59 protein-coding genes and 1 tRNA gene (1 of these 60 running past the window's edge) are annotated in these 55,292 nt (G+C 62.5%); 41 read left to right on the top strand and 19 right to left on the bottom strand.

Annotated elements, in window-relative coordinates; all coding sequences use genetic code 11:
* Positions 1-9 precede the first annotated feature (9 nt).
* Positions 10-774: an arginyltransferase gene (locus AC1RZR_RS25285; protein WP_352730614.1), complete on the bottom strand. Its 765-nt coding sequence runs from the start codon at positions 772-774 to the stop codon at positions 10-12.
* 140 nt (positions 775-914) lie between these two features.
* On the bottom strand, positions 915-1,385 hold the full coding sequence (locus AC1RZR_RS25280; RefSeq protein WP_477275647.1) for an RDD family protein: 471 nt from the start codon (positions 1,383-1,385) through the stop codon (positions 915-917).
* 212 nt (positions 1,386-1,597) lie between these two features.
* On the opposite strand from AC1RZR_RS25280, the gene sthA reads away from it, so the two are divergent.
* Complete coding sequence (gene sthA, locus AC1RZR_RS25275) at positions 1,598-2,986, top strand: Si-specific NAD(P)(+) transhydrogenase (protein WP_481826338.1); 1,389 nt, start codon at positions 1,598-1,600, stop codon at positions 2,984-2,986.
* 306 nt (positions 2,987-3,292) lie between these two features.
* Here sthA and AC1RZR_RS25270 read toward each other — a convergent pair whose 3' ends face one another.
* On the bottom strand, positions 3,293-3,952 hold the full coding sequence (locus tag AC1RZR_RS25270) for an alpha/beta hydrolase (protein ID WP_481826337.1): 660 nt from the start codon (positions 3,950-3,952) through the stop codon (positions 3,293-3,295).
* A gap of 202 nt (positions 3,953-4,154) precedes the next feature.
* Between AC1RZR_RS25270 and AC1RZR_RS25265 the strand changes: the two genes are divergently transcribed.
* Entirely contained in the window at positions 4,155-5,420 is a 1,266-nt protein-coding gene (locus tag AC1RZR_RS25265) for an OpgC family protein (protein WP_481826336.1), read from the top strand.
* Positions 5,421-5,434: 14 nt separating this feature from the next.
* On the opposite strand, the gene AC1RZR_RS25260 is transcribed toward AC1RZR_RS25265, so the two are convergent.
* Positions 5,435-6,514 carry a LacI family DNA-binding transcriptional regulator gene (locus AC1RZR_RS25260; RefSeq protein WP_481826335.1) on the bottom strand — a complete coding sequence of 360 codons (1,080 nt, stop codon included), beginning with the start codon at positions 6,512-6,514 and terminating at the stop codon, positions 5,435-5,437.
* 202 nt (positions 6,515-6,716) lie between these two features.
* Here AC1RZR_RS25260 and AC1RZR_RS25255 point away from each other — a divergent pair, with 202 nt between their 5' ends.
* A complete protein-coding gene (locus tag AC1RZR_RS25255) occupies positions 6,717-7,028 on the top strand; it encodes a hypothetical protein (protein ID WP_481826334.1) in 312 nt (103 codons plus the stop codon).
* A gap of 15 nt (positions 7,029-7,043) precedes the next feature.
* Here the strand turns inward: AC1RZR_RS25255 and AC1RZR_RS25250 are convergent, their stop codons facing one another.
* Positions 7,044-7,418: a DUF423 domain-containing protein gene (locus AC1RZR_RS25250; protein ID WP_481826333.1), complete on the bottom strand. Its 375-nt coding sequence runs from the start codon at positions 7,416-7,418 to the stop codon at positions 7,044-7,046.
* A gap of 42 nt (positions 7,419-7,460) precedes the next feature.
* On the bottom strand, positions 7,461-8,720 hold the full coding sequence (locus tag AC1RZR_RS25245) for a multidrug efflux MFS transporter (RefSeq protein WP_481826332.1): 1,260 nt from the start codon (positions 8,718-8,720) through the stop codon (positions 7,461-7,463).
* A 181-nt stretch (positions 8,721-8,901) separates the two neighbouring features.
* Here AC1RZR_RS25245 and AC1RZR_RS25240 point away from each other — a divergent pair, with 181 nt between their 5' ends.
* Complete coding sequence (locus AC1RZR_RS25240; protein ID WP_379095887.1) at positions 8,902-9,567, top strand: GntR family transcriptional regulator; 666 nt, start codon at positions 8,902-8,904, stop codon at positions 9,565-9,567.
* A 103-nt stretch (positions 9,568-9,670) separates the two neighbouring features.
* Positions 9,671-9,931 carry a DUF982 domain-containing protein gene (locus AC1RZR_RS25235; protein WP_109668581.1) on the top strand — a complete coding sequence of 87 codons (261 nt, stop codon included), beginning with the start codon at positions 9,671-9,673 and terminating at the stop codon, positions 9,929-9,931.
* A 55-nt stretch (positions 9,932-9,986) separates the two neighbouring features.
* Here AC1RZR_RS25235 and AC1RZR_RS25230 read toward each other — a convergent pair whose 3' ends face one another.
* Positions 9,987-10,139, bottom strand: a complete 153-nt coding sequence (locus AC1RZR_RS25230; protein WP_111545757.1) for a hypothetical protein — start codon at positions 10,137-10,139, stop codon at positions 9,987-9,989.
* Between the two features lie 196 nt (positions 10,140-10,335).
* Between AC1RZR_RS25230 and AC1RZR_RS25225 the strand changes: the two genes are divergently transcribed.
* Positions 10,336-11,307 (top strand): glycosyl transferase family 90, encoded by a 972-nt coding sequence (locus tag AC1RZR_RS25225; RefSeq protein WP_477275628.1) that lies wholly within the window; start codon positions 10,336-10,338, stop codon positions 11,305-11,307.
* Positions 11,308-11,456: 149 nt separating this feature from the next.
* Complete coding sequence (locus AC1RZR_RS25220) at positions 11,457-12,428, top strand: glycosyl transferase family 90 (RefSeq protein WP_477275626.1); 972 nt, start codon at positions 11,457-11,459, stop codon at positions 12,426-12,428.
* A gap of 46 nt (positions 12,429-12,474) precedes the next feature.
* Here AC1RZR_RS25220 and AC1RZR_RS25215 read toward each other — a convergent pair whose 3' ends face one another.
* Positions 12,475-13,518, bottom strand: coding sequence for an aldo/keto reductase (locus tag AC1RZR_RS25215; RefSeq protein ID WP_481826331.1), 1,044 nt, complete (start codon positions 13,516-13,518; stop codon positions 12,475-12,477).
* Positions 13,519-13,780: 262 nt separating this feature from the next.
* On the opposite strand from AC1RZR_RS25215, the gene ppk2 reads away from it, so the two are divergent.
* Positions 13,781-14,701 (top strand): polyphosphate kinase 2, encoded by a 921-nt coding sequence (gene ppk2 / locus AC1RZR_RS25210; RefSeq protein WP_477275622.1) that lies wholly within the window; start codon positions 13,781-13,783, stop codon positions 14,699-14,701.
* Between the two features lie 35 nt (positions 14,702-14,736).
* Here the strand turns inward: ppk2 and AC1RZR_RS25205 are convergent, their stop codons facing one another.
* The 4 genes from AC1RZR_RS25205 to AC1RZR_RS25190 form a co-directional block, all read right to left on the bottom strand.
* The gene (locus AC1RZR_RS25205) at positions 14,737-15,381 is read right to left on the bottom strand and encodes a dihydrofolate reductase family protein (RefSeq protein ID WP_481826330.1); all 645 of its coding nucleotides are present in this window, start codon (positions 15,379-15,381) and stop codon (positions 14,737-14,739) included.
* 202 nt (positions 15,382-15,583) lie between these two features.
* On the bottom strand, positions 15,584-16,615 hold the full coding sequence (hemB, locus tag AC1RZR_RS25200; RefSeq protein ID WP_481826329.1) for a porphobilinogen synthase: 1,032 nt from the start codon (positions 16,613-16,615) through the stop codon (positions 15,584-15,586).
* Between the two features lie 78 nt (positions 16,616-16,693).
* Positions 16,694-17,521, bottom strand: coding sequence for a DUF8605 domain-containing protein (locus tag AC1RZR_RS25195; RefSeq protein ID WP_481826328.1), 828 nt, complete (start codon positions 17,519-17,521; stop codon positions 16,694-16,696).
* A gap of 80 nt (positions 17,522-17,601) precedes the next feature.
* Complete coding sequence (locus AC1RZR_RS25190; protein ID WP_481829114.1) at positions 17,602-18,483, bottom strand: NAD(P)H-binding protein; 882 nt, start codon at positions 18,481-18,483, stop codon at positions 17,602-17,604.
* A 180-nt stretch (positions 18,484-18,663) separates the two neighbouring features.
* On the opposite strand from AC1RZR_RS25190, the gene AC1RZR_RS25185 reads away from it, so the two are divergent.
* From AC1RZR_RS25185 to AC1RZR_RS25170, 4 genes are all read left to right on the top strand, one after another.
* Positions 18,664-19,707 (top strand): enoyl-CoA hydratase/isomerase family protein, encoded by a 1,044-nt coding sequence (locus AC1RZR_RS25185; RefSeq protein WP_481826327.1) that lies wholly within the window; start codon positions 18,664-18,666, stop codon positions 19,705-19,707.
* Entirely contained in the window at positions 19,704-20,126 is a 423-nt protein-coding gene (locus AC1RZR_RS25180; RefSeq protein WP_481826326.1) for a DUF6163 family protein, read from the top strand. Before AC1RZR_RS25185 ends, AC1RZR_RS25180 begins: the two co-directional genes overlap by 4 nt.
* Before the next feature lie 238 nt (positions 20,127-20,364).
* On the top strand, positions 20,365-20,880 hold the full coding sequence (ldtR, locus tag AC1RZR_RS25175) for a transcriptional regulator LdtR (RefSeq protein ID WP_379027411.1): 516 nt from the start codon (positions 20,365-20,367) through the stop codon (positions 20,878-20,880).
* 292 nt (positions 20,881-21,172) lie between these two features.
* The gene (locus tag AC1RZR_RS25170; protein WP_481826325.1) at positions 21,173-21,487 is read left to right on the top strand and encodes a hypothetical protein; all 315 of its coding nucleotides are present in this window, start codon (positions 21,173-21,175) and stop codon (positions 21,485-21,487) included.
* A 24-nt stretch (positions 21,488-21,511) separates the two neighbouring features.
* Here AC1RZR_RS25170 and AC1RZR_RS25165 read toward each other — a convergent pair whose 3' ends face one another.
* Positions 21,512-22,045, bottom strand: coding sequence for a hypothetical protein (locus AC1RZR_RS25165; RefSeq protein WP_481826324.1), 534 nt, complete (start codon positions 22,043-22,045; stop codon positions 21,512-21,514).
* A 372-nt stretch (positions 22,046-22,417) separates the two neighbouring features.
* Between AC1RZR_RS25165 and AC1RZR_RS25160 the strand changes: the two genes are divergently transcribed.
* The 15 genes from AC1RZR_RS25160 (at position 22,418) to AC1RZR_RS25090 (ending at position 38,717) form a co-directional block, all read left to right on the top strand.
* On the top strand, positions 22,418-23,671 hold the full coding sequence (locus tag AC1RZR_RS25160; protein WP_379095850.1) for a L,D-transpeptidase family protein: 1,254 nt from the start codon (positions 22,418-22,420) through the stop codon (positions 23,669-23,671).
* A 144-nt stretch (positions 23,672-23,815) separates the two neighbouring features.
* Complete coding sequence (locus tag AC1RZR_RS25155) at positions 23,816-25,462, top strand: Na+/H+ antiporter (protein WP_481826323.1); 1,647 nt, start codon at positions 23,816-23,818, stop codon at positions 25,460-25,462.
* A 175-nt stretch (positions 25,463-25,637) separates the two neighbouring features.
* Positions 25,638-26,951 (top strand): serine hydroxymethyltransferase, encoded by a 1,314-nt coding sequence (gene glyA, locus AC1RZR_RS25150; protein ID WP_481826322.1) that lies wholly within the window; start codon positions 25,638-25,640, stop codon positions 26,949-26,951.
* A gap of 70 nt (positions 26,952-27,021) precedes the next feature.
* Entirely contained in the window at positions 27,022-27,675 is a 654-nt protein-coding gene (locus AC1RZR_RS25145) for a hypothetical protein (protein WP_481826321.1), read from the top strand.
* Between the two features lie 165 nt (positions 27,676-27,840).
* Positions 27,841-28,320, top strand: coding sequence for a transcriptional regulator NrdR (nrdR, locus tag AC1RZR_RS25140; protein ID WP_481826320.1), 480 nt, complete (start codon positions 27,841-27,843; stop codon positions 28,318-28,320).
* A 2-nt stretch (positions 28,321-28,322) separates the two neighbouring features.
* On the top strand, positions 28,323-29,441 hold the full coding sequence (ribD, locus tag AC1RZR_RS25135; protein WP_481826319.1) for a bifunctional diaminohydroxyphosphoribosylaminopyrimidine deaminase/5-amino-6-(5-phosphoribosylamino)uracil reductase RibD: 1,119 nt from the start codon (positions 28,323-28,325) through the stop codon (positions 29,439-29,441).
* Positions 29,442-29,452: 11 nt separating this feature from the next.
* A complete protein-coding gene (locus AC1RZR_RS25130; protein WP_477275596.1) occupies positions 29,453-30,070 on the top strand; it encodes a riboflavin synthase in 618 nt (205 codons plus the stop codon).
* Positions 30,071-30,171: 101 nt separating this feature from the next.
* On the top strand, positions 30,172-30,627 hold the full coding sequence (locus AC1RZR_RS25125) for a 6,7-dimethyl-8-ribityllumazine synthase (protein WP_481826318.1): 456 nt from the start codon (positions 30,172-30,174) through the stop codon (positions 30,625-30,627).
* A 5-nt stretch (positions 30,628-30,632) separates the two neighbouring features.
* Positions 30,633-31,133, top strand: a complete 501-nt coding sequence (gene nusB, locus AC1RZR_RS25120) for a transcription antitermination factor NusB (protein WP_256750781.1) — start codon at positions 30,633-30,635, stop codon at positions 31,131-31,133.
* Positions 31,130-32,347, top strand: a complete 1,218-nt coding sequence (locus tag AC1RZR_RS25115; protein WP_481826317.1) for an MFS transporter — start codon at positions 31,130-31,132, stop codon at positions 32,345-32,347. The genes nusB and AC1RZR_RS25115 overlap by 4 nt, the downstream gene beginning before the upstream one ends.
* Positions 32,348-32,525: 178 nt before the next feature.
* Positions 32,526-33,437: a glycine betaine ABC transporter substrate-binding protein OsmF gene (osmF, locus tag AC1RZR_RS25110; RefSeq protein ID WP_477275589.1), complete on the top strand. Its 912-nt coding sequence runs from the start codon at positions 32,526-32,528 to the stop codon at positions 33,435-33,437.
* A 55-nt stretch (positions 33,438-33,492) separates the two neighbouring features.
* Positions 33,493-34,656, top strand: coding sequence for an ABC transporter permease (locus AC1RZR_RS25105; RefSeq protein ID WP_481826316.1), 1,164 nt, complete (start codon positions 33,493-33,495; stop codon positions 34,654-34,656).
* Complete coding sequence (locus AC1RZR_RS25100; RefSeq protein ID WP_481826315.1) at positions 34,653-35,591, top strand: ABC transporter ATP-binding protein; 939 nt, start codon at positions 34,653-34,655, stop codon at positions 35,589-35,591. The genes AC1RZR_RS25105 and AC1RZR_RS25100 overlap by 4 nt, the downstream gene beginning before the upstream one ends.
* Positions 35,588-36,337, top strand: coding sequence for an ABC transporter permease (locus AC1RZR_RS25095; protein WP_481826314.1), 750 nt, complete (start codon positions 35,588-35,590; stop codon positions 36,335-36,337). The genes AC1RZR_RS25100 and AC1RZR_RS25095 overlap by 4 nt, the downstream gene beginning before the upstream one ends.
* Before the next feature lie 238 nt (positions 36,338-36,575).
* Positions 36,576-38,717: a sodium-translocating pyrophosphatase gene (locus tag AC1RZR_RS25090; RefSeq protein WP_481826313.1), complete on the top strand. Its 2,142-nt coding sequence runs from the start codon at positions 36,576-36,578 to the stop codon at positions 38,715-38,717.
* Between the two features lie 205 nt (positions 38,718-38,922).
* Here AC1RZR_RS25090 and AC1RZR_RS25085 read toward each other — a convergent pair whose 3' ends face one another.
* Positions 38,923-39,438, bottom strand: a complete 516-nt coding sequence (locus tag AC1RZR_RS25085) for an outer membrane protein assembly factor BamE (protein WP_477275579.1) — start codon at positions 39,436-39,438, stop codon at positions 38,923-38,925.
* A gap of 113 nt (positions 39,439-39,551) precedes the next feature.
* Here AC1RZR_RS25085 and AC1RZR_RS25080 point away from each other — a divergent pair, with 113 nt between their 5' ends.
* From AC1RZR_RS25080 to AC1RZR_RS25045, 8 genes are all read left to right on the top strand, one after another.
* Positions 39,552-40,100, top strand: coding sequence for a ubiquinol-cytochrome C chaperone family protein (locus AC1RZR_RS25080; protein WP_481826312.1), 549 nt, complete (start codon positions 39,552-39,554; stop codon positions 40,098-40,100).
* On the top strand, positions 40,097-40,645 hold the full coding sequence (locus AC1RZR_RS25075) for a YceD family protein (RefSeq protein ID WP_481826311.1): 549 nt from the start codon (positions 40,097-40,099) through the stop codon (positions 40,643-40,645). Before AC1RZR_RS25080 ends, AC1RZR_RS25075 begins: the two co-directional genes overlap by 4 nt.
* Before the next feature lie 113 nt (positions 40,646-40,758).
* Positions 40,759-41,817 (top strand): phosphate acyltransferase PlsX, encoded by a 1,059-nt coding sequence (gene plsX / locus AC1RZR_RS25070; protein ID WP_481826310.1) that lies wholly within the window; start codon positions 40,759-40,761, stop codon positions 41,815-41,817.
* The gene (locus AC1RZR_RS25065; RefSeq protein WP_477275571.1) at positions 41,814-42,785 is read left to right on the top strand and encodes a beta-ketoacyl-ACP synthase III; all 972 of its coding nucleotides are present in this window, start codon (positions 41,814-41,816) and stop codon (positions 42,783-42,785) included. Before plsX ends, AC1RZR_RS25065 begins: the two co-directional genes overlap by 4 nt.
* Positions 42,786-42,887: 102 nt before the next feature.
* Complete coding sequence (locus AC1RZR_RS25060) at positions 42,888-43,211, top strand: integration host factor subunit alpha (RefSeq protein WP_013532231.1); 324 nt, start codon at positions 42,888-42,890, stop codon at positions 43,209-43,211.
* 131 nt (positions 43,212-43,342) lie between these two features.
* On the top strand, positions 43,343-43,882 hold the full coding sequence (locus AC1RZR_RS25055) for a MerR family transcriptional regulator (RefSeq protein WP_023810244.1): 540 nt from the start codon (positions 43,343-43,345) through the stop codon (positions 43,880-43,882).
* A gap of 151 nt (positions 43,883-44,033) precedes the next feature.
* Positions 44,034-44,336: a hypothetical protein gene (locus AC1RZR_RS25050; protein ID WP_379095794.1), complete on the top strand. Its 303-nt coding sequence runs from the start codon at positions 44,034-44,036 to the stop codon at positions 44,334-44,336.
* A gap of 55 nt (positions 44,337-44,391) precedes the next feature.
* Positions 44,392-44,868, top strand: a complete 477-nt coding sequence (locus AC1RZR_RS25045) for a hypothetical protein (RefSeq protein ID WP_481826309.1) — start codon at positions 44,392-44,394, stop codon at positions 44,866-44,868.
* A 151-nt stretch (positions 44,869-45,019) separates the two neighbouring features.
* Here AC1RZR_RS25045 and AC1RZR_RS25040 read toward each other — a convergent pair whose 3' ends face one another.
* Positions 45,020-45,634 carry a hypothetical protein gene (locus tag AC1RZR_RS25040; RefSeq protein ID WP_477275566.1) on the bottom strand — a complete coding sequence of 205 codons (615 nt, stop codon included), beginning with the start codon at positions 45,632-45,634 and terminating at the stop codon, positions 45,020-45,022.
* Between AC1RZR_RS25040 and AC1RZR_RS25035 the strand changes: the two genes are divergently transcribed.
* The 4 genes from AC1RZR_RS25035 (at position 45,615) to AC1RZR_RS25020 (ending at position 48,005) form a co-directional block, all read left to right on the top strand.
* On the top strand, positions 45,615-46,202 hold the full coding sequence (locus AC1RZR_RS25035) for a helix-turn-helix domain-containing protein (protein ID WP_481826308.1): 588 nt from the start codon (positions 45,615-45,617) through the stop codon (positions 46,200-46,202). The two genes, AC1RZR_RS25040 and AC1RZR_RS25035, sit on opposite strands and share 20 nt — an antisense overlap.
* A 189-nt stretch (positions 46,203-46,391) precedes the next feature.
* Positions 46,392-46,853, top strand: a complete 462-nt coding sequence (locus AC1RZR_RS25030) for a YbaK/EbsC family protein (RefSeq protein WP_477275562.1) — start codon at positions 46,392-46,394, stop codon at positions 46,851-46,853.
* A 97-nt stretch (positions 46,854-46,950) separates the two neighbouring features.
* Positions 46,951-47,027: transfer RNA gene (locus AC1RZR_RS25025), tRNA-Pro, on the top strand.
* A 531-nt stretch (positions 47,028-47,558) separates the two neighbouring features.
* The gene (locus AC1RZR_RS25020) at positions 47,559-48,005 is read left to right on the top strand and encodes a Ros/MucR family transcriptional regulator (RefSeq protein ID WP_481826307.1); all 447 of its coding nucleotides are present in this window, start codon (positions 47,559-47,561) and stop codon (positions 48,003-48,005) included.
* Between the two features lie 211 nt (positions 48,006-48,216).
* Here the strand turns inward: AC1RZR_RS25020 and AC1RZR_RS25015 are convergent, their stop codons facing one another.
* Positions 48,217-48,510 carry a hypothetical protein gene (locus tag AC1RZR_RS25015; protein ID WP_481826306.1) on the bottom strand — a complete coding sequence of 98 codons (294 nt, stop codon included), beginning with the start codon at positions 48,508-48,510 and terminating at the stop codon, positions 48,217-48,219.
* Positions 48,511-49,937: 1,427 nt separating this feature from the next.
* Between AC1RZR_RS25015 and AC1RZR_RS25010 the strand changes: the two genes are divergently transcribed.
* The gene (locus AC1RZR_RS25010; protein WP_481826305.1) at positions 49,938-50,552 is read left to right on the top strand and encodes a carbonic anhydrase; all 615 of its coding nucleotides are present in this window, start codon (positions 49,938-49,940) and stop codon (positions 50,550-50,552) included.
* 680 nt (positions 50,553-51,232) lie between these two features.
* Positions 51,233-51,499 (top strand): hypothetical protein, encoded by a 267-nt coding sequence (locus tag AC1RZR_RS25005; RefSeq protein ID WP_477275555.1) that lies wholly within the window; start codon positions 51,233-51,235, stop codon positions 51,497-51,499.
* On the opposite strand, the gene AC1RZR_RS25000 is transcribed toward AC1RZR_RS25005, so the two are convergent.
* The 3 genes from AC1RZR_RS25000 to AC1RZR_RS24990 form a co-directional block, all read right to left on the bottom strand.
* A complete protein-coding gene (locus AC1RZR_RS25000) occupies positions 51,477-52,784 on the bottom strand; it encodes an O-antigen ligase family protein (protein WP_481826304.1) in 1,308 nt (435 codons plus the stop codon). The genes AC1RZR_RS25005 and AC1RZR_RS25000 overlap by 23 nt on opposite strands.
* On the bottom strand, positions 52,781-54,316 hold the full coding sequence (locus AC1RZR_RS24995; RefSeq protein WP_477275551.1) for an undecaprenyl-phosphate glucose phosphotransferase: 1,536 nt from the start codon (positions 54,314-54,316) through the stop codon (positions 52,781-52,783). Before AC1RZR_RS24995 ends, AC1RZR_RS25000 begins: the two co-directional genes overlap by 4 nt.
* A gap of 95 nt (positions 54,317-54,411) precedes the next feature.
* A protein-coding gene (locus tag AC1RZR_RS24990; protein WP_477275549.1) for a glycosyltransferase family 4 protein crosses the window boundary here: on the bottom strand, positions 54,412-55,292 show its 3' portion. The gene runs 250 nt beyond the window's last position; the window shows 881 of its 1,131 coding nt (coding positions 251-1,131); the start codon falls outside the window, past its right edge — the gene reads right to left on this strand; its stop codon occupies positions 54,412-54,414.

The following is a 55,292-nucleotide window of genomic DNA, read 5'->3' as shown; positions in this document are numbered from 1 at the left end:
TGGAAAAACTCAGCGTGAAACCGCTTCGTTGGTGTAGCGCTCCCAGCCTTTCGGGCCGAGATGCTCCTGCGGCATGAAGCGCATCTTATAATTCATCTTGCGCGAGCCGTTGACCCAGTATCCCAGGTAGACATGGGGCAGGCCCATCGCCCGGGCGCGGGCGATGTGATCGAGGATCATGAACGTGCCGAGCGACCGCTCCTCGAAATCGGGATTGAAATAGGAATAGACCATCGACAGGCCGTCGGCCATCTTGTCGGTGAGCGCCACCGCGATGAGTTCGCCCTGTCCCTTGCCGGTGATGAAGGTGTCGGGTCCGCGCCGCCGGTACTCGATCACCTTGGTATCGACATGGGTATCCTCGACCATCATGGCATAGTCGAGCACCGTCATGTCGGACATGCCGCCACGGCGGTGGCGGGCGTCAAGGTAGCTGCGGAACAGGGAATACTGTTCGGTCGAAGGCTCGGCATTGTGCATGTGGCCGACGAGATCGGAATTGTGCTGCAGCACCCGTTTCATATTGCGGCTGGCGACGAATTCCTGGGCCAGGATGCGTACCGAAACACAGGCGCGGCAGGTTTCGCATGCCGGCCTGTAGGCGATGTTCTGCGACCGCCGGAAGCCGCCTTGCGTCAGGAGGTCGTTCATCTCCGCCGCCTTGTCGCCGACCAGGTGCGTGAACACCTTGCGCTCGAACTGGCCGTCGAGATAGGGGCACGGCGACGGCGCGGTCAGGAAGAACTGCGGCGACTGGGTCGGGTGCTGCGTCATCGAGCCTTGGAAACACTCCTTCGAATCGCTCTACCTTTGGCGCGGATGGCGAAAAATTCAACAGGATTGTGAAGGCGTGGTTGACTCGACGCCTTCACATTTACACTCAATCGGCTGTGAATGCTCTTCAGAGCGTCGTTTCAGCGGTCCGTCCGGCTGACAACAGTGCCGAGCAAAAGGTCGTGCAGCGTGCGCTTGCGATCGGCAAACAAGGTCACAAGCAGGACCAGCGGCGACAGGATGACGTTGCCGGCCCAGAACAGCACCGAGTGGACGACGGCGGTGAGACCATCGATCGGCCTGCCGTCGAGCCGGTCAAGCCGGATGCCCATCATCTTCATGCCTGACGTGGCCTGGTCGGCACTGCCCAGCGTGTTCCAGATGTAGAGGATGGCGACGGCCGGCACCAGGACACCAAACAGCATCCAGCCAAGGCCGAGGGTCAAAAGGCCGAGGAAGAACACCAGTATGGCGAATGGAATGGTGAGCAGCGCGACGATGATATAGTCGATCACGAAGGCCAGGATGCGCTTTGTGCGCACGCCGTCATAGGCCCTGACATCGTCAAGCCTGGAGGTGATGATTTCGCCGTCGAGAACGCGCGCGTTCATGTCATTTCCCCGTTACGGGGCCCGACATAGGGTGCGGGCCGCTCAGCAATGAAATGGTGAAGGCCTGCGGCGGAATCAAGATCGTGCTTTTTTTGCGGCGCGCAAAGCGCGTGCGAATGAGATGCAATCTGAATCGGTTGAATTCGCGGCGCGGATGGCATTAGCTTGCTGCGGCGCAACAAAGCGCGCAGGGGCAAAAGGGACGGGGCACTATGGACTACGACATGCTGGTCATCGGCAGTGGCCCCTCTGGGCGGCGCGCCGCGGTGCAGTCGGCCAAGCTCGGCAAATCGGTGCTGGTGGTCGATCGCGGCCGGCGTCTCGGCGGCGTCTCGGTGCATACCGGCACCATTCCGTCGAAAACGCTGCGCGAAACCGTGCTCAACCTCTCCGGCTGGCGCGAGCGCGGCTTTTACGGACGCGGTTACCGGGTCAAGCAGGATATTTCGGTCCACGATCTGGTCGAGCGCCTGCACAAGACGCTCGACCACGAGGTCGAGGTGCTGCAGCACCAGTTCATGCGCAACACGGTCAAGAGCGCCCGCGCCGATGTGAAGTTTCTTGGCCCCAACAAGGTCAGCCTGACCTCCGACACCGGCGACTATAGCGAGGTCGGTTTTGCCAATGCGCTGATCGCGGTCGGCACAAGGCCACATCGGCCGCGCGACGTGCCTTTCGACAAGACCCGCGTCTTCGACAGCGACGAAATGCTGGAGCTTGACCGTTTGCCCCGCACACTGACCGTGATCGGCGCCGGCGTCATCGGGGTCGAATATGCGACGATCTTTTCCGCGCTCGACGTGCCAGTGACGCTGGTCGAGCCGCGCAACTCCATCCTCGATTTCGTCGACCGCGAGATCGTCGACGACTTCATCCACCAGATGCGCGATCGCGGCATGACGATCCGCCTGGGCAGCGCGGTGAAGGAGATCCGCTCCAAGCCTGAGGCCGCCGAGGTCGAACTGACCGATGGCCGCACCATTCGCTCCGAGGTGGTGCTCTACGCCGCCGGTCGCACCGGCAATGTCGGCAGCCTGGGCCTGGATGTCGTCGGCATCGACGCCGACTCCAGAGGGCGTATCAAGGTCGATCCGCATACCTTCCAGACCAGCGTGCCCAACATCTATGCCGCCGGCGACGTCATCGGCTTTCCAAGCCTGGCCTCGACCTCGATGGAGCAGGGCAGGGTGGCGGCCTGTCATGCTTTCGGCGTGCCGCTGCCGCCATCGCCGGAAACCTTTCCCTATGGCATCTATGCGGTGCCGGAAATCTCGACGGTCGGCCAGTCCGAGGAACAGGTGCGTGAAAGTGGGGCCGCCTATGAGGTCGGCGTGGCGCGTTTCCGCGAGACCTCGCGCGGTCACATCATGGGCGTCAACACCGGCTTCCTGAAGCTGTTGTTCTCGATCGAGACGCGTAGGCTGCTCGGCGCGCATATCATCGGCGAGGGCGCCACGGAACTCATCCACATTGGCCAGGCGGTGATCAATCTCGGCGGCACCGTCGACTTCTTCGTCAACAACACCTTCAACTATCCGACGCTTGCCGAAGCCTACAAGATCGCCGGGCTGGACGCCTGGAACCGGATGGGGCGAGGGTAGGCAAAACAGTTCATTCGGCGGCAGGCGCCAGTGCCACCGCGGCAGGCATCAGGTAGGGCGCGATATCGGCGATCCGCCAGCCCCGGAAAAACGGTGCGCGTGTGGAAACAAGTCATGCTGACAATCAGCGATCCGAACACCGGGCAGGCGCCAGGGCGCCGTCGCTCAATCTTATCCGCTGCTGCGCTTGGCCCTGTCGCACTATCGGGCCGGCGGTCATCCCGCCAGTTCGGAAGCGGACTTGCCTCGTTGGTTGCGGGAGCGGAAGTGCGCGCATGGCTGCGAGATGATGGCTTCCGCCGTCAATCAGCTTTGCGCGATGGGCGCCTTCAGCCATTGCCTCACGATTGCCGCGTCGACGCGGCCGAATTCATGACCCGATACAACAATCCGGGCATCGAGGTCGGCGCCATGCTGGCTGAGCAATGTCACCAGAGCTGGCGCGAAGGGCGCATAGGTGAGGTCGGCAGCGCCGGCGATGATCAGCACCCGCACGCTTGACAGATCCGCCGCCGGCACGTCGTCGAGCACCGGCATCGGCCGCAGCAGCGCGGTGCGTTCGACGATGCCGGGATGCAGCAGCATCAGGCTCGAAACCAGATTGGCGCCGTTCGAATAGCCAAGGAACGTCGTGCGGGCGAGGTCGAGATTGTGGCGTCTTGCCGCGTCGCTGACGAAGCCCGCAAAAGCGTTGGTTTCGGTGTGGATACTCTGCTGTTCGAAGCGCGTCGGCGTGATCCGCGCGAACCAGCGGAAGCCATCCTCCTGGACGATGCGGCCGCGCACGGCGATCACCGCGGCGTGCGGCGCGATCTCTCGTGCCAGCGGCACCAATGTCGTCTCGTCGACGCCCGACCCATGCAGCAGGAAGAAGCATTCTCCAGTTGAATCCGCCGGGCCGTAAAGACGGTAGTCGAAGGCAAGATCACGCCGTAGCACACCATCTTGTGAGGGCTCTTCGGTCACGGTCTCATCCTTTTGATTTCATGACGGTTCCGGTCAGTTTGCCGGCTTCAAAACGCAATATTTTCAAGCTCCGCGAAAGTTGATTGAACCGGGCGCATTAGTGTCCGTTTCTTCGCCGATACCATTCCTTCGGGAGGAATCGAAGCGGTGCGCCGGGGGTCGCATTGCCGGCATGAACAACCAGCTTTGAGGCCTTTTGTCGATGACCACCCAATTTTCGCCAGACCGCGATACGCGAGTCTCGGATCGCGATTCGCGCATCCCGGATCGCGGCACGCGTATCCCGGATCGCGCTGATCGCGTCTCGGAACGCGACACGCGCATCGATGTGCTCCGCGCTCTCGCTTTGCTGACCATCTTCGTCGACCACGTGCCGGGTACCGCCTTCGAGTATCTGACCTACAAGAATTTCGGCTTTTCGGACGCGGCGGAGGTCTTCGTGCTGATCTCCGGTGTCTCAGTCGCGCTCGCCTATGGCAAGAAATTTCAGCCCGGAAACAGGCTGCTGGCAACGTTGAAGATGTGGCGCCGCGCTGGCGTGCTCTATGCCGCCCACATCGTTACCACCATGGTGGTGATGGCGATCTTCTGCGCGGCGGCCGTGTTCGCCAGGCGGCCGGAGCTTTTGACGATGATCAACATCGAGCCGTTGATCAAGAATACACCGCAAGTGCTGGTCGGCATCGTGACGCTCGGCCACCAGCTCGGCTACAACAACATCCTGCCGGTCTATGCGGTGCTGCTCTTGCTGGCGCCGGCCTTCCTGCTCTTCGTCAGCTACCGGCCATTGCCGGCGCTGGCCGCATCCGGCGCGCTGTGGCTGATCGCGGGGATCTACCAGATCGCGCCGCCCAACTACCCCGAGCCCGGCTTCTGGTTTCTCAACCCGCTGTCGTGGCAGTTCCTGTTCAACATCGGCCTGGCCGGCACGCTGCATGTGCGTCGCGGCGGCAGCATCCCAGTCAATCGCTGGCTGGTTGGCGCGGCTTTGGCCTACACCGCCACGGCGCTGGTGTGGGTGCATAGTCCGCTCTGGGGGCAGATCTCCTGGTTGGGCCTACCTCCCGTGCTGACCGGCTTCGACAAGACGTTCCTGGCACTGCCGAGGCTGCTGCATATTCTGGCGGTGAGCTACCTGATCGTGGCATTCCCCGCCATCTCGAACCTGTTCCGCACCGGGCGAGATCATCCGCTTGCCATATTGGGCAAACGATCGCTGCCGGTTTTCATTGCCAGCACGGTGCTCGCCCTGACGGCGCAGGTGCTGAAGCTGATCAACCCGGGCGGGCTTGCCTATGACAGCCTGTTGATTGCCGCTGGCATCGCCATGCAGTTTGCGCTTGCCTACTATCTCGAATGGCTTTCGAGTCTTGGCTGGTCCGGGAAAAGCAGGCCGGCTCACAACGCCGCACCGCCCGTCCAAGCGTCCTTCGGCATGTCGTCGATGGCAACAAGAATGGGCCGGTGAGAGCGTCAGGTGGCTCAGGCGGGCGAGGGGCCGGATGAGGCCCGCACCACGAGGTCGACCGGCAGCGATTGCCGACTGAATGTGCCGTCGTTTTCGAGGATCGCCTTGACGGCGAGGCGGCCCATCTCGGCGATCGGCTGGACGATTGTGGTCAGCGGCGGCTTGGAAAACCCTCCTTCCGGGACACCGTCGAAGCCGACGATCGAAACGTCGCCGGGTACAGTGATGTCGTGCTGCCGCAGCCAGTCCAGTGCATGCAGGGCGATCCTGTCCGACATTGCCAGGATCGCGGTCGGTGTCTTGGCGCCGGCAAAAATATGGTCGAGGCCGGCCCAGACACTCTCCTCGTCATTGACGGTTTCGTAGATCGGCACCTTCGAGACGTCGATGTCGACGCGGTCGAGTTCCGCGAAGTAGCCACGCAGGCGGTCGCGTGTCCCGGAGTAGAGCGCCATCTCCACTTTCGCCTGCGTGGTCGGGCCGAAGCCGTCGTCCGCACAGGGCAGGGCAAGCACGGCAAAGCGACGATGCCCAAGTTCGGTCAGATGTCGCGCCGCCATGCCGGCGCCGGCGATGTTGTCGACGCCGATCGCCGCGACCGCCTCGTCGTCGTCTGAATCGAGATCGAGCGCCACAAAGGGCAGCTTGCGTTCACGCGCCAGTTCGACCAGCCTTGAACCGCCGTCGACACAGAAGACGATGAAGCCATCGACCAGCGCGCTCTGGATGTTCCAGGCGAGCTGTTCGTTGTTGGCGGCGGAGACCAGCGAGATTCCCGCACCGGTCGCGTCACAGGCCTGCGAGATGCTGGCCATCATCACCCGGGCGAAAGGATCGTCGAAGAAATAGGACAATGGTTCCGCGGTCGCGACACCGATGGCGTTGACCTTGCCGGCGCGCAGCAGTCGGCCTTTTGGGTCGGGTCCGCCATATCCCATTGCCTCGGCTGCCGCCTTGACCCGTTCGCGGACCTCCTCGCGCACGATCTCCGGGCGGGCGAACACGTTGGACGCAGTGCCGTGCGACACGCCGGCCGCTTTGGCAATGTCTGCCAGCCGGACCGGTCTTGTCTTTCCAGAGGTCAATGGCGCCATCTTCGTCTCCTGAATTCATTTCCATCTAACACTTTCGTTGGATCGGTTCAAATTTTGCCTTGATCGAAGGCCCGACAAGGTGTACATTTGAATCGATCCAAGGAACTGAATGGCTCCTACGGTTGGATCGATTCAATTCATAGAAAGGGAGATGTGTCATCCATCCCGTCAACTATCTCTTCCAGGACATCTATCGCAACGATTGGAGCATCAGTTCGAATGCCGCGACCGCGAAGCGCCGTGGCAGAGCCGGCCCATGGGTTCGCGAGCTACGGTCTTTTGTGAGGCGGAAGCGGAGCTGATCGGGGTCGTCTTTTCGCGACCGCCGATTGGATCGATTCAAGCACTGAAAGGAATACATGCTATGCATCCCGTGAGCTATCTGTTCGAAGACATCTACCGCAACTACTGGGGCATCGCGCCGGCTTCCGAGCAACCGGAGAGGCGTCGGTTGGTGCGTCTGCGGCGGCACAATCGCGAAGTGCTCAATCAGCCCGAGCGCCGACAGGATTGATCGGATCCGGTCTGATCAGGAACGCGCGCGCACCAGCGCCGAGCCAGCGATCACCAGCCAGCCGGCGATGAGCAAGGTGCCGCCGATCGGCGCCGACAGCGGGAACAGCCGCGAGCCGAGGAAATCGCGGGACAGCAGGTCACCGCAGAACAACAAAAGCCCGACCAGCAGGATCAGGCTGCCGATGCGCAGGATCCGGTTCGCGTCAAGCAAACCGGCTGCGAGGAAAACCGGCGCATGCATGAGCAGGAAGGATGCGGCGGTGCCGACAAAGGCGCCGCCCAGATGCGCCGCCGCGGCCGACAGCGCCACGCCGGCGGCACCACAGACGCCGCCGGCCAGGACGAGGACACGGCCGCTGTTGCCGGAAGATTGCTCGGCCGTGCTCATATCTGGGGCTCCATGACGTTCAAGGCATAAGACCCAATTCGGTCAGGTCTTGCCGGCATTGGCGAGCATGTCCTGCTCGCGGCGCGACTGCGCCAGCCAGTTATACACCGCACCGCCGGCCATCAAGATGGATGTGCCCAGAAACACCGAGCGCATGCCGAAATGGCCACCGGCAAAGCCGCCAAGCAAGGGACCGGCGACCTGTCCGACATATTGGGCGGAGATCGAGAGCCCGAGCACATTGCCGCCGACGCCGTCGGGCACATTGTGACGGATGACGCTGGTGATGCAGGGCAGGAGCCCGCCCAGCGCCAGGCCCATCAGGAAGCGCAGCCCGATGAGTTGCCAGCTCTGCGTGACGAAGGCCTGCGGGATCAGCAGCAGCGCCGAGACGGCAAGCGCGCCGATGATGACGTTCCAATGGCCGATGCGGTCGGCGAGCTTGCCGAGGCGCGAGGCCGACAGGATGGCGCCAAGCGCCGCCGCCGACATGACGACACCTGATATCAGCGTGACGCGGCTCTGGTCTTCGATGAGCTGCTGCACATAGACGGTGATGATCGGCTCGATCGACATGGTGGCGAAACTCAACAGCATGCCGGTCGCCAGCATGGCGACAACAGGCCGTTTGTCGGCAATTTGTGCCCAGCCGCCTTTCGGCTTCTGCTTCGATGCGGCGTCTGTCGTTTTCGGTCGGGGATTCTCCTTGATCAGAAACGTGGTCGCCAGGAACGCCAGGAAGATGACGCCGCCGGACAGCAGGAAGGTGGCGCGGATGCCGATCAGCGGCGGCAGGGCGCCGCCAACCAGCGGACCGACCAGTGCCCCGCCTGTGATGCCGGCCGACAGCAAGCCCAGCGCCCAGCCGGAGCGCTCCTTTGGCGTCTGCATGGCGACCAGGATGGTCGAACCCGAGGAATAGCCGCCCGCAAAGCCGATCAACAGCCGCAGCAGCACCAGCTGCCACACGGTCTGCACCATGCCGGTCAGCGACATGCATATGGCCATGCCAAAGCTGGCGCGAACCAACATCAGCTTACGACCGTAGCGGTCGCCCAGACGTCCCCACAGTGGTGCGACCAGTGCCGCCGCGAAGAAGGTCGCGCCATAGGCGATGCCCGACCATTGCACGATCGCCGCGTGGCCTTGGGCGCCGAGCTGCTCGATATAGAGCGGCAGGAACGGCAAGAGCAGTGTCATGGCGACAAGCGTTGAGAACGAGCCGGCAAAACACACGAACAGATTGCGCCGCCAGTGGATGTTGTAGGTGCTGTCGGTGGCCGGGGGCGTGTTCTGCGGCATGTCATTGTCCTGTCCAAGCAACGCCGCGTCAGGAGGTTGCTGCGGATACCGTTTTGGGATACCAAGTTGGTATCCGTCATGGACGCAAGCGTGGGCGCTGTCAATGCGACCCTTGAACGTGATCGGAAAATGCCGCCAGCAAGCCGCTCGCCGGCAACGGGCCACAGAAACGGAAACGACAATGTCGCAGATGCAGAGCGTCGAAAAACAGCTTCGGCAGATGATCCTCGGCCTCGAGATCGGCCCCGGCGAGAAACTGACCGAGCGCTGGATCGAAAGCCGCTTCGGCGCGTCGCGAACCCCGGTCAGGGCCGCGCTGCTGCGGCTCGAGACCGAGGGCCTGGTCGGCAGGGACGGCCGTGGCTGGACGGTGTCACCGATCAACCTTGCCGAGCTCGAGCAGATCGCCGTCTACAGGGAGGCGGTCGAGCTTGCAGCGCTTCGCCTGACATGCATCCTGGCGGACCGGAGCGCCGTCGATGTCATCCAGGCCATGCTCGACTCCTGCGACACCGACACGCCGCGCGAGGAATGGCATCGTGTCGGCATGGATTTCCACATCGAGCTGGCACGCCTGTCTGGCAATGAGTTCCTCTTTCGTGCGGTCCGCGATGCCATGACCCGCCTGTCTCGGGCCCGCTGGCTGGAGGTTCGCGACGAGGCGGCGCTTGCTCGTGCCTGGGCCGAACATGGCGCCATTCTGGCGGCGACCCGCCTTGGCGATGCCGATGAAGCCACGCGCCTGCTTTCGGCCCACATCGTCGGCAGCCGCGACCGGCTGGTGACGTCGCTCGCCAACGACCGGCGTGGCCTTCGCGCCAGGGGCTTTGCGGTCGTCGCCGCTTAGTTCGCTGCAAAGGGCAGGGCAATCGCCGCGCAAAAGGCGGCGTCAGGGCGCGGCGTGCACTTTCGGCCTCGCTTCACAGACGCCGATGGCGTAAGGAGCGGCGATGGAAAACAACCGATTTGAAACACCTGTGACTGTGAAGTCAGTCGCGGCGGGAAGCACTCAGCTCTTGCGCACGGCCCGTGAGGCTTCCGACTACCTCCTCAACAACTGGCCCGGCAAGCGCAGCCCCAAGCATCGCGCGGCCCTGCAGGCCTGTCATGATGCATTGGCCGGCGACAAGCCGGCGATGAACGCCAGGCGCGCCTTCATTGCGGCAGCGCGCGAAGTGGACGTCTTTGTCAGCGACAAGGCCCCGGCCTGATACAAGGCGACAATCTGGAATGAGGCACGGGCCCGCATGCGCGGGCCTTTTGCCGTCACTTTGCCGTTTCGGTTTCGGTTTCGGTCTCGTCTTCGGGCTTTGAACGCTCTCGCGCGGCAACCTTGGCCGCCAGCTTCTCGGCCTTCTTGGCCGCCTTCTGGCGGTCGCGTTCCTTGCGTTCGTGATCGTAGTTTGGTGGTCGCGCCATATCGGCTCCTTTTCACTGCCTCGCGGCTCTGGTCCTGCCTAGGAGCATTAGCCGTCAAACACAACAGCTGAAGCGATAGTGCCCGGTCGTTCGCGTCGATGACGGTCCGGGGCTTGCAAGATGCGCGGCACAATGGTGTAGGGAGAGCCGGGGCACCAACATATTGCGAGCTGCCCATTGTTTGATCAAGTGATCGATGGCCACAATTGCGCGAACGACTGCTAAGGTTTTCTATTATGTGCGAAATTTCGCGCGCGACGCCGTCCCACAGGAATTGTTTCGCCGGCAACTGGCGAACAGGCTCAAAAAGGCCAGGCTCACGGACAGCTCGGTTCGCCATAGGCTGAATTACTACAACAAGCTGCACGATGCCTTTGTGCCCAGCGCGAATGCCGTGCGCATCGGCAAGCTGCCTTTTGACCCGACAATGTACTATTACGACCTGAAGGAATTTGCCCGCTACTTCGATCCGTCATTGCTCGTCGATGTGGAATTCGGCGACATCGTCGAGGTGCCGAAGGTGCCGTCGATCGTCAAGGATCGGCCTATCCGTGCGCAAGACAGCAATGCGGTCATCATGAAGCTCGACAAGTTTCGTCATTTCCACATGCCTGCCGACGCAACCGCATTCGCCGACAAGCTCCCGTCCGTGGTCTGGCGCGGTGATCTCAACAACCCGATACGGACGAGGTTTCTGGACGCAGTGCGCGACTTGCCGTTCTGCGACGCCGGCTCACACAAGCCGAATGCGCCGGTCGCGTATAGCAAACCCTATCTGAGCATCGGCCAGCATCAGCGCTATCGCTATATCGTCTCGCTCGAAGGCATCGACGTGGCGACCAACCTCAAATGGGTCATGAATTCGAACTCGCTCTGCCTGATGCCGCCACCGACATACGAGACATGGTTCGCGGAAAACCAGCTCGAGGCTAACGTCCACTATGTGCCACTCGAAGCGGATTTCTCCAACCTTTCGGAGCGCGTGGCATACTTCGAGCGCCATCCGGCGCAGGCCGAACGCATCATTTCTGCTGCGAATGCCTATTGCCGGACATTTACCAACGAGCAGGCCGAGCAGGCAATCTCCCTGCTCGTGCTCTACAAATACTTCGTGCTCAGCGGCCAGATCAAACCCGACGCCGAGGTCTGGCGTTATATCATGGGCTAGCGGCCGGCGGGCATCGTCCGCCGGTTCCCCATCCAGATCAGTGTTCACGCGCCGCGTCGGGTGTCCGCAGATGCGTGGCACGATAGGCCCGAGGGAACAACAACAGCCACCGTTTGTTTTGATCGAGGTTTGTTTTGATCAAGTGAATTATGGCCACCATACAGCGAACGACGGCAAGGGTTTTCTATTATACGCGAAACGTCATGCGCGATATCGCGCCGCAAGCACTCTTCCGACGGCGGCTGGCGAGTCGCCTCGAAAAAGCCCGGCTTCCGGACGGATCGGTTCGCCAGCGGCTAAATTACTACAACAAGCTGCAGGACCCATTTTCGCCCAGCCCGGCTGCGGTGCGTATCGACAATCTGCCGTTTGCACCGAGCACGTACTATTACGACCTCAAAGAGATTGCCCGGTATTTTGACCCCAAATTGCTCATAGACTTGGAATTCGGCGATGTTGTCGATGTGCCGAAGGTGCCGTCGCTCGTCAAGGATCGGCCGATCCATGCCGACAACAGCAATGCGATCATTCTGAAATTCAACAAGTTCCGGCACTTCCACATGCCTGCCGACGCAACCGCGTTCGCCGACAAGCTCCCTGCCGTGGTCTGGCGCGGCGATCTCAACAATCCGATACGGACAAGATTTCTGGATGCCGTACGCGATCTGCCGTTCTGCGACGCCGGCTCACACAAGTCGTACGCGCCGGCCGAGTACCGCAAGCCATTTCTCAGCATCGGCCAGCAGCAGCGTTATCGCTACATCGTCTCGCTCGAAGGCAATGACGTGGCGACCAACCTCAAATGGATCATGAACTCGAATTCGCTCTGCCTGATGCCCACGCCGACATACGAAACATGGTTCGCGGAGAAGCAACTCGAGGCCAACATCCACTATGTACCGCTCGACCCGGATTTTGCCGACGTTGCCGAAAAGGTGCGCTATTTCGAACAACACCCGGCAGTGGCCGAACGCATCATTGCCGCGGCGAATGCCTATTGCCGGACATTCACCGACGAGAAGCACGAGCAGGCGATCTCCCTGCTCGTGCTCTACAAATACTTCGTGCTCAGCGGCCAGATCGAGCCTGATCCCGAGGTCTGGCGCTACATCACGGGTTAAGTGCCGGGCCGGCGTCGTCCGCCGGGTTCCTCGTCGAAATCTGGGGTCACACGCCGCTGCGGTCGAGAACCAGATCGGCGGCGCCGAAGCGGTCCTTTGCCGTCAGCTGCTGGTGCCAGTAGGGGTAGAGCACCGGCGGCCGGCTGACCGCGTCGAGGCGTTCACGCTCCTCGCCGGTGAGCACGAGGCTTGCCGCCGCGATGTTGTCCCGGAACTGCGTTTCGCTCCTGCCGCCGATCACCAGCGAACTGACCGCCGGCCGGCCGAGCAGCCAGGCCAGTGCCACCTGCGCTGCCGACACGCCGCGCTGCGAGCCGATCTCCACAAGGACGTCGACGATCCGCCAGAGCCGGTCCTCGTCGCGGATCGGCGGTTCGGACCAGCCGGCGAGCTGCCGGGCGGTGGGGCTGTCGCGGCGGTATTTGCCGGACAGCAATCCGCCGGCAAGCGGGCTCCAGACCAGCACGCCGAGCCCCTGGTCGACCGAAATCGGCAGCAATTCATATTCCGCCTCGCGCGCTTCCAGCGTGTAGTGGATCTGCTGGGTGACGAAGCGCGGCTGGTGATGGCTGTCGCTGATGCCGAGCGCCTTCATCACTTGCCAGCCGGAATAATTCGAGCAGCCGACATAGCGGATCTTGCCCTGGGCAACCAGCGTGTCGAGCGCGGCGATGGTTTCCTCGAGCGGTGTCGTGCCGTCCCATTCGTGCAGGAAGTAGATGTCGATGACGTCGGTCTTCAACCGCTTCAGGCTCTTCTCGCATTCGCGGATCAGGTGATAGCGCGACAGGCCTTCGTCGTTCGGACCGTTGCCGATCCGCATCCGCGCCTTGGAGGCGATCAGCACGTCGCCCTTGCGCTTGCCGCCGAGTGCTTCGCCGATGATCTCTTCCGAAATGCCGTTCGAATAGACGTTGGCGGTGTCGATGACGTTGATGCCGGCATCGATGCAGAGATCGATCATCCGGCGCGCCTCGTCGAGATCGGTCTTGCCGACAGCCGAAAACGCGCCGGCGCCGCCGAAGGTCATCGTGCCCATGGTCAGTGTCGAAACTTTCAAGCCGGAACGGCCGAGGGTGCGGTATTCCATGTCAGTCCTCGCGATTGCATTGGGGAAAGGGGCTTTGGGGAAAGATATTTGTAGGACAATTTAGACCGCTCGTCGACATGCCACGGCGACGGATCGATCATGCCTCGCGGGATTTGCTGCGGCGGCCATCGTGCTCAGTCTGCAATAAAACCGTCATTGCCGGTCTATATTGAAGTCGGCTCAGGTGTTGCCACTCCGGGACGCAGGCCAGGGGTTGGGCGCCGGACGTGGATCGACACGGCTTGCAAGCGGAGCAGCTGAAATGACCGAGCTAAAACAGAATTCTCCCGCCAGGGACTGGCTTGAAGCCGAACTCGCCGACACGCTCGATGAAGACTATGAGCTCGAAATGTCGGAGCCGGCGCTGTCGATGGAGATCGCGAAGATCTACAAGAACTCGCATCCGCCTTCGATCGATCGGATGCAATATTTTCGCGACCTGATCACCTTGCAATCCGAATTGATCAAGCTGCAGTCCTGGGTCGCCTATCACAAGAAGAAGCTGGTGGTGGTCTTCGAGGGCCGCGACTCTGCCGGCAAGGGCGGTGTCATCAAGCGCATCACTCAGCGGCTCAATCCACGCATCTGCCGTGTCGTCGCCCTGCCGGCGCCGACCGAGCGCGAGAAGTCGCAATGGTATTTCCAGCGCTATGTGCCGCATCTGCCAGCCGGCGGCGAGATCGTGCTGTTCGACCGCTCCTGGTACAACCGCTCCGGCGTTGAACGGGTGATGGGTTTTGCCCAGCCCGATCAGGTCGAGGAATTCTTCCGCGACGTGCCGGAGTTCGAGCGCATGCTGGTCCGCTCGGGCATCACCGTGGTCAAATACTGGTTCTCGATCACCGACGAGGAGCAGCAGATGCGCTTCCTGATGCGCATCCACGATCCGATGAAGCAGTGGAAACTCTCGCCGATGGACCTGCAGTCGCGCGTGCGCTGGGAGCAGTACACCAAGGCCAAGGAAGAGACCTTTGCCCGCACCAACATTCCGGAGGCGCCCTGGTTCATCGTCGAGGGCAACGACAAGAAGCGGGCGCGGCTGAACTGCATCGACCATCTGCTCAAGCAGATGCCGTATGAAGAGGTGCCGCACGAGGAGATCACGCTGCCCGAGCGCGTCTTCAATCCTGAATACGAGCGCCAGACGCTGCCGCGCGAGCTCTACGTGCCGGAAAAGTACTGAGCGTCTCACCGTCCCCACATGAGGGAGAGCGAAACCTAGGCACGCTTGATGATCACGTGGGTGGCGAGCGGCGTGGCGACCTGCTCGCTGCAGAGATAACCGAGCCTGGGCATGTCCAGTCCGGCAAAAAGGTTCTCACCGGCACCAAGCAGCACCGGCGAGATCGCCAGATGCATCTCGTCGATCAGCTTCTCCTGGAGATATTGCTGGATGGTGGTGACGCCACCGCCGACCCGCACGTCCTTGCCATCAGCCGCCGCCTTCGCTTGCTCAAGCGCCGAATGGATGCCGTCGGTGACGAAGTGGAAGGTCGTGCCGCCCTCCATGACGATCGGTTCGCGCTTATGATGGGTCAGCACGAAAACCGGCACATGGTAGGGCGGGTTGTCGCCCCACCAGCCTTTCCAACTGTCGTCGCGCCATTCGCCGCGGATCGGCCCGAACATATTGCGGCCGAGGATCCAGGCGCCGACATTCTCGAAGCTGCGCGCCGCAAAGTCCTCGTCAGTGCCGGTCGCACCGCCTTCCTCGCCGAACATCTTGCGGAAGGTGCGGGTGCTCCAGGCCCATTTGTGCAGGGCTTCCCCGCCGACACCGAGCGGATTTTGCAGGTCTTGGTCGGGACCGGCGCCGTAGCCGTCGAGCGACAGGGTGAATGCGTTGACGCGAAGTTTGGACATAAAGTCTCCTCCATAACCAGTTGTGCAAGCAGTAGCAAAGTGATTGCGATTTGCAAGCGGTTTTTGTGGATGCAGCAAACCGCAGCCGATTGGTCCAACGACCTTCGCTCGGGCTCCCGTCCGGAAGCCGGCAATTGTTCATGGAGATCGAGGAGGTCGCCGGCATTGCCCGCTGCGACCGGCCATCGGTGGGAAGAGAAAACTATCCCTTCAGCATCGTCGCCACTTCAGGCGCGAAATAGGTGAGGATGCCGTCGCAGCCGGCGCGCTTGAAAGCGAGCAGCGATTCCAGCATCGCCTTTTCGCCATCGATCCAGCCATTGGCGGCGGCCGCCTTGATCATCGAATATTCGCCCGACACCTGGTAGGCGAAGGTCGGCATCTGGAATTCGTCCTTCAGCCGCCGGATGATGTCGAGATAGGGCAGGCCGGGCTTGACCATCAGCATGTCGGCGCCTTCGGCGATATCCTGTTCGGCCTCGCGCACCGCTTCGTCCGAATTGGCGTGGTCGATGTAATAGGTCTTCTTGTCGCCCTTGAGTAGCCCGGCGGTGCCGACCGCCTCGCGATAAGGGCCGTAGAAGGCCGAGGCGAATTTGGTCGCGTAGGACATGATTGCCACGCCCTGGAAGCCGTTGGCGTCGAGCGCGTCGCGGATGGCGCCGATGCGGCCGTCCATCATGTCGGACGGCGCGATGATGTCGGCGCCGGCCGCCGCCTGGATGACGGCCGCGGCGGTTACCTGTTCCACCGTCTCGTCATTGACGATGATGCCGTCGCGCAGGATGCCGTCATGACCGTGACTGGTGAACGGGTCGAGCGCGGCATCGGTGATGATGCCGATCTCCGGCACAGCGTCCTTGATCGCCCGGGTGGCGCGGTTGATGACATTGTCGGGGTCGAGGATGTGCGAGCCGGTCTGGTCGCGCAGCGCGATGTCGACATTGGGGAAGGTGGCGAGTGCCGGAATGCCGAGCTTTGCCGCGCGCTCGGCCTCCTTGACGGCGAGATCGATAGAAAGGCGGAAAACGCCCGGCATGGCGGCGATCGGCTCGCGGACATTCTTGCCGTCGACGACGAAGATCGGCCAGATCAAATCGTCGACCGTGAGCCGGTTCTCCTGCACGAGACGGCGCGACCAGTCGGCCTTACGCATGCGGCGCAAGCGGCGGCTGCCGGTGATGTCGTCGACGCTGCGCGCGCCGGCTGGCTTTGTCGGAGTGAATTTGTTCATCGCCAAAACTCTCGTTCGGCGGCTTTTTACCACGAGCCCTTGCTGCTGACCAATGCGACACGTTTGTGCCAGGCCGTCCTAGGGTTGCCCATTGCCTGACAGAATCTGCGCCGCGCCCCTAATCGCGACACGGAAGGCCTCGTCGAAAGAGACACCACGCACCTGCCAGGTGTAGGCCCTGCCGCCCATCGCCAGCCGCCAGTCGGCGATCCAGCCAAATTCCTTGTCGCTCCAGACGATGCTGCCGAAAAGCGCCTGATCGGCGCCGGCCTTTGTCGCAACCGTATCCAGCTTCGCCATGTCGGTGTCGCGCAGCGTCTTGTCATCCAATCCGGCCTGCGACAGCAGCGCTGTCGTGGGGAAGGCTAACTGCATGGCCAGCGGCAAGGCGGCATTGCCGAACGATTCGCGCATCAATTCGCCGCGCTCGTCATCGGCATCGAGCGCGAAATGCCGGATGCCTTGCTCGGTTGCCAAGAAAACCGCCAGTCGTGGCCGCTCGGTCAGCCATGGCTTGCTGCCGAGCGAAGCCAGGACCGGATCGATCGTCGCCGGCGTGTATTGGCAATAAAGGTCGTGCGGCCGGTCGTGGGTGCCTTGTTCGTCATGCACCGATATGCCTTCCATGCGGTCGCGGTAGCGGAAGCTGGTGACAAAGCTGCTGGCCTTGTCGCGCAGCCCCGTCATCTCTGGTTTTGCCGTCAGGCGCTGATCACCGGAAACCCTGACCAGAACCGCATCGAGGCAGATCTTGAAGCCGGCCTGGCGGTTCGGCTCGCCCTGGCCGGTGACGATGGTCTGTGATTGGTAGAGGTCGTCGATATCAGCCGCCCTGGCCGGACCATTGGCGGCGTAGAGGGCCAGCAGGCCACCCAGAACAAGGGCAAGGCCCAAAAACTGCGGCATGGCTCACCGTCCGGTTCGAGGGTTTGTCGGCCAATCTCTAGCACCGGGTGTCGCTGGTGGCCAAGACCGCGCTCCGCCGCTCAGTTTTGACTTTGGCCCGCGGATCCGGACGCGGCGGCCTCCTCAACGAATTTCCTGAAGTCGGTTGGAGGGTCGCCGGTCAAATGCTGTTGCGCGTCCGTCACCCTTTGGTAGCGGCCTTCTTCTATCGAACGGCACAAGGTCGAAAAGGCATGCGGCCATGGGTCCTCCATCGCTGCCCAAGCGCGCTGAAGATAGTCGGCGGGCGAACAGGCAATGAACTCAAGCGGGCGGCCAAAGGCCAAACCGGCGGCCCCGGCGAGGTCGTGAAACGACAGCGGCCGGGGTCCCGTCAGTTCATAGGTTTTTCCAGCGTGCTTCATGGCTGACGCGACCACGGCAGCCGCTGCCAACGCAACATCTTTTCTTGATACAGGCGCAATCCGCCCAGCGCCCGTGGGGAGCGAAACGACCCCGGACGAAAGGGCCGGCTTGATCCAGCTATCCAGAACCAGATCCGAATACAGGCCGCATCTCAGGATCGTCCAGGCGCACCCGCTTTCACGCAGCCTGCGCTCCGCGTCCCTGTAGATGGGCGTGAAATAGAACGGCGAGTCCGCATCGATATCGATGATGCTGGTGAAGACGATTGACGGTACGTTTCGGGAAACGGCCGCCTCCATGGCATTGGCGTGGTGACGAAGGACATCCCGGCCGTCGCCGTCGCTCGAGACGAGCAGCAGCGTCGAGACACCTTCGAATGCCCGCAACAAACTTTTCGGATCATCGTAGTCCGCGACCCGCAACGGCATGTCGGCAGGCACGCTCGCCGCACGCGTGCTGGCGTTCCTGACCATGCCGACCGCCGGCAAGCCCTGGCGCGACAGCGCCGCAAGCACCTTGCCTCCGACAAATCCCGACGCTCCGGTCACAAGGATCATGCGTTCGTCCTGAGCCTCACAGGCAGACACGTTGCACCCATTTGGCCGGGGTGCAAAGGATGGTGCCTTGCCTCTCCGAGATCCAAACAGGCGCACGACGGCAGCGCTTGGCATTGACGCACCCATGCGCCACGCTTTAGCACTTCAGTCCCGGCGGCGCGGGGGAGGGATTCTTTCACGATGGATTTTGGCGGAGGCGACGAGATCCGCTTTGAACATCTGGGCCGGGCCGGCGTCGTCACGTTGACACGGCCGCAGGCGCTCAATGCCTTGACGCACCGCATGATCAGGGCGCTCGACGCGGCTCTTTCCGCCTGGGAGGCCGACCAAGGTGTCGATGTCGTCGTCGTCAAGGCCGAAGGCAGGGCGTTTTCAGCGGGCGGCGACATCCTTCATGTGTATGAGACCGGCAGGGCTGGAAAGCCGCCGGTCGATTTCTTCGCCGATGAATACCGGCTCAATGCCCGCATCAACGGCTTCAAGAAACCCTACGTCGCCCTGATCGACGGCATCGTCATGGGCGGCGGCGTCGGCATCTCCTTCCACGGCTCGCACCGAGTGATGACCGAGAATGCCCAGTTCGCCATGCCGGAGGTCGGTATCGGCTTTTTCCCGGATGTCGGCGCCAGCCATTTGCTGCCTGATCTCGGCGGCTCCTTCGGCATGTATCTGGCGCTGACCGGCAATCGTATCCGCTATGGCGACGCGCTGTGGTCGGGCTTGGCCACCCACACCATCAAGGCCGAGGACCAGGGCAGCTTCCTTGACCGGCTGACGCTGACCGGCGATCCGGAATCGGTGCTGCGCGGTTTCTTCGTTCAGGCAAGGCGGGAGACCGACAGGCCGACGCTGGAGGCGATCGTCCGTCATTTTTCACAACCGTCTCTCAACGCCGTCATCGACAGCCTGGAACGGGCGGCAGGCGCCGACGAGTTCGCGGCAAAGGCGCTGGCGACGATTCGGACACGCTCGCCGACCAGCCTGCGCGTCGCCTGGCGCGAGATCAGCGCCGGGCTGACCTTGTCCATGGATGCTTGCATGAAGATGGAGTTCCGCATCCTCAACCGGATGCTCGCCGGCCATGATTTCTACGAAGGCATCCGCGCCGTCATCATAGACAAGGGTTCGAAGCCGCAATGGCGGCCAGAGAGCCTGGATGCGGTCAGCGAGGCGGATGTCGACGCCTATTTCGCCTCGCTAGGCGACCGGGAGCTCGACCTGTGAGCGAGGTGACCTCGAGACGCGTCGTGCTGCAGCCCTCGGGCGTGGAGGTGATCTTCGCCTGGTTCCAGCGCGTCATATCAGGCTATTGCCTGCTGTTCGGCATTCTCTACTGGATCAAGCTGATCGGGTTCTATCCAGGCCCCCTATGGCGTTTCGACCTGATGCCCGTGCACTGGCAGGTGGCGGCGGTGGTGCTCGCCGTGTTCTTCCCCTTTGCCGCCGCCGGCCTGTGGATGCTGGCCTCCTGGGGGCCGGTCATCTGGTTCATTTGCGCGGTGACCGAGGTCGTCATGTATGCCGGGTTTCCCGAACTTTTCGGCCACCGCATACTCATTGTCATCTCGCATGCGGCGGTGGCGCTGCTCTATATCGTATTCCGGGTGATCATCTGGCTGCAGAAACGACCGGTACGGCACTAAGCCCTTGAGCACATTGGCGGCCTGGCGGCGGCCTGGATTCAGCCCCGCAATTGTTGGCGAAATCTTTAGGTTAATTGTCCTTGCTTGGGTGACCGTTCGTTAAGCCTCTTCCGAAACCTCTTAGCGGTAAGCTCTTGTTAGCCCTAGCGTTTAAGTCGAATTTTATGAGTATTCGATAGTGTCGCGATCAAGGTGAAAAACAAAAAATCACCAGGGCGACAAACGAGAGGCAAAGACAATGATCAATTCGCGTCCGGCGGCGAAGACCGCCAACGTATCCGACGACCGCCGCGAGGCTATCCGCTCGCTGTACATGGAATCGCTGCAGCTTGTAGAGCGGCTGCACCGCCGCCTGCTTGACGTGATCAAGGACGAATTCGACCGCAACGGCCGTTCCGACATCAATGCCATCCAGGCGCTGCTGCTGTTCAACATCGGCAATTCCGAGCTGACCGCCGGCGAGCTGCGTTCGCGTGGCTACTATCTCGGCTCCAACGTCTCCTACAATCTGAAGAAGCTGGTCGACCTCGGCTTCATCAACCATCAGCGCTCGCGCATTGATCGCCGTTCGGTTCGCGTCTCGCTGACCCCGAAGGGCAACGAGGTGGCGGACGTCGTCGCCGGCCTCTATGAGCGCCATGTCGGCTCGATCGAGCAGGTCGGTGGCATCAACACCGAGGAATTCAAGCAGATGAACCGTGCCCTGCAGCGGCTCGACCGCTTCTGGAACGATACCATCGCCTACCGGATGTAACCGGCACACCGGATCCGGCCCGCGCCAAAGAAGCGCGGCCGAAATGTCGACCTCTGGTCAAGGCCGGTGCCGAAGGGCATCGGCTCTTTTCTTTTCCCCATCCCAACTCTTCCCGATCCCCAAGCCCAGGCGCGCCCGGTCGGCACCATCCCGCCAGGTTTGCTTTCGCTGCGGCAGTGCCTAATGTCATGGCTTGGAGGGGGCGCATGATGGACCTGGGGAAACGCTCGAGGATTTGCTCGGTTGCCGCAGCGCTTTTGTTGGTCTCGCAAACGGCTTTCGCCGAGGAGTGGTGGCAGGATTTTTCGCCGCGGAAGGCAGCGCTCCCTGTGACAACAATGACTCGATCGTGACGTTTACCGGCAAGGCAGTGGAGATGTGGGAGGTCGGCTGCACCTTGGACAAGGTTCAGAAGATCAACCGCCTGGATGTCGTCATCCTGGACATGACGTGTACCGACGGTGAGAGCGCGGACAAGAGACGGGAACTGTTGCTCAAACTGGAGGATAGCAAAGTCCTGCGCTATCCCCAGCACGAGGTGTTGCAACGATGTTCGGAATTGAAGGCGCAGCCAAGCCCGGACACAAAAGTTGAAACTCCACGCTGAGGGATCATGAGATGGTCAGCAGGATCACTGCCTCAGCGGGCAGAATTTCTCGTGAAAATACGCAAGCGCCTGTTCGGCCTGGCGCGGCTCGCCGAAGAACGGGCCGGTCGCTTCTGGCTCACTGGTCAGATCGCAGCTGCCGTCGGTGTCGGTCGTACAACTCTTGGTCAGCCCCTTGAGCGAGATGGTGGCCGGCGGATTGTCGAAGCCAATGGCCGTGACGGCACTCAAGTCCAGCGTGTAGGTTAGGCGATAGTAGGGTTCGCCATCCTCCTCGAACTGCTGTTCGGCCTTGTAGCTGCACGCGCTGAGCTTCGTCACCGTAAACCTCAGCGTTTCGGTTCTGTCGCCGACCTCGTTGGGGCCAGTGCTGGTGAAGACCGCCGGCGATCGGGAAACCTGCTTCAGCGGTTCGTCGACCTGCTGCCCATATTTGGGGATCGCGCCCTGTTCCAGGCCGTGCACGAAATAGGCGACCGTTTCCTCCGGCGTCGGAGCGCTGCCGCTCGGAGCTGCGGCCAATGCGAAGGCCGCGACGACTGAAAGGACACCAGGCATGGTCTCGTTCCCTGTGTTGGGCGAGCTTGTCAGTGTATCATCAAGGGTTGGTGGTTCATCGGTCGATATTGGGCCTACGATCGCGGATCGGTGCCGAAAGAGCACTGGCCTTTCATTTCGCTGCGTCGACCGGGCCAAATTCGGACGGAAGCCACGTTGCCGCCATATTCCAATGGGACCGAGGATGCCGGTGATGCTGTGGTGAAGGCCGTGCGTTCACCCGGAACCCGTATCGCGGCTCGAGCGTTTGTGGCCGAACTGATACGGACATGGTTGGCTAATTGTTAAGATTGCCAACTTTAGAGTACGGGCAAAATCGCCCTGATAACCGAATGCAGCAGATCGAACGCTACAAGAATGTCTGGAACGTCCATGAGAACCAGCCGCCGTTTTTTCCTTTCCGGAGCCTCCGCGCTCGCAGCCGCGATGGTCGCCGGCGGCGCCAATGCGCAGGATGTGATCGGTGATATCCTGAAATCCTCGGCGCGCGGCAATTGGGATGACCAGTTCGACGCCCGCGCCAGCGAGGGCGGCAAGGTGGCCTCGACGCTGCCGATCTTCAGCGCGCAGACCGTGGCCTTTACCGAGCAGGCAGTGGCGCAATATCAAAACATTGCCGCCCAGGGCGGCTGGGTAGAGGTCCCGGCGACCAAGAAGCTGCAGCTCGGCGTTGATGACCCGGATGTCGTGCCGTTGCGCAAGCGCCTGATGGTCTCTGGCGACCTGTCGCAGAGCGCCGGAATTTCGACGGCCTTCGATTCCTATGTCGACTCTGCGGTCAAGCGCTTCCAGTTGCGTCACGGCCTGCCCGCCGACGGCTCCATGGGCAAATACACCTACTTGGCGATAAACGTTTCGGCGCAGATCCGGCTTGGCCAGTTGCAGACCAATCTGCAGCGGCTGAAGGAGAAGGCCGGCACGTTGGGCAGCCGCTATGTTCTGGTCGACATTCCGGCCGCGCAGGTCGAAGCCGTCGAGAACGACCGCGTCGTGCTTCGCCACACCGCGATCGTCGGCAAGATCGATCGTCAGACGCCGATCGTTAATTCCAAGATCAACGAGATCATCGTCAATCCGTACTGGAATGCGCCGGTCTCGATCGTGCGCAAAGATATCATTCCGCTGATGCGGAAGGACCCCAATTACCTGAAGGACAGCCATATTCGCCTGTTCGCGCCGGACGGCAGCGAAGTCGACCCGCTCAATGTCGACTGGTCGACCGACGACGCCGCCAAGTATCGCTTCCGCCAGGATCCGGGCGCGGGCAACGCCATGGCCTCGGTGAAGATCAATTTCCCGAGCCCGGACGGCGTCTACATGCACGACACGCCGCAGCAGAGCCTGTTCGGGAAGATGATGCGCTTCGATTCCTCGGGCTGCGTGCGCGTGCAGAATGTGCGCGACCTCGTCACGTGGATCCTGCGCGACACGCCCGGCTGGGACCGCCAGCATTTCGAGGCGGCGATCAAGACCGGCGAAAACACGCCGATCCAGATCACCAACCCGGTGCCGGTGCATTTCCTCTATCTCTCGGCCTGGTCGACGGGCCCTGGCGTCGTGCAGTTCCGCGACGACGTCTACGCGCTCGACGGCGCCAACGAGCTGCAGATCACCTCGTCGCTTTAAATATCTGATTCTTTTACAGAAAAGGTCGCCGGTCAGGGCGACCTTTTTCGTTGCTCGGGTCCCGTTGCGTTTTTAGCGGGAGAGGGCGGCTGGACGGATCGGCCGGCTTTGCGCATGGTCGGCGGACAAGTCTGGAACCGGACCATGGATGTCGCCGTCTTCATTCTGGTTGTGCTCGTCTTCGTCGCCGTTTCCGGCGCGCTGGTGCGCCTTGTGCGGGTGCCGTTGCCGGTGCTGCAGATTGCCATAGGCGCCGCACTCGCCTGGCCGGTGCGCGGCATCCATGTCGAGATCGATCCGGAACTGTTCCTGCTGGTGTTCATTCCGCCGCTGTTGTTCGGCGATGCCTATGGCGCGCCTAAGCGTGAATTGCTGGCGCTGCGCGGACCAATTGTCGACCTCGCCATCGGGCTTGTGTTCTTCACCATCGTCGGCTTCGGCTACGCCCTGCACTGGCTGGTGCCGAGCATTCCGCTGGTCGTCGCTTTCGCGCTCGCCGCGGTGCTGTCACCGACCGATGCGGTGGCCGTGTCCTCGATCGTCGACAGGAACCTGGTTCCGGCGCGGCTGATGCACATTCTGGAAGGCGAGTCGCTGCTCAACGACGCTTCGGGACTGGTCATGTTCCGCTTTGCCGTGGCGGCGGCTCTGACCGGCAGCTTTTCGTTTGCCGCGGCATCCCTGAGTTTCCTCTATGCCGTTGCCGCCGGCATCCTGATCGGCGTGGCGGCATTGTTCGTCGCTGCCAAGCTGCTGCAATTGCTCAACCGCATCGGCGGCGTGCCGGCCGAGGCGCAGGTGCTGGTGATGATCCTGCTGCCCTTCATTGCTTATCTCGGCGCCGAGCACATCGGCGCTTCCGGCATCCTGGCGGCGGTCACTGCCGGCCTGCTGACCGGGGGCTCCGGCGTGTTTCGTTTCCTCGGCGTCTCGGCGCGCATGCAGACGATGTCGCTGTGGACGACGCTTTCCTTCGTTTTCAACGGCGCTCTCTTCATCGTGCTCGGACTGCAGCTTCCCGACATCATCCGCCATGTGCCGCCTGAACTGATGAACCTGCACCCGATCGTCCAGCCGGTCGCGACCGTCATCGCGCTGACGCTGTGCCTGATCGCGCTACGCTTTCTGTGGATCTGGGTCGGCGATATCGCGGCTGGTATCGCGGCGCGGCTGGGCAAGCGCAAGGCGGAGCCGTTTGGGCTGCGCGTGCGGCTCGCCGGTTCGGTGGCCGGGGTGCGCGGCGCGATCACGCTGGCCGGCATCCTGTCTCTGCCGCTCGCCTTGCCTGACGGTTCGCCCTTTCCGGCGCGCGACCTGGTCATCTTCCTCGCCGCGGGCGTCATCATCTGCTCGCTGGTCTTCGCCAGTCTCGCCTTGCCGAAGATCGCCAGCGGGCTGGTCGAGCCTGGAGAGGATGTCGGTGCCGCCGAGGAGCGGCTCGCACGTGTCGGGGCGGCCAAGGCGGCCATCGCCCGCATCGAGAGCATCGCCGCAACCGACACCGAAGATGGAGGCGAGGTGCCCGGCGCCCGGCTGGCTGCCGCCGACAACATTGTCGCTGGCTACCGGCGCCGGATTGCTGCCTCCGACGAAGCCGATGAAGCGCGCGCCAAAGCACGCGAAGCCGGTCGGCTGGAACTTGAGCTCAGGCTCGCCGGCATCGAGGCCGAACGCGGGGCCGTTCGCGCCATGTTGCGCAGCGGCCAGATCAACGATCATGCGGCACGGGCGCTGTTCACCGAGATCACCCTTACCGAAGCCTTGCTGAAGGGGCGGCAGGATCGGAAATAGCCCACTCGTTGCCTCGTTGGCGCAATCCGGCCAGCAAATTTCGCGCCGCAAACGTGGCGGGGCGAAAACAACTGTGTTAATGGCGCGGCGAATGCATGTCGCCCAAAAGTGTGCAGCGGTTTGGGACAACGACATGCATAAATCAAAATTGCCCCCGAACCGAGGATTTCAGGCCATGGCAACAGCAGCGGCAGTGTCGAACAAATTCGAATCCTTCTTCGAGACCACGCTGGCCGACGCCGATCCGGAGATTTTCGGCGCCATCCGCAACGAACTCGGTCGCCAGCGCCACGAGATCGAATTGATCGCCTCTGAAAACATCGTCTCGCGCGCCGTGCTGGAAGCGCAGGGCTCGATCATGACCAACAAATACGCCGAAGGCTATCCGGGCAAGCGCTACTATGGCGGCTGCCAGTTCGTCGACGTCGCCGAGGAACTGGCCATCGAGCGTGCGAAAAAGCTGTTCGGCTGTAACTTCGCCAACGTCCAGCCGAATTCCGGCAGCCAGATGAACCAGGCCGTGTTCCTGGCGCTGCTGCAGCCCGGCGACACCTTCATGGGCCTCGACCTCAATTCGGGCGGCCATCTGACCCACGGCTCGCCGGTCAACATGAGCGGCAAATGGTTCAAGGTCGTTTCCTATGGCGTGCGCCAGGACGACCACATGCTTGACATGGATGCGATCGAGAAGACCGCCCACGAGACCAAGCCGAAGCTGATCCTAGCCGGCGGTACCGCTTATTCGCGCGTCTGGGACTGGAAGCGTTTTCGCGAGATCGCTGATGCGGTTGGCGCTTATCTGATGGTCGACATGGCGCACATCGCCGGCCTGGTGGCGGGCGGCGTACATCCGTCGCCGCTGCCGCATGCCCATGTGGTGACCACGACCACGCACAAGTCGCTGCGCGGCCCCCGTGGCGGCATGATCCTGTGCAATTACGAGGACATCGCCAAGAAAATGAATTCCGCGGTGTTCCCCGGCCTGCAGGGCGGCCCGCTGATGCATGTCATCGCCGCCAAGGCGGTGGCCTTCGGCGAAGCACTGAAGCCGAGCTTCAAGGTCTACGCCGAGAGCGTCGCCGCCAACGCCAAGGCGCTCGCCTCCAGCCTTAAGGAAACCGGTCTCGATATCGTCTCCGGCGGCACCGACAACCATCTGATGCTGGTCGACCTGCGCCCCAAGAACGCCACCGGCAAGCGCGCCGAGGCAGCGCTCGGCCGCGCCAACATCACCTGCAACAAGAATGGCATTCCGTTCGACCCGGAAAAGCCTTTCGTCACGTCAGGCGTGCGTCTCGGCACGCCGGCCGGCACCACGCGTGGCTTCGGCCAGGCCGAGTTCCGCGAGATTGGCAAGCTGATCGCCGAAGTGCTGGATGGTCTGAAAGTCGCCAATTCCGACGAAGGCAATGCTGCTGTCGAAGCGGCGGTCAAGGCCAAGGTGGTGGCGCTGACCGACCGTTTTCCGCTCTACCCCTATCTCGGCTGACGAGATTGAGGTCTCATCATCTTGCCGCGACGACAAGCGTCGTCGCGGCAAGCCTGCGGCAGGAGCCTTGATGATGCGAATTGTTCGTCTCGCCGACTTTGCCGTCGCTGGCACCCTGGCTGCTTTGATTGCCTTGCCGTTGTCCGGCATAGCCTTGGCACAAACCGCCCCCGCTCAAACCGCGCCGACGCAGCCCGCACCTGCCCAGGCCGCGCCCGCGGCACCCGCCCCGGCAGCCCCCGAGCTCGAAACTTTCGGCAGATGGTCGACGCTGGTCGACGAGGTCGATACCGGCGAGGACATCCGCAAGACTTGCGCGGCGTCGACCGCCTTTATCGGTGCCGGTGGCGAGAGCGGCATCCTGACGCTCATCATCACCAACGGCGATGCGCTGCCGCCGGATGCCTACCCGTCCCTGACCATTGCGGTCGATAATATGGGCTTGCCGACCGGCAAGTCGGTAGCGGCCACCTTCGGCGATGACAAGGGCCACATCACCGCGAAGCTCCATTCCGATGCCGCCGTCAATGGCCGGCTCAGCTGGATCGTGGACAATCAGGCCAAGACCAGCCTGGCGCTCTTGCGTGTCATGCGCCGCGCATCGGCGCTCGATGTCTCCTTTGGCGACGCGCCGGTTGGAAGCATATCCATGGACGGCTTCACCAAGGCCTATCGCAGTCTCGGCACATCGTGCGGTTTTCCGACCACCGACGTTGCCCCCTGACGGCATCGGCACGCTGTCCGGCTGCTTTGGCGACGCTGGCAATCTTGCTTGCGCCTCGCTATCTCTCAGGGGCAAGGGGCGAGGGGCTGTTGCCGATACTTTGCCATCGTTGCAAAAACCTCTAAGCCTTTCGCCTCACCAGATTCGCCAACCAAAGGCTTCTCCATGCGCTGTCCCTATTGCCAGTCAGAAGATACGCAGGTGAAGGATTCGCGCCCCGCCGAGGATGGCGCGGCGATCCGCAGGCGGCGAGTCTGCCCCGATTGCGGCGGCCGCTTCACCACCTTCGAGCGCGTGCAACTGCGCGACCTCGTCGTGGTCAAGAAATCGGGTCGCAAAGTGCCGTTCGATCGCGACAAGTTGTTGCGCTCGGTGGAGATTGCCGTTCGCAAGCGCAATGTCGATCCCGAGCGCATCGACCGCGCCGTGACCGGCATCGTGCGCCAACTCGAAAGCTCCGGCGAGACCGAAGTGGCTTCCGGCGAGGTCGGCCGGCTGGTCATGGAAGCGCTGAAGTCGCTCGACGATGTCGCCTATGTCCGCTTCGCCTCGGTCTACCGCAACTTTCGCGAAGCCAAGGACTTCCACGAATTGCTCGGCGAGCTCAAGGGGGACGAAATCAAGGGTGAAGAGGACGTCAGCTGAGCATGACGGCACGCGACAGACAGTCCGAACTTGATCGCCGTTTCATGGCGGCGGCGCTCCGCCTTTCGCGGAAAAATGCCGGGCGCACCGCGACCAATCCTTCCGTAGGCACGCTGATCGTGCGCGACGACGGCAATGGCCCGATGATTGTCGGCACCGGCGTGACCGCTGTCGGCGGCCGCCCGCATGCCGAGACCGAGGCGTTGGCCGAGGCCGGCGCGCTGGCGCGCGGCGCCACCGCCTATGTCACGCTGGAACCTTGCGCCCATCATGGCCGCACGCCGCCTTGTGCCAATGCGCTGGTCAGCGCCGGTGTCGCGCGCGTCGTCGGCGCTGCCAGCGACCCCGATCCGCGCGTGTCCGGCAAGGGCTACGCGATACTGCGCGCCGCCGGCGTCGAGGTCGTCGAGAAGGTGTTGGCGGCGGAAGCCGCCGAACAGATGGCCGGCTATCTGATTCGATCGTTGAGAAAGCGCCCCGAAGTAATTCTCAAGCTTGCCCTTTCCAGTGATGGCAAGATCGGCAGGCAAGGCGAAGGGCAGGTGTCGATCACCGGCGATGTCGCCCGCCGCGAAGTGTATCTCATGCGGGCCGAGGCCGACGGCATACTGGTCGGTATCGGCACGGCACTGGAGGATGATCCGGCTCTGACGGTGCGCTTGCCGGGGCTGGAGAACCGTTCGCCGGCCCGCATAGTGCTCGACCGGCAGATCAGGTTGCCCGAGGCCTCGAAGCTGGTTTCGGGCGTGGACCGGGTGCCGCTCTACGTCGCCGCTTGCCTGGAAGCCGATCCGCATCGGCGGACCATGCTGGAACGCGCCGGGGTGCGCTTCATCGGCACAGAAACGCATGAAGGAGGCGTAGCCCTGCCGGAATTGCTCGAGGATCTGGCCGCGCTCGGCATGGCCAGCGTTCTGGTCGAGGGCGGCGCCAAGGTGGCGAGCGCTTTTCTGGCCGATGGGCTGGTCGACCGCATCGTGCTGTTCCGGGGGCCGGAAGCGATCGGTCGTGACGGCATTGCATCGCCCATCGATGCTGACCATATCCCGGCAGGATTTCGCAAGCTTCGCGAGATGCGTTTCGGCGAAGACAGCTATGCCGAGTGGATCAGAGACATTTAGGATCAACACCGATGTTTACCGGAATTGTCACCGATGTCGGCACTGTCGCGGCCGTCGAGCCGCTCAGGGAAGGGGTGGGGCTGCGCATCGACACCGCCTATGACCCCGAGACGATCGCCATTGGCGCTTCGATTTCCTGCGGCGGTGTCTGCCTGACGGTCACCGCCTTGCCCGACAGCGGCTCGAACGCGCACTGGTTCGAGGTCGAGGCCTGGGAAGAAGCGCTCAGGCTGACGACGGCGATGGGCTGGAAAGCGGGCACGCGGATCAATCTGGAGCGGGCGCTGAAGATCGGCGACGAACTCGGCGGTCACATCGTTTCGGGCCATGTCGACGGCATGGCCGAGATCGTCGAGCGCAAGGACGAAGGCGATGCGGTGCGTTTTACCCTCGAAGCACCGCGCGATCTGGCGAAGTTCATTGCGCCAAAGGGCTCGGTCGCGCTCGACGGCACCTCGCTCACCGTCAACAAGGTGGAAGGCACGCGCTTCGACGTGCTTTTGATCCACCACTCACTGACCGTGACCACCTGGGGCGAGCGCCAGGTCGGCGACCGCGTCAATCTGGAGATCGACACCATGGCCCGCTATGCGGCGCGCCTGGTGGAGGCCGCGAAAGAGGGGCTCTAAGCGGTTACCCGGGAATTTCGACCCAAGGTCACCTTCGGAAAGCTTGCGAACTCGTCGGCTTCGGCCTAAGTCACCGGCTCCGCCGGAGACGTGACGTAAAAATGCCCAGGAACAAGAAACTCAAGCTGCTGATCATCGAAGCCCGCTTCTATGATGATCTGGCGGACGCGCTGCTCGAAGGCGCCAAGGGCGCGCTCGACGAAGCCGGCGCCAAGTACGATGTCGTCACTGTGCCAGGGGCGCTGGAAATTCCGGCCGTGATCTCCTTCGCGCTCGATGCCGCCGAGGGTGAGGGCACCGATTATGACGGTTTTGTCGCGCTTGGCACCGTGATCCGGGGCGAGACGCACCATTTCGATATCGTCGCCAACGAATCGGCACGCGCCTTGATGGACATGTCGGTGCAGGAATTGATCTGCATCGGCAACGGCATCCTGACAACCGAGAATGACGAGCAGGCCTGGACGCGCGCCCGGCGCACGGAAGGCGACAAGGGTGGTTTTGCAGCGCGTGCCGCGCTGACCATGATCGCCGTCAAGAAACGGCTCGGAGCCTGACCGGCGTGACGCAATCCGGAGACAAGGACCGACCACCGGTGCGCCAGGCCAACAAGCGCGGCGCTGCCCGGCTGGCCGCTGTGCAGGCGCTCTATCAGATGGATGTCGCCGGCAGCGGCGTCTTCGAGATCACCGCCGAGTACGAGGCCTTTCGTCTCGGCAAGGAAGTCGACGGCGCGCTCTACCGCGAGGCCGACGCACAATGGTTTCGCGCTATCCTCGCCGGTGTCGTCGAGAACCAGAAGACCGTCGATCCGATTATCCGCCAGGCACTGACCGAGGACTGGCCGCTGTCGAGGCTTGATTCGACGCTGCGCGCCATTCTGCGCGCCGGCGTCTATGAGCTGATGAAGCGCGAGGATGTCCCGGTCGCCGTCATCGTCTCGGAATATGTCGACATCGCCAAGGCCTTCTACGAGGAAGACGAGCCGAAGCTGGTCAACGCCGTGCTTGACCGTGTGTCTCGCCGGGTGCGTGGCGAGGGGCGCGGCAAGGACGCATCGTGACGGCAATCGTCGTCGAGGCGGCCAGGGAGGCGCGTCGCACCGCCCTGATCCTCGCCGCCTCGCAGGCGATCATCGGCTCGGCGGCACCCATCGCCATCTCCATGGGGGCGCTGGCCGGGCAATATCTGCTTGGTCCCGACAAGTCATTGGCGACGGCGCCGATCACCGGCTTCAACATCGGCGTGGCGCTCGGCGCGCTTCCTGCAGCGGCGATCATCCGCGGCATGGGCCAGCGCGGCGGCTTCATGACCGGCACGATCGTTACCGCGCTTGGCGGTCTGGTCGCTACAGCAGCGCTTTTCCACGGCAGCTTCTGGCTGTTCGCCTTCGGCCTGCTGGTGATCGGCGTCGGCGGCGCTTTCGTCCAGCAGTTCCGTTTCGCCGCCGCCGACAATGCGCCGCCCGAGTTCAAGGCGCGCGCCATCTCCTTCGTGCTGGCCGGAGGCATCGTCACCGCCATTCTCGGGCCGCAGATCGTCATCTTCACCCGTGAATCCTTCGCGCCGGTGATGTTTGCCGGTTCGTTCGCCGCCATCCTGCCGCTGGCCGCGGCCGGCGCCATCATCCTGTCGTTCCTGCGACTGCCGGCGAAGGCATCCGGCAGGGTGGAGATCGCCGACAGCGACGCAAGATCGTTGGCGGAAATCGTCACGAAGCCGCGCTTCGTCGCCGCGCTGTTCTGCGCTGTCGGCAGCTACGCCCTGATGAGCTTCGTCATGACGGGCGCCCCGCTGGCCATGGTTGGTTGCGGACTGTCGGAGGACGATGCGACGCTCGGCATCTCCTGGCACGTCATGGCGATGTTCGCGCCGAGCTTCTTCACCGGCTCGCTGATCCATCGATTCGGCGCCGAACGCATCGTCGCCATCGGCCTAGTCCTGCTCATCGGTTGCGCCATCGTCGCTTTGTCGGGCCTGGCGCTGTGGCAATTCTGGACGTCGCTGATCCTGCTCGGCCTTGGCTGGAATTTCAGCTTCATCGGCGCCACGGCGATGGTGGCGGCCAGCTATCGGCCGTCGGAAAAGGGCAAGGTGCAGGGCTTCCACGACTTCGTCCTGTTCGGCTCCGTCGCCTGCGCTTCGCTGATGTCGGGCATGGTCTACAATGCCTGGGGCTGGACCATGCTGAACTGGATGGTCTTCCCGGTCGCCGTACTGTGCTTCGTCGCCCTCGGTGCGCTCAAGCTGACGGGCATTCGCAAAGCCGACGCGTGATCCGGATTGCCGTTTGACCTGACACGATGCTGTCAGCATGGCCTCGGCGAAGCCGCCGCTGGCCGAACAAAATTATTGCGCCCCTCCCCATTGTTATGAAACCGTATGCCCCGACGGGGCGTTGAAGCCATGCTCATATGCGGCCGCCGCATTCCGGTTCACAGCAAGGGATTTCACAATGTTTTCAGTCAAGGTCTTGGCCAGCGCGGCATTGGCGCTCGGCATCACGGCGGCCTCCGCCAGCGCCCAGGTGGTTGTCTCTTCGAAGATCGACACCGAAGGTGGCGTGCTCGGCAACATCATCCAGCTCGTTCTCAACGCCAACAACATCAAGACGTCAGACCGTATCCAGCTCGGCGGCACCCCGGTGGTCCGCAAGGCGATCACTGCCGGCGAGATCGACATCTATCCGGAGTACACCGGCAACGCCGCCTTCTTCTTCGAGAAGGCCGACGACCCGGTCTGGAAGGATGCCGCCAAGGCCTATGAGACGGCCAAGAAGCTCGACTACGACGCCAACAAGATTGTCTGGCTTTCGCCGTCGCCGGCCAACAACACCTGGGCGATCGCGCTACGCAAGGAGGTCGCGGAGACCAACAAGCTCGCCACGCTTTCCGACTTCGGCAAGTATGTCGCGGGTGGCGGCCAGGTGGTGCTCGCGGCATCCGCCGAGTTCGTCAATTCCGCGGCAGCACTTCCGGCCTTCCAGACCACCTATGGCTTCACGCTGAAGCCGGACCAGTTGATCACGCTCTCCGGCGGCGACACGGCGGCAACCATCGCAGCCGCCGCCAACCAGACCAGCGGGGCGAATGCCGCCATGGTCTACGGCACCGATGGCGGCATCGCGCCGTCCGGGCTCGTCGTGCTCGACGACGACAAGGGCGTGCAGCCTGTCTACCAGCCGGCGCCGATCATCCGCGAAGCGGTGCTGAAGGAACATCCCGAGATCGAGACGCTGCTGAAGCCGGTTTTCGCCAAGCTCGACCTCGTCACGCTGCAGGATCTGAACGGCCGCGTGCAGGTCGGCGGCGAGCCGGTCAAGGGCGTCGCCGAGGACTTCCTGAAGAAGAACGGCTTCCTGAAGTAGGACGATTCCGGCGCGCCGCATTCGTGGCGCGCCGGATCGACTGACGGGGCAGCGCGTGCAGATCCGGTTCGACAAGCTCGGCGTGGTCATCGCCGCGATAGCAACCTATGCGGCTTTTGCCGCGCCCTTTGCCACGTTCCGTGCCAACCGCATCGTTCCCGGCCAGGCGCGCTCGATTCTCGAGGCGTTGCCGGCAGCGACCGGAACGCTTCTGCTCGCCATCGTTGTCGCCGCAGCACTTGTCGCGCTGTTCAAGACGCCACTTGTCCTGCGCCTTGCCGCCAGCGTGGTGGCACTTGCCGCGCTCGTTCTGCTGATCGGCGACGCTGGCACATTTCTCACGCCGGCCGGCAACACTTTTGCCAGGGTTTCGCCGGCCTCCGGTTTCTGGATACTGATCTTCGCCTTCACGCTGTTGCTGGCCGACGTGCTGACACGGCTGAACCTGTCGCCATTGGCACGCGTCGGCGTGCTTGCCGTCGCGGCATTGGCGATCGGCCTGCTGTTGATCTCGGGAAGCTGGGACAATCTGTCGATCCTCAAGGAATACGCCAACCGCGCCGACAGTTTTTGGGCCGAAGGATCCAAGCATGTGACGCTGGCGCTCGGCTCGCTGCTTGCTGCGGTGATCATCGGACTGCCGCTTGGCATTCTCTGCCATCGCGTCGAAAGGCTACGGGCCGCCGTTCTCAACGTGCTCAACATCATCCAGACCATTCCCTCGATCGCGCTGTTCGGCCTGCTGATAGCGCCGCTCGGCTGGGTCGCAACGCATGTGCCTGGGGCTGCGGCGCTCGGTATTCGCGGCATCGGCACGGCACCGGCTTTCGTCGCTCTGTTCCTCTATTCGCTGCTGCCGGTGGTGGCCAACACCGTGGTCGGTCTGGCCGGCGTGCCGCGCGCCGCCAACGACGCTGCGCGTGGCATGGGCATGACCGACAGGCAGCGCCTGTTAGGCGTCGAGTTTCCGCTGGCATTTCCGGTCATCCTCACCGGTATCCGCATCGTTTTGGTGCAGAACATCGGCCTTGCCACTATTGCAGCGCTGATCGGCGGTGGCGGTTTCGGCGTGTTCGTCTTCCAGGGCGTTGGCCAGACGGCGATGGATTTGGTGCTGCTCGGCGCCGTGCCGACTGTGGCGCTCGCCTTTGCCGCCGCCATCATTCTCGACGCGGTGATCGAAATGACCGCCACCAAGCGCAGGGTTGAAACGGCATGATCGAGATCGAAGGCATTACCAAGCGCTACGACGCGACAACGGTGGTCGATGACGTCTCGATGGTCATCGAGCCAGGCACCATCGCCGTCATTGTCGGCACGTCGGGTTCCGGCAAGACGACGCTGCTGCGCATGATCAACCGGCTGGTCGAGCCGACCGCGGGCACCATCAAGCTCGATGGCGCCGACAATCGCTCGCTGCCCGGTTACGAACTGCGCCGCAGCATCGGCTACGCCATCCAGGGCCACGGCCTGTTTCCTCATCGCACGGTGGCGCAGAACATTGCCACCGTGCCGGTACTGCTCGGCTGGGACAGGGCTCGCATCAAGGCCCGTGTCGACGAGTTGATGATGCTCTATCAGCTCGATCCTGAAGCCTTCGGCCCGCGCTACCCGCACGAATTGTCCGGCGGCCAGCAGCAGCGCGTCGGCGTCGCCCGCGCGCTCGCCGCCGAGCCCAACGTGCTGTTGATGGACGAACCGTTCGGCGCGCTCGACCCGATCATCCGCACCAAGGCGCAGGAGGATCTGCTTGCGATCCAGAAGCGCTTCGGCACCACCGTCATCCTCGTCACCCACGACATGGAGGAGGCCGTGCACATGGGCGACAAGATCGCGGTGATGGATGCCGGCAAGCTTGTGCAATACGCCAAGCCCGCGGATATCCTGGCAAACCCGGCCAGTGCCTTCGTCGAGACCCTGGTCGGCGCCAGCGAAAGGCCGTTCCGGCTCTTGTCGCTCGGCCGCGTACGCGACGCCGTGGAAAAGGGCTCTGCCGAAGGCGAGGCGATCCCGGGCGATGCCAGCCAGCGCGACGCGCTGGCTGAACTGTTGTGGTCGGGCCGGCCGGCGCTGCCGGTCAAAGGCGCCGACGGCAAGCCGCTTGGTCGCGTCACCGTCGACGGTCTGGTGAAACGCGCGGCGAGGCCGGCATGAAAGCCTGGCTTCCATCGCTGCTCAGGCTTGCTTTGGTGGTGCTGCTCGTTGCCTTTGTCACCAATCCCGGCTGGTTCGAACCGCTGCTGAAGCCGCTGACCGAGAACAATGCGCCGGTGATCTACAATCAGGGCAGGCTGCTGACGCTGACTTTGCTGCATTTGCGCATCGTGCTGATCGCCACTGTCGCTGCGACCATCGTCGCGGTCGCGCTGGCCATCCTGGTCACAAGGCCGGCCGGCGCCGAGTTCCTGCCGCTGTCGCGCAGTCTGGTCAATATCGGCCAGACCTTTCCGCCGGTGGCGGTGCTGGCGCTTGCCGTGCCGGCGGTCGGCTTCGGTGAAAAACCGACGCTGATCGCGCTGTTCCTCTATGGCCTGCTGCCGATCTTCGAGAACGCGTTGACCGGACTGACGACCTTGCCGGCCAATGTCATGGAGGCGGCGCGCGGTGCCGGCATGACCGGCTGGCAACGGCTCACCAAGGTGGAGCTGCCGCTCAGCGCCCCGATTATCCTTGGCGGCATCAGGCTGTCTGTGGTGATCAGCCTTGCCACCGCCACCATCGGCTCGACCGTGGCCGCCAAGACGCTGGGCGAGGTGATCATCGCCGGGCTGTTGTCCAACAACCTCGCCTTCATCCTGCAGGGCGGCCTGATCGTGGCAGCCCTTGCGGTGCTGATCTATGACAGTCTGTCGGCAATCGAGCGCTACACCGCACGACGCATGGGCAGGGAGGCAGAGTAGCCACGCGTTGCGTCAAGACCGATTTCAATCGATCTAATAGCACGATGCCGGTGGCGGCGACCTCGTGGCCTATGCCTTTTGGGCGAAAGCCGGGCAAAAACCGAACAATATCTTGACGTTCGCAGCCCTGTTTCGCATACACCGCTGCGAAGAGGCGGATTCCGTGCACGGATCCGGTCTTTGTCTCAACGGCCCAGGGAGGGGTTCTTTTGGGCCATCAATCGAGGAAAATCCGGCAATGACAATTATTTCCGTCGTCATCGCCTGCGGCCTGCTTTCAATCCTTTACGCCATCTGGGCGACACGTTCGGTCCTCGCGGCCGATCAGGGCAATGCACGCATGCAGGAAATCTCCGCCGCCATCCGCGAAGGCGCGCAGGCCTATCTGGCGCGCCAGTACGCTACCATCGCCATCGTCGGCGTGGTCGTGCTTCTGCTCGCCTGGTGGCTGCTGTCGATCACCGCCGCCATCGGCTTCCTGATCGGCGCCGTTCTGTCGGGCGCCGCCGGCTTCATCGGCATGCATGTTTCGGTGCGGGCCAACGTGCGCACCGCACAGGCGGCTTCCAACAGCCTCGCTGCCGGTCTCGACATCGCCTTCAAATCGGGCGCCATCACCGGCATGCTGGTCGCTGGCCTGGCGTTGCTCGGCGTGTCGATCTACTACCTCATCCTCACCCACTTCATGGGCCTTCAGCCCAATGACCGCATCGTCATCGACTCGCTGGTTTCGTTGGGCTTCGGTGCTTCGCTGATCTCGATCTTCGCCCGTCTCGGCGGCGGTATCTTCACCAAGGGCGCCGACGTCGGCGGCGATCTGGTCGGCAAGGTCGAAGCCGGTATTCCCGAAGATGATCCGCGCAACCCGGCCACCATCGCCGACAATGTCGGCGACAATGTCGGCGACTGCGCCGGCATGGCCGCCGACCTGTTCGAAACCTATGCGGTGACCGTCGTCGCCACCATGGTCCTCGGCGCCATCTTCTTCGGCGGCACCGCCGTTCTGGGTGCGGCGATGCTCTATCCGCTCGCCATCTGCGGCGCGTGCATCCTGACCTCGATCGTCGGCACCTTCTTCGTCAAGCTCGGCTCCAACGGCTCGATCATGGGCGCGCTCTACAAGGGCCTGATCGTTACCGGCCTCTTGTCCATTGTCGGCCTCGGCGTTGCCACCCACGTTACGCTTGGTTGGGGCGAGGTCGGCACCGTTGCCGGCATGGCCATCACCGGCAAGAACCTGTTCATCTGCGGCCTGGTCGGCCTCGTGGTGACCGGTCTCATCGTGGTGATCACCGAGTATTACACCGGCACCAACAAGCGCCCGGTCAACTCCATCGCCCAGGCGTCGGTGACCGGTCACGGCACCAACGTCATCCAGGGCCTTGCGGTCTCGCTGGAATCGACGGCACTGCCGGCGATCGTCATCGTCGGTGGCATCATCTCGACCTATCAGCTCGCCGGCCTCTACGGCACGGCGATCGCGGTCACCACGATGCTCGGCCTCGCCGGCATGATCGTGGCGCTCGACGCCTTTGGCCCGGTCACCGACAATGCCGGCGGCATTGCCGAAATGGCCGGCCTGCCCAAGGAAGTGCGCCACTCCACCGACGCGCTCGACGCGGTCGGCAACACCACCAAGGCGGTGACCAAGGGCTACGCCATCGGTTCGGCCGGTCTCGGCGCCCTGGTGCTGTTTGCCGCCTACTCGAACGACCTGAAGTTCTTTGCCGCCAATGGCGACAAATATCCCTACTTCCAGGGCATGGGCGAGATCTCCTTCGATCTCTCCAACCCTTACGTCGTCGCCGGCCTGATCTTCGGCGGCCTCATCCCGTATCTGTTCGGCGGCATCGCCATGACGGCCGTCGGCCGTGCGGCGGGCGCCATCGTCGAGGAAGTGCGCAAGCAGTTCCGCGAGGATCCCGGCATCATGGCCGGCACCTCCAAGCCGAACTACGCCCGCGCCGTCGATCTTCTGACCAAGGCGGCGATCCGCGAGATGATCATCCCGTCGCTGCTGCCGGTGCTGGCACCGCTCGTCGTCTATTTCGGCGTGCTGCTGATCTCGGGTTCGAAGGCGTCCGCCTTTGCCGCCCTCGGCGCCTCGCTGCTGGGCGTCATCGTCAATGGCCTCTTCGTCGCCATCTCGATGACCTCTGGCGGCGGCGCCTGGGACAACGCCAAGAAGTCCTTCGAAGACGGCTTCGTCGACAAGGACGGCGTCAAGCACCTCAAGGGTTCCGAAGCGCACAAGGCTTCGGTGACCGGCGACACGGTCGGCGATCCTTACAAGGACACCGCTGGTCCGGCCGTCAACCCGGCGATCAAGATCACCAACATCGTCGCGTTGCTGCTTCTGGCCGTTCTCGCGCACGGCTAAGCGATCAGCCAGGCCTACAAGACAAAACCCGCGGGGAGCGATCCTCGCGGGTTTTTGATTGCGCTACGACAGTCGCTCTTCTGTTCGTCCCTTCGCCTGCGGGCCTTGCCCGCCCGATCCCCCATAACAAAAACCCGCAGGATCGCTCCCGCGGGTTTTTGGTCGCCTGAGATGGTGTGGCTTCCGGAGTGAAAGCCGAAAAGAATTAGGCGCCGCCGCCACCTGGGATGCCGGGGGCCAGCTTGCTGGCGCCGTTGATGATCTGGCTGAGGAAGTTCTGGTCCTTGCCGCCGGTCGGCGTGGTGCGCGAGATGAAGTCGAACATCTTCCCGTCCTTCAGGCCGTAATTGGCGATCTGGGTGACACGACCGTCGGCGCCGAAATAGACCGCCAGCACCTTCTGGTCGATGAGTCTCGGCTTGTCGAAAGCGACGTAGCGCTTGCGCGTCTGGGAAATGTAATAGAAGGCCTCGTTGTCGAAGGTCGCCGTTGTCGACGGCGTGCCGAGCGCCAGAAGCACCTGCTCGCGGCTCGAGCCAACCGGCACCAGGTCGATCGCCTGCTGGTCGATGACGTAGCCCTGGGTGAGGGTCTCGCTCGGGTTTAGGTCACCGATCATCTTGGAGGTGTGGCAGGCGGACAACGCCGAAACGATCACCAGCAGTGAGATCGCGCCGGCGGGCCGGAACGAGAAGGTCGACTTGAAATTCAGCGCGCGCAACAACAACTCCATTAGCTGGCCGCAACTTGCGCTGGGCCGCAAAACCGGTAAACCAGCTTGCTGGCCGATGCAACAAGGCCACTTCAACAAACGGTCCCGGGAGACCATCCCCAATGTTCCAGCGCTTTTTTGGCCGCGAACGCCATGCCAACCGCGCTATCACCGAGGCGCTTTACGCACAAATCGTGGCGGCGGCGCGGCAGACTGTGTTTTATTCCCACTGGAATGTGCCCGACACGCCGCTTGGCCGTTTCGAGATGGTGTCGCTGCACATGTTCCTGTTCCAGCACCGGCTGCGGGGCGAGGACGGCGTGGCGCAAGAGGTCGCCCAGGTGCTGATCGACGAGTTCTTCCTCGACGTCGATCATTCGTTGCGGGAATTGGGCGTTGGCGACGTCGGCGTGCCCAAACGCATGAAAAAGCTGGCAAAAATGTTTTATGGCCGAACCGCTGCCTATGACGACGCCTTGGAGAGAAACGACCATGACGGGCTCAGCGCTGCCCTTGCCCGCAATGTCCGGCCCGACGCCGGCGCCTGGCCGGAAGCATCGCTGCTGGCCAATTATGTCACCGACGCCTGCAATCAGCTGGCCGCGCAGCCGTCCGAATCGATTGTCTCCGGCACGGTGGCGTTTCCGTCGCCAACGGAGGTTGATCGATGAAACACATTGACCCGCAAAGCCCGGTATCGTTCCGCGCAAACATCGCCCGTCTGCCGCACAAGGGTTTGCCGGTGGTGATCGAGGCCGACGCCACGCAGCGCGCGGCGCTGGCCGAGGAGCACGGGCTGCTTTCTGTCGAAGCCTACCGTGCCGAGCTTCTGGTGACGTCATGGAAGCGCAATGGCGTGAAGGTCAGCGGTCGCGTCGAAGCCGACATCACCCAGGCCTGCATCGTCACGCTCGACCCTGTCGAAGCTCATATAGACGAGCCGATCGAAGCGCTGTTGCTGCCCGAGGACTCCAAGCTCGGACGACAGGGTTTCGATGACGGCGGCGAGATCCTGCTCGACGCGGACGGACCGGACGGTCCCGAAACATTTTCCGGCGACACGATCGACGTCGGCGCGCTCGCCGAACAGTTCTTCGGACTTGCGATCGACCCTTATCCGCGCAAGCAGGGCGCGTCTCTGAGTGCCGGCGGCGAGGCCGAACCGGCGGAGAATGAATTTCAGCAAAAACTGCGATCCCTGCTGAGAAAATCCTGAAAACCTCGCCCGCGACGGAAAAGTCGGTTGTGCGGCAGCCCAAAACCGTTATTTTCGCCGAACCTTCGCGATCACTAAAGCGACCTGCCGCCTAACCGTGAGATAAATACCGCGTGATCAGGATTTCCATCGATGCCATGGGCGGCGATCACGGACCCGCCGTGGTCATTCCAGCGCTCATGACGGTCGCGACCCGCCGTCCCGACATCCGCTTCATCATCTTTGGACGTGAAGAGGTGGTGCGCCCTGAACTGGCCAAATTCCCAAAGCTGGCCGAGGTCAGTGAATTCTTCCATTGCGAGATCGCGGTCAGGATGGACGACAAGCCGAGCCAGGCACTGCGCCATGGCCGCTGGAAGTCGTCGATGTGGAAGGCCGTCGAAGCGGTCAAGGCAGGGTCGGCGGACGCCTGTGTCTCCGCCGGCAACACCGGCGCGCTGATGGCGATGTCGAAGTTCTGCCTGCGCACCATGGCCACCATCGATCGCCCTGCGATCGCCGCACTCTGGCCGACGACGCGTGGCGAAAGCGTGGTGCTCGACGTCGGCGCCACCATCGGTGCCGACGCGCATCAGCTGATTGATTTCGCAATTCTCGGCACCGGCATGGCGCGCTCGGTCTTCGGCGTCGCGCGACCGACTGTCGGCCTGCTCAACGTCGGTGTCGAGGAGATCAAGGGGCAGGAAGAGGTCAAGGAAGCGGGACGCATGCTGCGCGAGGCCAACATGGCCTCGATGAATTATCATGGCTTTGTCGAAGGCGACGATATCGGCAAGGGCACGGTCGACGTCGTGGTGACGGAGGGCTTCGCCGGCAATATCGCCCTGAAGACGGCGGAAGGTACGGCGCGCCAGATAGCGGGTTATCTGCGCGCCGCGATGAGCCGCACCCTGATGGCCAGGATCGGCTATGTCTTCGCCAAGGGCGCCTTCGATCGCCTGCGCGAAAAGATGGATGTCGGTCGTTCCAATGGCGGCGTCTTCCTGGGGCTGAACGGCATCGTGGTGAAGAGCCATGGTGGTGCCGATTCGGACGGTTTCGCCGCCGCGATCGAGCTTGCCTACGACATGGTGCGCAACAATCTGCTTGACCGCATCGAGGCCGACCTCGATCTGTTTCATGCGCGGAACCCGACGTCGTTATCGACGCAAAGGAATAGGAAAGAACTTTGATCAGATCAGTCGTGCGCGGCACGGGCGCCGCGCTGCCCCGCCGAATCATGAAGAATGCCGATTTCGAAGGCATGGTGGAAACCTCGGACGAGTGGATCGCCCAGCGCACCGGCATCCGCCAGCGCCATATTGCCGGTGATGACGAGACGACGGCCTCGCTGGGCGAGGCGGCGGCGCGAGCCGCACTTGCCAATGCCGGCCTGACGCCTGCCGACATCGATCTGATCGTCCTGGCGACCTCGACGCCCAACAACACCTTTCCGGCCACCGCCGTCGAGATCCAGAACCGGCTCGGCATGCATCACGGCTTTGCCTTCGACATGCAGGCGGTCTGCTCTGGCTTCGTCTATGCGGTCGCCACCGCCGACCTCTACATCCGCGGCGGCCTGGCCAAGCGCGTCCTGGTAATCGGCTCGGAAACATTTTCGCGGATCCTCGACTGGAGCGATCGCTCGACCTGCGTGCTGTTCGGCGACGGCGCCGGTGCGCTGGTCCTGGAGGCCGGCGAGGGGACTGGCTCGATCGCCGACCGTGGCGTTCTGGCGGCCAGCCTGCGCTCCGACGGTGCGCACAAGGACAAGCTCTTTGTCGACGGCGGGCCGTCGACCACCGGCACGGTCGGCCATCTCCGGATGGAGGGCCGCGAAGTCTTCAAGCATGCGGTGGGCATGATCACCGACGTCATCGAGGCGACGTTCTCGCAGGCCGGTATATCAGCCGATGATCTCGACTGGTTCGTGCCGCACCAGGCCAATAAACGAATTATTGACGCTTCGGCCAGGAAGCTCGGGATAGCTGAGCAAAAGGTGGTGGTGACGGTCGATTTGCACGGTAACACCTCGGCTGCTTCGGTGCCGCTGGCGCTTGCGGTGGCCGTCGCCGACGGTCGCATCAAGAAGGGCGATCTGGTGCTTCTGGAGGCGATGGGTGGCGGCTTCACCTGGGGTGCTGTCCTGGTTCGCTGGTAAGTGCCGAACGGTCCGGTTTCGGTCCTTGACCTTGCCGGATCAATTACTTAGGCTCTGCCGCTGTTGTGCCGATTTTATGTTTTGAACTGATGGGACGGTCGCATGGGGGGAAAGACACTTACGCGCGCCGACCTTGCCGAGGCAGTTTACCGGAAGGTCGGCTTGTCGCGCACTGAATCGGCTGAACTTGTCGAAGCGGTGCTCGACGAGATCTGTGAAGCGATCGTCCGCGGCGAGACGGTGAAGCTGTCGTCCTTCGCGACATTTCACGTCCGCTCCAAGAACGAGCGCATTGGCCGCAATCCAAAGACCGGCGAAGAGGTGCCGATTCTGCCGCGCCGGGTGATGACGTTCAAGTCGTCGAACGTGCTCAAGAGCCGTATCTTGCGGTCCCATCAAAGCGGCAAGGCCAAAAGCGGCAAGTAGCCTCGTTCACCTGCGCGGTTGAAAACTGGCGCGCACCATGACGCCGGGCTTGAATATTGCTTCACAAACCGCTGAAATAAGACCCGATTCGGTAGGTAGACCGGATCATCGTCCAGCGTGAGGATTCGCCCATGGACAAGAGCCCCGACGCCTTTCGTACCATCAGCGAGGTCGCCGAAGATCTCGACCTGCCGCAGCATGTGCTGCGCTTCTGGGAAACGCGTTTCAACCAGATCAAGCCGATGAAGCGTGGTGGCGGCCGTCGTTACTACCGGCCGCAGGATGTCGAACTGATCAAGGGTATTCGCCATATGCTCTACGACCAGGGCTACACCATCAAGGGCGTGCAGAAGCTGCTGCGCGAGAACGGCAATCATTTCCTGGTTGCCATCGGCAATGGCGACATGGCGGCCGTCGAGGCGATCTCGCAGCGGCGGCAGGCCGATCAGGTGCCGCTGACGCCCGCAGCTCAGCCGCGCGGCATGGATGACGAACTGGTTGGCCAGCCGCGTGTCAAACCCAGCCGCCGCTTTTTCGGCCTTGGCAAGAGCGACGAGGACGGTCCGGTGCAGCCGGACGCGTCGAAACTCTCGCGCGACAATCGCGCCTTGCTGCAGGAGGCGCTGTTCGACCTCCTGGAATGCAAGCGGCTGCTCGACCAAGTGCGCTGACCGCTCCGCACGGACCGACTTGAGCAATTCCAGGAAAGTGTGACACGGTTTTCCGTCTGGAATTGCCTTAAACCGCTGTGGCGTCTCGAAAACCGGAACCGGTCTTCCGGTGAGGCGTTACGTTTCCTTCTACAATGCAAGGAAACTCGTCATGGCATCATTTTCGACCCTCTCGGACATCGACCTCGACAAGCAGGTCGCGGCTCTCACCAGGGAATTGGCCGGCTTAAAGAAGGCGGTGTCGAGACGGGGCGGCGCTTACTACGAAGACGGTCGCGATGCCGCGCTCGACACCTATTCCGATCTTGCGGGCCGTCTGCGGGACGCGGTGCCGGCCATCCGCAAGCAGGGCAGGGTGATCGAGAAATCGGCCCGCGACCATCCGGCCGCGGCTGCCGCCGTCGGCCTTGTGGTGGTCGGTCTCGTTGCCAGCCTGCTCTTCAGCCGGCGCTAGCCCTCGACCTTGGCCGTCATCGGGAATACGCCGTCACAGGGATACCTCAGCCTTGTTGGCCAAGCCTGATCTGGTGGAGCGCGCCGGCCAGAACCTCCCTTGCCGTATCGCGGTTTGTCCTTGCGTGAAGGTTTCGCCGGTGCATCGGTGTCGGGTTTACGCCGAGATCTGGACCAGCGCGGTGGTTTCGAAAGCGCCTTATCCTGTCGGGCTCGCATCGCATTGCCAAGAGAAGACGAGCCTTGAACAAGAAGCCAAGGCCGGTCTTCTCGTTGGCAGTCTGGTATGCTTATGCCTTCTTCATCGTCACGTGGTGGTGATGATGATGGTAGTGATGGCGGTGATGGACGGGATGGTACGGATGATGATGATGGTGACGATGATGCTTTACCATCGGAGCCGCATCCGCGCTCGTCGCGCCGATTACCGGCACCGTGAAAGCAAGTGCAACTGCAAGCCCGAGGGCCGAGAGGAGGGACTTCTTCATGGATCGTTTCCTTTTTTAGCGGGCAGATTTGAATCGGGTCGATGATCTGATCGCCGCGAATGGAATTACGCTCCTGAATTTTTTCCTCGGTATTTCCCGATTGTAGAATTTTGTTTCTGGACTGTTTCTACGGAAACCGGGCTTCCGCCACCATCATCGCCAAGGCCGAGAAGCCGCGCTCTTGCGCCTGTTTTGCCTACATCGGCGGAACCACGCCATTGTTTCCCACCACCACGCGGCCGGAACTCAGCGTGCCGTCGGCCTCACGCTGGGCGGTAACGAAGACCGTCGCACCTGGCTTGAGGTCGGCCGGCGTGGCCGGCGCGAAGGTCACGACAGGTGTGGTGTCGGGTATCGAGATCTTCTTCGTCTGCCCATTGTCATAAGTCAGCGTGACCGCCCGGCCGTTTACATCGGTGACGTCGGCCACGGTGCCGTTGGTCATGCGGCTGTTTGGCTGCAGGTCCCAGGGGCGGTCGCCCTCACCAGTGCCTTTCAAAGCGGCCGGAAAGACCACCACCTCCAGCGCGCCACTGCCGCCATCCGCCTTCGATACGGAGGCGATGCCGAGGAAATCGCCTTGCTGGATGTCCTTTACGGATGCATTGGCGACGCCTGAAATCTTCCAGCCGGCATTGAGCTTGATCGCAGAGGTATCACCCAGGCGGGTTTTCACGGTGAGCCGCGATGGCGCGAAACTGGCCACCGTGCCGCGCACGCGCAGTAAATCCGCCGCTTGAGCAGCGCCTGCGCCGGCAGCGGAAAGGCTGGAAATCGTGCCGAGCACGATGATGAGTGTCTTCAAGTTCATTGCAGAGATCCTTCCGGGAACGGGCTGGCTGAAACCGGATGGTTCATGCCAGCGACCTCGGGATAACGAACGGGCGGGGCGAAACTGCCGAACAAAAAGGCGATTGGACGGTCAAAACAACTTGATCGCCACGTGTGCGCGATCCGACCGCGCAAGCCGCCTGGTTCACGATCCCGTGACGGTCAGATTGGGACTTGGCAAATCGCCGGCGAGCGGGCATCTTCCCGATCGTCTCAGGCAACAACGTCATTTGATCAAACTCTTTCAGCCCACGGAGTTGCCAATGCCCCAAAATGCAAAACGCGAAGCCCTCTCCGAACCGGTAGCCAATGAGATCGGGCCAGATTACAACACCCTCAGAGCGATGCGGGAAACCCGCGGCTACAGTGTGGAAAAGCTTTCCCTGACATGCGGTCTGGCTGCCGACGAGATTGAAGATATCGAGAGCGGCAAGGTGACCGATCCGTCGAAGCTGCGTCGTATTGTGTCCGCGCTTCGACTTCCCCAGGACGCTTTGATCGCTTCGGCTGTGCACACGCCGGCCGCGCAAGGTCGATCCCTGGCATAGATCAACATCGGGCATGCCCGACAGCCCGCCAAGGATATCCTTGGCGGGTTTGTTTTTGTTGGTGCCGCAGCCTTTCTGTCCAGCTTGGGACTTGCCGATTTGTGCACCGCACGTGTTTATACGCGCGGCGAACCATCCGCTGCCAATCACGGCCGCCGTCCAAAAAATCTTGAACCGTGGGTTTTCGATATGAGCCTGGAAACCGTTCGTGCCTTCTTTGCCGCCCACGCGCCCGACATCGATGTCATCGTCACCGAAGCAAGTTCGGCAACGGTGGCACTGGCGGCAGAGGCGCATGGCGTGCTGCCGGCGCAAATCGCCAAGACGATCTGCCTGCGCGTCGGCGACCGCACCATGCTCGTCGTCACCAGTGGCATCGCCAGGCTGGACAACCGCAAGTTCAAGGACCAGTTCGGCGGCAAGCCGCGAATGCTCGACGCCGCTGAGGTTGTCGAAGCAACCAGCCACCCGGTCGGCGGTGTCTGCCCGTTCGGCCTGCCGGCGCCGCTACCGGTTTATTGCGACACGTCGCTGCGCGATTTCGACGCGGTCGTGCCCGCCGCCGGCGCCACCAACGCCGCCGTGCGGATTACACCGCAGCGCATGGTCGACCTCACCGGCGCCGCTTGGGTCGATGTTTGCCAGGGGTAGGTTGGGAGTTCGCTGGCACCCCACGATGGCATCGGCCTGATAGTCGCCGAATTTCGGTTGACCCGAGCGGGGTTATCACGATACATCGCGACCGGTCCGGAGTGTAGCGCAGCCCGGTAGCGCACTTGACTGGGGGTCAAGGGGTCGTCGGTTCGAATCCGGCCACTCCGACCAAACAAAACAAAGGCTTAGCCACATCCCCCAGAGGTGGCTATGAAATTTCTAGCCACATTGTAGCCAGCAATGAACAGCCCGCGCGAAGCGGGCTAAACCTTTCGTGTGATCCGGTAACGCCTTTGCTTACGTCAGCAACACCTTCGCACAATTGAGGAACGGCGCCGCTGTGGTAGATTTCCATCTGTCGGCGGTTCTTTCCTCCCATTCAAATCGCTGACCCCGCGCTCACCACCGCCCCCCCGTGGCGAGCCATTAATAACCCGCTGCCATCCCCTCCGGCAGCGGGTTTTTTATTGTCTGACACACAAACAAAAAGTCCGCCGAAGCGGGCCTTGTCTCATTTGCGATGCTGAGCGGTCAGGCGTCGACCTTGGCGGAAAACTCGCCACCGGATTGCCGATTGGAATTGGAATAGCTGTCGGGCGCGCCCTGGCGGGCTGATGCTTGCCAGCGGCCTTGGGAGAATTGCGTATTTAAGAAGCCTCTAATAAAGACGTTGTTTGTCAGCTAACAACGGGGGACCGACAAATGACCAACGAAACCGACAACCACGCCGCTGCGCTGGCCGAGCTAACGGCGGATCTTGTCTCTGCATACGTAAGCAACAACCCGTTGCCAGCCACTTCGCTGCCCGACCTGATCGCCTCTGTGCATCTCTCGCTTTCGGGTCTCAATCGTCCCGCAGCACCGCCAGCCGAACAGCAGGCGCCCGCCGTCAATCCGAAGAGGTCTGTGTTTCCGAACTACATCGTGAGCTTGGAAGACGGCCGCAAATTCAAGTCAATGAAACGCCACCTTGGTTTGCTTGGCATGACACCGGATGAATACCGCGCGAAATGGGGCTTGCCGCACGACTATCCAATGGTCGCACCGGAGTACTCCAATCGCAGATCGGCTCTGGCAAAGGCTAGTGGTTTAGGTCGCAAGGCTGAACCTGTTAAGCAGGCGCCCGCGAAGCGGAAGGCGAAGGCTTAACGCCCCTCCACATGACGTAAGGTCAAGACTCAGCTATCAGGAAGCGCGGCGGACTTGGCGTCCGCTTTGCCGGCGCCTTTCAGGCAACCTCCAGCGAGCGGCGCCGGCTTTTTCCTTCGACTGAAATCGTCAAGCGCGCCCTTGCAGGGGCGAAGCTTGTGGAGGGGCGCCGTGTGAGGCTCAAGATGTCGCCGGCTTTGGCGCCTTGTCGTCAGCTGCGAGGAGTGAAGAGCGGCTCTCTGCATCCATGAACCAAGCACTGGCCGTCGCGCGTTGGCACAAACGCTACTGCTGGGATTTCCGACCAGTCGCACGCATTGCTGTGCTGGCGGACGTAGAGGGCATAGGTGTTCGGACCTGTGGTCAGCACCGCCGAGCCACGGCTCTCGATTAGCGCCTGCGTCTGTTGGCAGGTCATGGCGCGGGTGTCCGGCCGGGCCTGGGCGAGGGTTGTGAAGGCAAGCGTGACCGCTGCCCAGGTCAACGCAATCCGGCGAATGGACATGACTAAACTCCCATGATGGGCCATTTGGTTGACAAAACTCGCATGGCGCAGGGCGGCTCTGCAATGGTGGCGTCTAGCGTTGCCCGGTTTGCCCTAGCGGGCAGAGGAAGCCGCGCCTCGTGCTCCTCAAATGTTCCTCTCGAAGGTATGAGCCACGATCGGATCTGGTGCCGATAGCTCAAATCCTTTAGCTGCCATAAAAGCCAGCACGATAGCCACAGCTATCGAGGCAATCACGGTGGTGGTGCGGGCTAGACTTCTCACTATCTTCACTCAACAAGCAGCGCGATATTCCCAGCAAGATCTCTCGGACAGTAGGTCCGGCATATGATGTTGGGGTGCTCGCGGCGGGTTGCAACTAACCCTTAGTCTAAGTCCAGCTATCGGCGGCGCTTGGCAACGCGGGTCGGAATCGGCCCCGCGTTTCCCTCTCCCTTCGGCAGCAGCACCGGCATTTCAGAAGCTAATTATGCAAGACTTGGATCAGTCAGCGCCTCTTTACCTTCGGCGTGATCTCCTCAACCCTCACCTTTGTCGCCGATCTCTTTCGCCATGGCCAGGGCTTTGGCCTTGTCCTTGGTGGCTAGGACCGTGCGCCAATGCCGCTTTTCAAAAACGCTCACGAGCGAGGCTCGGGCTTTGGCTGACAGGTGCCGGTGACAACCTATGCGCCTAAGCCCTGGAGAGGGTCCGCGATCACACCATAGGCGTCTGCATCTCGATTATATTAGCTTGTGCTTGCGGAGCTTTCCGCCTGGGCCGGCGTCCCTTACATCCCAACACCCTGCCCAACGGCGCGCCGCGGGAAGTGAGGGAAGCATGAGCAGCTTAGGCTTATGGGTCGTGCTCGTGACGGCGACCGTGGCGATCCTTTACCTGTTGTCGTATGTCTCGATCAGGATGTAGGCCAGCAGCGCCCGGCCGCGTCTCTAAAGGGAAATGGCCGGTACGGTCGGGGTGTTTGGTGTTGGGGTAGGCCGCACCGGCCACTGCGGGTTTTGTTTTGGACGTCCCCCGCGCTGCCAAAACTATGGGCACATTATCAACTGCGCAATTAAGCCTATTGGCTGGACTAAGACCGAAGTCCCTAAGTCCCTCGCTCAAAAGTCGGTTTCCAGTCGCGGTTCCGCTCCCGTGCTGGCCTTGGTAGTCGGGAATGACCGTGAAAAACACCGGGTGCCGATCGCGGCCGCCATCGAGCGAAGCCGTAGTCGAATTGCAAGGCGGGCAGGTGATGCAATCGACCCGACCAGCCCGAACTCGCCTCAAGCTGTTTGCCCAGGGTGCTTTCCGCGAAGGGGAATTTCAGCGCTCCGTTAAAGGGGCGCTGCACCGGACGCGTGGTTTATGTGTTTCGGAGATATTAGAGGAAGCGTGTATACAGTCGACCTGCAACAGTCTCTGAAACTCGTGGGGGGAGCCAAACAGTGTGCAGCAATTGCGACGGTGAAGGGGTCGGCCGCAGGGATTTCCTCAAAATCGGCGCGGGGCTGCTTGCGATCGGTCTTGGCGGTGCTTCGTGGTCGGCGCGCGCGGCGGAGAGTGCTGCGCCGGCGCTGTCCCCCGATGCAGCGCTCGCCGCGCTGAAAGCCGGCAACGAGCTCTATGTCAGCCACCCGGAGCTCTGCTCGATCGACCTAGCCGCGCAGCGGACCGCTGTCGCCGGGCATCAGGCGCCATGGGCCACGATCATCAGTTGCGCCGATAGCCGCGTTCCGCCGGAGCTGATCTTCGGCGGCCATGGCGTCGGCGAACTTTTCGTCGCCCGGAATGCTGGCAACCTGGTCGACACCGCCACGCTTGGCACGGTCGAATACGGTGCTGCGGTTCTCGGCTCTCCCTTGATCGTCGTCCTCGCCCACACCAGCTGCGGCGCCGTCAAGGCAGCATGCGACGTGGTCACGAAGAACGCCACCTATCCCGGCGCTATCGGCCCGATGATCGAACCGATCCTGCCCGCCGCGATCTCGGCGCGGAACGAAGCGGGCGATTTCGTCGACAACACGGCCAAGAGAGCGCACGCAGGACCGCGAGGCGCCTGACGGCGTCGAGCAAGGTGTTGGCTGGTCTCACCGGGTCGCAGAATCTAAAGATTGTCGCGGCGATCTATGATCTCCAGACGGGTGCGGTGACCTACATCGAGTGACAGACTTCCCCGGCCGGCGAGCGTTTGCCCTGGCCGCCCTACAGCGCCGCGGCTGGGTAGCGCCTAAACCCGCTTGAAGTCGCGCGACGTCAATTAGCGTGCACTTAATTAGTTCCGGAAAATTTTAACGAATCATTGACCGCGCTGTCCCAGAATAGGACGGCGCGGTCAAACCCCAACCGGACTGCGCAGGCGGCTCCGGCACTCAGCGCCCGCCCACTGTCGGAGCCGCTACTCACACTCTCTAATATACCAGTGATGGTTGAATCAACTGTTACCGCAGGTGCTTTCTAGTGCATTGTTCCAGTCGTTAGACTTTGATGGAATTCGAGTTGTAGGCACCGAGATCAAGCCACGCCCCACAACTTGAAGCCGGCCGAAGCGTGATCGATCATGCCACCGCGAGCTTGAATTCGATCTCAAAGAGGAACGGTGACGATTGGCAGTGCCAGGGCAACTGCGGCAATCTCGGCTGGCTTCGTTAGAACCCATGTGAGTGAGGCGTCGGGGTTTGGTGTGCTATATCATTGCGAGATTGGTCTGCGCTTTTCTTGAAGGTCGGAAAAGGAGGATGACGTGAAGATCAGGACGACAACCCACAATCACCCCGGAGAACCGGGTGTCATTCTGCTGGACCAGTCATTGCAAAACATGATTGTGGCGACCGACATTCGCGATGGCGCCACGACGCTGTTCGGGACAGTAAATCTGCAGGTGAATTATTCCGGGCAGTACGACATCAGAGTCGAACTATCGCCAGGGGAACTCACGCAGATCTACCAGCTACTGGTCAAAAACCTCCTCGAGAAAATACAGGAACTTACGAGCGCTCAAAATCCTTGACGCTCGCAAACCAACCGCCTTCCATAGCTCGCTTTCCACCTTGGGCTTGAACCGGATCCGGTCGCAACAGCCGCTGATGGCGGTATTCCAGCGCGATGGCGCCCCAGATCAGCCCGAGCAGCAGATAGACATGGCGCCAATGGTCGATGTCGATGAAGGTGCCGAGCCCGATATTGCCGATGAAGGCGACATAGGCGCACAGCAGGTAGGGTTGCCACGGCCGGTCGCGCAGCAGGATGCGGAATCCGGCCGATATCGTCCAGGCAACGAGCGTCAGGAACGACACGAAGCCGAGCCAGCCATAGTCCATCAGCATCTTCAGCCAGATGTCGTGGGTGTCTTCGCCGAAGATGGTGCCGAAGACCAGCGGGCCGATGCCGAACGGATGCTCGAGCGCCATCTGGAAGCCGATTGCGTAGCGGGCGAAGCGGCCGAGGCGGGCGGTGTCGTAGCTCTGTTCGAGATGGGCGCGGTTGGAAAACATCTCCGACACGCCGGGCAGCTGCAGGATGACGACCATGGCGATGACCAGCAGCGACAGCGCGGCGATCGTCATCACCACCACACGCAGCCGGAACATGCCGCTGGCGCTCTGCAGGAACAGGCAGCCGGTGAGCAGGACGGCCGAGACGGCGAACATGCCCCAGGCGCCACGCGAGAAGGAGAAGAAGATGCCGGCGGTGATGATCAGCAGCGGCACCGCCAGCAGCGGCATGCGTGGGATCGGTCCGGTCAAAAGCAGATAGAGCAGATAGATGCCGGGCAGCACCAGGAACGGGCCGAACACATTCGGGTCCTGGAAGGCGCCGGCGGCGCGGTCGTATTTGGTGAACATCTCCGCGCCCGGAAAGGTGTGGAAATAGCCCGCTATGCCGAGCAGCGAGGTGATCACCGCCGACACGACATAGGCGAAGAAGATCAGCCGGTAGAGGCTGGGTTGCACCGCGGTCACCGAGGCGAAGAACACCGCGGTGAAGGCGAGAAACAGCGAGACGGCGAGATAGAGCGGCGTGTTGGCCAGATCCGCCATCTGCGTCATCGCCATCATGCCGCCGATGTTCATCGTCACCAGCAGCACCAGCAGCGGCATTGCCGCGCGCGACACCCTCAGGCCGAAGAGAGCCCAGATGGCGATCAGCCCGGCCATGTAGAGTTCATAGGGCGCCGGTTCGCTGATGACGAAGCCGGACAGGAATATGCCGAGGAAGACCGCGCCCGAGGAAATCAGCGCGATCAGCTTGGCGTTGACCGCGGCCTGCGGCAGCTCGTGGGAAATCGCGCTCAATAGGCGTTTTCCGTGTTCAAGAGCCGGATCGGCGTCAGGAACAGGATCCGCAAGTCGAACAGCAGCGACCAGTTCTCGATGTAATAGAGGTCATACTCCGTCCGCATGCGGATCTTCTCGTTGGTGTCCATCTCGCCGCGCCAGCCATTGATCTGCGCCCAACCAGTGACGCCTGGCTTGACCTTGTGGCGCGCGAAATAGCCGTCGACCACTTCGTTGTAGAGGAGGTTATGCGACTGCGCGGCGATGGCGTGCGGGCGCGGTCCGACCAGCGACAGCGAACCCAGCAGCGAGTTGAAGAACTGCGGCAGCTCGTCGATCGAGGTCTTGCGGATGAAGCGGCCCACGCGGGTGACGCGCGGGTCGTTCTTGGTCACCGTCTGCTTGGCGGTCGGGTCGGCCTTGTCCGTATACATCGAGCGGAACTTGTAGACCTCGATGATCTCGTTGTTGAAACCGTGGCGCTTCTGGTGGAACAGCACCGGCCCCTTGCTGTCGAGCTTGATGGCGATAGCGGTCGCCAGCATCACCGGCGAGAACATGACGATGCCGACGAGGCTGAAGACGATATCGAAGGCGCGCTTGGCGACCGAATCCCAGTCGTTGATCGGCTTGTCGAAGATATCGAGCATCGGCACCGAGCCGATGTAGGAATAGGCGCGCGGGCGAAATTGCAGCGCGTTGGAATGCGCCGACAGCCGGATGTCGACCGGCAACACCCACAGCTTCTTCAACAGCTGCAGCACGCGCGATTCGGCGGTCAGCGGCAGCGATACGATCAGCATGTCGATGCGGGCGATGCGGGCGAACTCGATCAGTTCCGAAATGGTGCCGAGCTTGGGATAGCCGGCGACGATGGGCGGTGAGCGCTTGTCGCCGCGATCGTCGAAGATGCCGCAGATGCGGATATCGTTGTATGGCTGCTTTTCGACCGAGCGGATCAGGATCTCAGCCGCCTTGCCACCGCCGACGATGACGGCGCGCCGCTCCATGCGGCCATCGCGCGCCCAGCGCCGGATCACCTTCGACATCACCAGCCTGAGGCCGAAGAGGAGGACGAAACCGACGACGAACCAGGTGCCGAACAGCAGGCGTGAATAGTCTTCCGACATCTTCATGACGAACGCCGTCAGCGCCATCAGGGCGAAAGTGCCGGCCCAGACCAGGAGCACGCGGCCGAAATTGGCGATGGGCCGCATCAGGGCCACGATCTGATAGCAATCGGTGACGTCGAGCAGCACCACTGCCAAGAACGACGAGGCGGCGATCGTCAGCGGATATTGCCAGGCCAGATAGTTGAAGAACCCCACATAGTGGAAATAGACGGCGAGCCCGGACAGGAACAGCAAGCCGAATTCGACCATGCGCAGGACGCCGCTGACCATGATCGGCGACATGGTATCGCGCCTGTACTGCGAAGCGACCTGGCGGGCGACATCGTTCATGCCGCCGGGCGTGTCGCCATCGGCCGGGCCGTCGAATTTACGCACCGCCTCTGCTGAAAAGCGGCGCGCGGGGTCGATCTCGTTCATGGGGCTTTCCGCAAGCTTCCCTACGGTGAATAGCAAAAGAGAGCTAAGAAACCCTTGAAACAACGAGTGGCTTTGAAACGGCTTGGGCTTGAGGCCTATCTATCGAGCGCGGCGAAGTAGGCCTTCTCGATGTTGGCGGCCATCACATCGGCGCCAAAGCGCGCCTTGAGGCTGGCGCCGTCGGGCATCAGTCTGCCATAGGCGGCGGGGTCGGCCAGCGCCTGGCTCATCCTGTCGGCCAGCTCCACCGGGTCGGGCCGGATCAAGGCCGGGGAGCCGGTGCCGAAGATCTCCGGTATGCCGCCAACGGAGGTGGCGATCATCGGCTTTCCCGCGGCAAGCGTTTCCAGGACGATATAGGGCATGGCTTCGGCGCGCGAGGGAACAATGACCAGCCCCGCCAGCGCGAACGCTTCCCTGGCCGGCATCGGCGGCAGAAAGCGGACATGGCTTTCAAGCCCGAGCCGCTTCACCTGGGCATGATAGCGGGGCAGGTCGTCGCCGTCGCCGACCATCACCGCGGTAAGCACTCGGCCGATCCGCGGGCCGGCACTGGCCAGCGCATCGATGAAGATGTCGGGCCCCTTCAGGTCGCGCATCATGCCGATATAGAGCAGATCGGCTGCGTCGGACTTGCTCGACACCGGCTCGAACTCCACGGCGCGCAGGCCATTGTAGACCAGGGTGTTGGGAATCGGCGGCTCCCCGACCTTGCGGCGATAAGTGCGCCTTTCGTAGTCGGAAACAAACAGCAGGTAGTCGGTGAAGCGCGCCATGAAGCGCTCGAGCGCGAAGAACAGCTTACCGGTGGTCGTGTTCTCGTCATAGTGGAGGGAGCCGCCATGCGGCGAATAAAGGCGGGCTACGCGAGACCTTGATACCCGCAACAATGAGCCGAACAGACGGGCATAGGCGCCACCCTTGGCGCCGTGCCCGTGCAACACGTCCGGCTGCAATTCCTTGATGATCCTGTACG

The sequence above is a fragment of the Mesorhizobium bavaricum genome (assembly GCF_056781655.1).
Note: the sequence above shows the minus strand (reverse complement) of the source record. Positions and strands in the feature narration are given on the sequence as shown.

Excerpts from the sequence above, each read along its gene's own strand:
- AC1RZR_RS25055 (WP_023810244.1), top strand. The coding sequence starts at position 43,343 with ATGGACAAGAGCCCCGACGCCTTTCGTACCATCAGCGAGGTCGCCGAA.
- glyA (WP_481826322.1), top strand. The coding sequence starts at position 25,638 with ATGGCAACAGCAGCGGCAGTGTCGAACAAATTCGAATCCTTCTTCGAG.
- AC1RZR_RS25145 (WP_481826321.1), top strand. The coding sequence starts at position 27,022 with ATGATGCGAATTGTTCGTCTCGCCGACTTTGCCGTCGCTGGCACCCTG.
- AC1RZR_RS25075 (WP_481826311.1), top strand. The coding sequence starts at position 40,097 with ATGAAACACATTGACCCGCAAAGCCCGGTATCGTTCCGCGCAAACATC.
- AC1RZR_RS25185 (WP_481826327.1), top strand. The coding sequence starts at position 18,664 with ATGGATTTTGGCGGAGGCGACGAGATCCGCTTTGAACATCTGGGCCGG.
- AC1RZR_RS25095 (WP_481826314.1), top strand. The coding sequence starts at position 35,588 with ATGAAAGCCTGGCTTCCATCGCTGCTCAGGCTTGCTTTGGTGGTGCTG.
- AC1RZR_RS25215 (WP_481826331.1), bottom strand. The coding sequence starts at position 13,518 with ATGGAATACCGCACCCTCGGCCGTTCCGGCTTGAAAGTTTCGACACTG.
- AC1RZR_RS25155 (WP_481826323.1), top strand. The coding sequence starts at position 23,816 with ATGGATGTCGCCGTCTTCATTCTGGTTGTGCTCGTCTTCGTCGCCGTT.
- AC1RZR_RS25060 (WP_013532231.1), top strand. The coding sequence starts at position 42,888 with ATGGGGGGAAAGACACTTACGCGCGCCGACCTTGCCGAGGCAGTTTAC.
- nrdR (WP_481826320.1), top strand. The coding sequence starts at position 27,841 with ATGCGCTGTCCCTATTGCCAGTCAGAAGATACGCAGGTGAAGGATTCG.
- AC1RZR_RS25240 (WP_379095887.1), top strand. The coding sequence starts at position 8,902 with ATGTCGCAGATGCAGAGCGTCGAAAAACAGCTTCGGCAGATGATCCTC.
- AC1RZR_RS25080 (WP_481826312.1), top strand. The coding sequence starts at position 39,552 with ATGTTCCAGCGCTTTTTTGGCCGCGAACGCCATGCCAACCGCGCTATC.
- ldtR (WP_379027411.1), top strand. The coding sequence starts at position 20,365 with ATGATCAATTCGCGTCCGGCGGCGAAGACCGCCAACGTATCCGACGAC.
- AC1RZR_RS25260 (WP_481826335.1), bottom strand. The coding sequence starts at position 6,514 with ATGGCGCCATTGACCTCTGGAAAGACAAGACCGGTCCGGCTGGCAGAC.
- AC1RZR_RS25280 (WP_477275647.1), bottom strand. The coding sequence starts at position 1,385 with ATGAACGCGCGCGTTCTCGACGGCGAAATCATCACCTCCAGGCTTGAC.
- AC1RZR_RS25225 (WP_477275628.1), top strand. The coding sequence starts at position 10,336 with ATGGCCACAATTGCGCGAACGACTGCTAAGGTTTTCTATTATGTGCGA.
- AC1RZR_RS25195 (WP_481826328.1), bottom strand. The coding sequence starts at position 17,521 with ATGCCGCAGTTTTTGGGCCTTGCCCTTGTTCTGGGTGGCCTGCTGGCC.
- AC1RZR_RS25220 (WP_477275626.1), top strand. The coding sequence starts at position 11,457 with ATGGCCACCATACAGCGAACGACGGCAAGGGTTTTCTATTATACGCGA.
- AC1RZR_RS25230 (WP_111545757.1), bottom strand. The coding sequence starts at position 10,139 with ATGGCGCGACCACCAAACTACGATCACGAACGCAAGGAACGCGACCGC.
- AC1RZR_RS25035 (WP_481826308.1), top strand. The coding sequence starts at position 45,615 with ATGAGTGTCTTCAAGTTCATTGCAGAGATCCTTCCGGGAACGGGCTGG.
- AC1RZR_RS25285 (WP_352730614.1), bottom strand. The coding sequence starts at position 774 with ATGACGCAGCACCCGACCCAGTCGCCGCAGTTCTTCCTGACCGCGCCG.
- AC1RZR_RS25130 (WP_477275596.1), top strand. The coding sequence starts at position 29,453 with ATGTTTACCGGAATTGTCACCGATGTCGGCACTGTCGCGGCCGTCGAG.
- ribD (WP_481826319.1), top strand. The coding sequence starts at position 28,323 with ATGACGGCACGCGACAGACAGTCCGAACTTGATCGCCGTTTCATGGCG.
- AC1RZR_RS25205 (WP_481826330.1), bottom strand. The coding sequence starts at position 15,381 with ATGTCCAAACTTCGCGTCAACGCATTCACCCTGTCGCTCGACGGCTAC.
- AC1RZR_RS25160 (WP_379095850.1), top strand. The coding sequence starts at position 22,418 with ATGAGAACCAGCCGCCGTTTTTTCCTTTCCGGAGCCTCCGCGCTCGCA.
- AC1RZR_RS25235 (WP_109668581.1), top strand. The coding sequence starts at position 9,671 with ATGGAAAACAACCGATTTGAAACACCTGTGACTGTGAAGTCAGTCGCG.
- AC1RZR_RS25090 (WP_481826313.1), top strand. The coding sequence starts at position 36,576 with ATGACAATTATTTCCGTCGTCATCGCCTGCGGCCTGCTTTCAATCCTT.
- AC1RZR_RS25100 (WP_481826315.1), top strand. The coding sequence starts at position 34,653 with ATGATCGAGATCGAAGGCATTACCAAGCGCTACGACGCGACAACGGTG.
- AC1RZR_RS25265 (WP_481826336.1), top strand. The coding sequence starts at position 4,155 with ATGACCACCCAATTTTCGCCAGACCGCGATACGCGAGTCTCGGATCGC.
- AC1RZR_RS25015 (WP_481826306.1), bottom strand. The coding sequence starts at position 48,510 with ATGTCCATTCGCCGGATTGCGTTGACCTGGGCAGCGGTCACGCTTGCC.
- AC1RZR_RS24995 (WP_477275551.1), bottom strand. The coding sequence starts at position 54,316 with ATGAACGAGATCGACCCCGCGCGCCGCTTTTCAGCAGAGGCGGTGCGT.
- osmF (WP_477275589.1), top strand. The coding sequence starts at position 32,526 with ATGTTTTCAGTCAAGGTCTTGGCCAGCGCGGCATTGGCGCTCGGCATC.
- AC1RZR_RS25190 (WP_481829114.1), bottom strand. The coding sequence starts at position 18,483 with ATGATCCTTGTGACCGGAGCGTCGGGATTTGTCGGAGGCAAGGTGCTT.
- hemB (WP_481826329.1), bottom strand. The coding sequence starts at position 16,615 with ATGAACAAATTCACTCCGACAAAGCCAGCCGGCGCGCGCAGCGTCGAC.
- AC1RZR_RS25030 (WP_477275562.1), top strand. The coding sequence starts at position 46,392 with ATGAGCCTGGAAACCGTTCGTGCCTTCTTTGCCGCCCACGCGCCCGAC.
- AC1RZR_RS25040 (WP_477275566.1), bottom strand. The coding sequence starts at position 45,634 with ATGAACTTGAAGACACTCATCATCGTGCTCGGCACGATTTCCAGCCTT.
- AC1RZR_RS25050 (WP_379095794.1), top strand. The coding sequence starts at position 44,034 with ATGGCATCATTTTCGACCCTCTCGGACATCGACCTCGACAAGCAGGTC.
- AC1RZR_RS25165 (WP_481826324.1), bottom strand. The coding sequence starts at position 22,045 with ATGCCTGGTGTCCTTTCAGTCGTCGCGGCCTTCGCATTGGCCGCAGCT.
- AC1RZR_RS25245 (WP_481826332.1), bottom strand. The coding sequence starts at position 8,720 with ATGCCGCAGAACACGCCCCCGGCCACCGACAGCACCTACAACATCCAC.
- ppk2 (WP_477275622.1), top strand. The coding sequence starts at position 13,781 with ATGACCGAGCTAAAACAGAATTCTCCCGCCAGGGACTGGCTTGAAGCC.
- sthA (WP_481826338.1), top strand. The coding sequence starts at position 1,598 with ATGGACTACGACATGCTGGTCATCGGCAGTGGCCCCTCTGGGCGGCGC.
- AC1RZR_RS25020 (WP_481826307.1), top strand. The coding sequence starts at position 47,559 with ATGACCAACGAAACCGACAACCACGCCGCTGCGCTGGCCGAGCTAACG.
- AC1RZR_RS25250 (WP_481826333.1), bottom strand. The coding sequence starts at position 7,418 with ATGAGCACGGCCGAGCAATCTTCCGGCAACAGCGGCCGTGTCCTCGTC.
- AC1RZR_RS25125 (WP_481826318.1), top strand. The coding sequence starts at position 30,172 with ATGCCCAGGAACAAGAAACTCAAGCTGCTGATCATCGAAGCCCGCTTC.